Annotated in this window: 60 protein-coding genes (2 of these 60 only partly in view); 36 read left to right on the top strand and 24 right to left on the bottom strand. The window is 69.1% G+C overall.

All coding sequences use genetic code 11. The features are described from left to right. The 9 genes from QM619_RS15255 to QM619_RS15215 form a co-directional block, all read left to right on the top strand. Positions 1–91, top strand: partial view of an RrF2 family transcriptional regulator gene (locus tag QM619_RS15255; protein ID WP_415110561.1) — the final stretch only. The gene continues 371 nt to the left of window position 1, outside the view; the window shows 91 of its 462 coding nt (coding positions 372–462); its start codon lies beyond the left edge, outside the window; it ends in the stop codon at positions 89–91. Between the two features lie 209 nt (positions 92–300). Further along, on the top strand, positions 301–1,659 hold the full coding sequence (locus QM619_RS15250; protein ID WP_415110558.1) for a dicarboxylate/amino acid:cation symporter: 1,359 nt from the start codon (positions 301–303) through the stop codon (positions 1,657–1,659). Between the two features lie 229 nt (positions 1,660–1,888). Beyond that, positions 1,889–3,346, top strand: coding sequence for a 30S ribosomal protein S1 (rpsA, locus tag QM619_RS15245; RefSeq protein ID WP_415110556.1), 1,458 nt, complete (start codon positions 1,889–1,891; stop codon positions 3,344–3,346). Between the two features lie 112 nt (positions 3,347–3,458). Next, positions 3,459–4,118 carry a dephospho-CoA kinase gene (gene coaE / locus QM619_RS15240; protein ID WP_415110553.1) on the top strand — a complete coding sequence of 220 codons (660 nt, stop codon included), beginning with the start codon at positions 3,459–3,461 and terminating at the stop codon, positions 4,116–4,118. Next, positions 4,115–4,825: a hypothetical protein gene (locus QM619_RS15235; protein WP_415110550.1), complete on the top strand. Its 711-nt coding sequence runs from the start codon at positions 4,115–4,117 to the stop codon at positions 4,823–4,825. Before coaE ends, QM619_RS15235 begins: the two co-directional genes overlap by 4 nt. Positions 4,826–4,869: 44 nt before the next feature. Further along, complete coding sequence (gene uvrB, locus QM619_RS15230) at positions 4,870–6,948, top strand: excinuclease ABC subunit UvrB (protein ID WP_415110547.1); 2,079 nt, start codon at positions 4,870–4,872, stop codon at positions 6,946–6,948. Positions 6,949–7,117: 169 nt separating this feature from the next. Continuing rightward, positions 7,118–8,095 carry a TerC family protein gene (locus QM619_RS15225; protein WP_415110544.1) on the top strand — a complete coding sequence of 326 codons (978 nt, stop codon included), beginning with the start codon at positions 7,118–7,120 and terminating at the stop codon, positions 8,093–8,095. Positions 8,096–8,166: 71 nt separating this feature from the next. Beyond that, the gene (locus QM619_RS15220) at positions 8,167–8,505 is read left to right on the top strand and encodes a PadR family transcriptional regulator (protein ID WP_415110541.1); all 339 of its coding nucleotides are present in this window, start codon (positions 8,167–8,169) and stop codon (positions 8,503–8,505) included. Then, a complete protein-coding gene (locus tag QM619_RS15215; protein WP_415110538.1) occupies positions 8,502–9,458 on the top strand; it encodes an HAAS signaling domain-containing protein in 957 nt (318 codons plus the stop codon). Before QM619_RS15220 ends, QM619_RS15215 begins: the two co-directional genes overlap by 4 nt. 23 nt (positions 9,459–9,481) lie before the next feature. Here QM619_RS15215 and QM619_RS15210 read toward each other — a convergent pair whose 3' ends face one another. Both QM619_RS15210 and QM619_RS15205 read right to left on the bottom strand, forming a co-directional pair. Next, entirely contained in the window at positions 9,482–10,105 is a 624-nt protein-coding gene (locus QM619_RS15210) for an MBL fold metallo-hydrolase (RefSeq protein ID WP_415110535.1), read from the bottom strand. Beyond that, a complete protein-coding gene (locus tag QM619_RS15205) occupies positions 10,102–10,815 on the bottom strand; it encodes a maleylpyruvate isomerase family mycothiol-dependent enzyme (protein WP_415110532.1) in 714 nt (237 codons plus the stop codon). Before QM619_RS15205 ends, QM619_RS15210 begins: the two co-directional genes overlap by 4 nt. A gap of 75 nt (positions 10,816–10,890) precedes the next feature. On the opposite strand from QM619_RS15205, the gene uvrA reads away from it, so the two are divergent. From uvrA to QM619_RS15190, 3 genes are all read left to right on the top strand, one after another. Continuing rightward, entirely contained in the window at positions 10,891–13,824 is a 2,934-nt protein-coding gene (gene uvrA, locus QM619_RS15200; protein WP_415110529.1) for an excinuclease ABC subunit UvrA, read from the top strand. Between the two features lie 211 nt (positions 13,825–14,035). Beyond that, entirely contained in the window at positions 14,036–14,410 is a 375-nt protein-coding gene (locus QM619_RS15195; protein ID WP_415110526.1) for an ArsR/SmtB family transcription factor, read from the top strand. After that, complete coding sequence (locus QM619_RS15190; RefSeq protein ID WP_415110523.1) at positions 14,410–15,063, top strand: SRPBCC family protein; 654 nt, start codon at positions 14,410–14,412, stop codon at positions 15,061–15,063. Before QM619_RS15195 ends, QM619_RS15190 begins: the two co-directional genes overlap by 1 nt. A gap of 15 nt (positions 15,064–15,078) precedes the next feature. Here the strand turns inward: QM619_RS15190 and QM619_RS15185 are convergent, their stop codons facing one another. Next, complete coding sequence (locus tag QM619_RS15185; protein WP_415110520.1) at positions 15,079–15,519, bottom strand: type II toxin-antitoxin system VapC family toxin; 441 nt, start codon at positions 15,517–15,519, stop codon at positions 15,079–15,081. Continuing rightward, positions 15,516–15,737, bottom strand: a complete 222-nt coding sequence (locus QM619_RS15180; RefSeq protein WP_415110517.1) for a FitA-like ribbon-helix-helix domain-containing protein — start codon at positions 15,735–15,737, stop codon at positions 15,516–15,518. The genes QM619_RS15185 and QM619_RS15180 overlap by 4 nt, the downstream gene beginning before the upstream one ends. A gap of 102 nt (positions 15,738–15,839) precedes the next feature. Here QM619_RS15180 and uvrC point away from each other — a divergent pair, with 102 nt between their 5' ends. From uvrC to QM619_RS15135, 9 genes are all read left to right on the top strand, one after another. Further along, entirely contained in the window at positions 15,840–17,816 is a 1,977-nt protein-coding gene (gene uvrC / locus QM619_RS15175) for an excinuclease ABC subunit UvrC (protein WP_415110515.1), read from the top strand. 9 nt (positions 17,817–17,825) lie between these two features. Next, the gene (gene rapZ, locus QM619_RS15170) at positions 17,826–18,695 is read left to right on the top strand and encodes an RNase adapter RapZ (RefSeq protein ID WP_415110512.1); all 870 of its coding nucleotides are present in this window, start codon (positions 17,826–17,828) and stop codon (positions 18,693–18,695) included. Next, positions 18,692–19,639, top strand: coding sequence for a gluconeogenesis factor YvcK family protein (locus QM619_RS15165; protein ID WP_415110509.1), 948 nt, complete (start codon positions 18,692–18,694; stop codon positions 19,637–19,639). Before rapZ ends, QM619_RS15165 begins: the two co-directional genes overlap by 4 nt. 31 nt (positions 19,640–19,670) lie before the next feature. After that, a complete protein-coding gene (gene whiA, locus QM619_RS15160) occupies positions 19,671–20,657 on the top strand; it encodes a DNA-binding protein WhiA (protein WP_415110506.1) in 987 nt (328 codons plus the stop codon). Positions 20,658–20,842: 185 nt separating this feature from the next. Further along, on the top strand, positions 20,843–21,847 hold the full coding sequence (gap, locus tag QM619_RS15155) for a type I glyceraldehyde-3-phosphate dehydrogenase (RefSeq protein ID WP_415110503.1): 1,005 nt from the start codon (positions 20,843–20,845) through the stop codon (positions 21,845–21,847). 44 nt (positions 21,848–21,891) lie between these two features. Then, positions 21,892–23,103, top strand: a complete 1,212-nt coding sequence (locus QM619_RS15150) for a phosphoglycerate kinase (RefSeq protein WP_415110500.1) — start codon at positions 21,892–21,894, stop codon at positions 23,101–23,103. Position 23,104: 1 nt separating this feature from the next. Beyond that, positions 23,105–23,887: a triose-phosphate isomerase gene (tpiA, locus tag QM619_RS15145; RefSeq protein ID WP_415110497.1), complete on the top strand. Its 783-nt coding sequence runs from the start codon at positions 23,105–23,107 to the stop codon at positions 23,885–23,887. Between the two features lie 68 nt (positions 23,888–23,955). Continuing rightward, positions 23,956–24,219, top strand: coding sequence for a preprotein translocase subunit SecG (gene secG / locus QM619_RS15140; protein WP_415110494.1), 264 nt, complete (start codon positions 23,956–23,958; stop codon positions 24,217–24,219). A 44-nt stretch (positions 24,220–24,263) separates the two neighbouring features. Beyond that, entirely contained in the window at positions 24,264–24,620 is a 357-nt protein-coding gene (locus tag QM619_RS15135) for an RNA polymerase-binding protein RbpA (protein WP_415110491.1), read from the top strand. Between the two features lie 225 nt (positions 24,621–24,845). Here QM619_RS15135 and pgl read toward each other — a convergent pair whose 3' ends face one another. The 4 genes from pgl to tal all read right to left on the bottom strand — a co-directional run bounded on the left by pgl (position 24,846) and on the right by tal (position 29,172). Next, positions 24,846–25,580: a 6-phosphogluconolactonase gene (gene pgl, locus QM619_RS15130; RefSeq protein ID WP_415110488.1), complete on the bottom strand. Its 735-nt coding sequence runs from the start codon at positions 25,578–25,580 to the stop codon at positions 24,846–24,848. After that, entirely contained in the window at positions 25,577–26,509 is a 933-nt protein-coding gene (locus QM619_RS15125) for a glucose-6-phosphate dehydrogenase assembly protein OpcA (RefSeq protein WP_415110485.1), read from the bottom strand. Before QM619_RS15125 ends, pgl begins: the two co-directional genes overlap by 4 nt. Before the next feature lie 13 nt (positions 26,510–26,522). Then, positions 26,523–28,001 carry a glucose-6-phosphate dehydrogenase gene (gene zwf, locus QM619_RS15120; protein ID WP_415110827.1) on the bottom strand — a complete coding sequence of 493 codons (1,479 nt, stop codon included), beginning with the start codon at positions 27,999–28,001 and terminating at the stop codon, positions 26,523–26,525. 82 nt (positions 28,002–28,083) lie between these two features. Continuing rightward, positions 28,084–29,172 carry a transaldolase gene (tal, locus tag QM619_RS15115; RefSeq protein WP_415110824.1) on the bottom strand — a complete coding sequence of 363 codons (1,089 nt, stop codon included), beginning with the start codon at positions 29,170–29,172 and terminating at the stop codon, positions 28,084–28,086. Positions 29,173–29,306: 134 nt separating this feature from the next. Here tal and QM619_RS15110 point away from each other — a divergent pair, with 134 nt between their 5' ends. Then, positions 29,307–30,221 carry a heme o synthase gene (locus QM619_RS15110; RefSeq protein WP_415110483.1) on the top strand — a complete coding sequence of 305 codons (915 nt, stop codon included), beginning with the start codon at positions 29,307–29,309 and terminating at the stop codon, positions 30,219–30,221. On the opposite strand, the gene QM619_RS15105 is transcribed toward QM619_RS15110, so the two are convergent. Genes QM619_RS15105 through QM619_RS15085 form a run of 5 tightly spaced genes read right to left on the bottom strand, consistent with a single transcriptional unit; the run spans position 30,170 to position 34,227 of the window. Beyond that, the gene (locus QM619_RS15105) at positions 30,170–31,081 is read right to left on the bottom strand and encodes a COX15/CtaA family protein (protein WP_415110480.1); all 912 of its coding nucleotides are present in this window, start codon (positions 31,079–31,081) and stop codon (positions 30,170–30,172) included. The genes QM619_RS15110 and QM619_RS15105 overlap by 52 nt on opposite strands. Continuing rightward, entirely contained in the window at positions 31,069–31,764 is a 696-nt protein-coding gene (locus tag QM619_RS15100; protein WP_415110477.1) for an ABC transporter permease, read from the bottom strand. Before QM619_RS15100 ends, QM619_RS15105 begins: the two co-directional genes overlap by 13 nt. Beyond that, on the bottom strand, positions 31,761–32,459 hold the full coding sequence (locus QM619_RS15095) for an ABC transporter ATP-binding protein (protein WP_415110821.1): 699 nt from the start codon (positions 32,457–32,459) through the stop codon (positions 31,761–31,763). The genes QM619_RS15100 and QM619_RS15095 overlap by 4 nt, the downstream gene beginning before the upstream one ends. Positions 32,460–32,518: 59 nt before the next feature. Further along, positions 32,519–33,136: a response regulator transcription factor gene (locus tag QM619_RS15090; protein WP_415110474.1), complete on the bottom strand. Its 618-nt coding sequence runs from the start codon at positions 33,134–33,136 to the stop codon at positions 32,519–32,521. Next, a complete protein-coding gene (locus QM619_RS15085; RefSeq protein ID WP_415110471.1) occupies positions 33,133–34,227 on the bottom strand; it encodes a sensor histidine kinase in 1,095 nt (364 codons plus the stop codon). The genes QM619_RS15090 and QM619_RS15085 overlap by 4 nt, the downstream gene beginning before the upstream one ends. Before the next feature lie 751 nt (positions 34,228–34,978). Between QM619_RS15085 and QM619_RS15080 the strand changes: the two genes are divergently transcribed. From QM619_RS15080 to QM619_RS15030, 11 genes are all read left to right on the top strand, one after another. Continuing rightward, positions 34,979–35,686: a helix-turn-helix transcriptional regulator gene (locus tag QM619_RS15080; protein WP_415110468.1), complete on the top strand. Its 708-nt coding sequence runs from the start codon at positions 34,979–34,981 to the stop codon at positions 35,684–35,686. Next, entirely contained in the window at positions 35,683–37,125 is a 1,443-nt protein-coding gene (gene sufB / locus QM619_RS15075; RefSeq protein WP_415110465.1) for a Fe-S cluster assembly protein SufB, read from the top strand. The genes QM619_RS15080 and sufB overlap by 4 nt, the downstream gene beginning before the upstream one ends. Beyond that, positions 37,125–38,273 carry a Fe-S cluster assembly protein SufD gene (gene sufD, locus QM619_RS15070; RefSeq protein ID WP_415110462.1) on the top strand — a complete coding sequence of 383 codons (1,149 nt, stop codon included), beginning with the start codon at positions 37,125–37,127 and terminating at the stop codon, positions 38,271–38,273. The genes sufB and sufD overlap by 1 nt, the downstream gene beginning before the upstream one ends. Beyond that, complete coding sequence (locus QM619_RS15065; RefSeq protein ID WP_415110460.1) at positions 38,270–38,602, top strand: non-heme iron oxygenase ferredoxin subunit; 333 nt, start codon at positions 38,270–38,272, stop codon at positions 38,600–38,602. Before sufD ends, QM619_RS15065 begins: the two co-directional genes overlap by 4 nt. 6 nt (positions 38,603–38,608) lie before the next feature. Then, entirely contained in the window at positions 38,609–39,376 is a 768-nt protein-coding gene (gene sufC, locus QM619_RS15060; protein WP_415110457.1) for a Fe-S cluster assembly ATPase SufC, read from the top strand. A 32-nt stretch (positions 39,377–39,408) separates the two neighbouring features. Next, positions 39,409–40,668, top strand: a complete 1,260-nt coding sequence (locus tag QM619_RS15055; RefSeq protein ID WP_415110455.1) for an aminotransferase class V-fold PLP-dependent enzyme — start codon at positions 39,409–39,411, stop codon at positions 40,666–40,668. Further along, the gene (gene sufU / locus QM619_RS15050; protein ID WP_415110452.1) at positions 40,665–41,117 is read left to right on the top strand and encodes a Fe-S cluster assembly sulfur transfer protein SufU; all 453 of its coding nucleotides are present in this window, start codon (positions 40,665–40,667) and stop codon (positions 41,115–41,117) included. The genes QM619_RS15055 and sufU overlap by 4 nt, the downstream gene beginning before the upstream one ends. Beyond that, positions 41,114–41,491 (top strand): metal-sulfur cluster assembly factor, encoded by a 378-nt coding sequence (locus QM619_RS15045; protein WP_415110449.1) that lies wholly within the window; start codon positions 41,114–41,116, stop codon positions 41,489–41,491. The genes sufU and QM619_RS15045 overlap by 4 nt, the downstream gene beginning before the upstream one ends. Before the next feature lie 99 nt (positions 41,492–41,590). Next, positions 41,591–41,947: an SPFH domain-containing protein gene (locus QM619_RS15040; protein ID WP_415110446.1), complete on the top strand. Its 357-nt coding sequence runs from the start codon at positions 41,591–41,593 to the stop codon at positions 41,945–41,947. A 160-nt stretch (positions 41,948–42,107) separates the two neighbouring features. Further along, complete coding sequence (locus QM619_RS15035) at positions 42,108–42,350, top strand: hypothetical protein (RefSeq protein WP_415110443.1); 243 nt, start codon at positions 42,108–42,110, stop codon at positions 42,348–42,350. A 75-nt stretch (positions 42,351–42,425) separates the two neighbouring features. Further along, positions 42,426–42,905 carry a MarR family winged helix-turn-helix transcriptional regulator gene (locus tag QM619_RS15030; RefSeq protein WP_415110440.1) on the top strand — a complete coding sequence of 160 codons (480 nt, stop codon included), beginning with the start codon at positions 42,426–42,428 and terminating at the stop codon, positions 42,903–42,905. A gap of 236 nt (positions 42,906–43,141) precedes the next feature. Here QM619_RS15030 and QM619_RS15025 read toward each other — a convergent pair whose 3' ends face one another. From QM619_RS15025 to QM619_RS15015, 3 genes are read right to left on the bottom strand one after another with little or no spacing between them, the layout of a single operon-like run. Beyond that, a complete protein-coding gene (locus tag QM619_RS15025; protein ID WP_415110437.1) occupies positions 43,142–43,996 on the bottom strand; it encodes an ABC transporter ATP-binding protein in 855 nt (284 codons plus the stop codon). Continuing rightward, a complete protein-coding gene (locus tag QM619_RS15020; protein WP_415110434.1) occupies positions 43,989–45,083 on the bottom strand; it encodes a FecCD family ABC transporter permease in 1,095 nt (364 codons plus the stop codon). Before QM619_RS15020 ends, QM619_RS15025 begins: the two co-directional genes overlap by 8 nt. After that, positions 45,080–46,105 carry a FecCD family ABC transporter permease gene (locus tag QM619_RS15015; protein WP_415110431.1) on the bottom strand — a complete coding sequence of 342 codons (1,026 nt, stop codon included), beginning with the start codon at positions 46,103–46,105 and terminating at the stop codon, positions 45,080–45,082. The genes QM619_RS15020 and QM619_RS15015 overlap by 4 nt, the downstream gene beginning before the upstream one ends. Before the next feature lie 56 nt (positions 46,106–46,161). Here QM619_RS15015 and QM619_RS15010 point away from each other — a divergent pair, with 56 nt between their 5' ends. Both QM619_RS15010 and QM619_RS15005 read left to right on the top strand, forming a co-directional pair. Then, entirely contained in the window at positions 46,162–47,145 is a 984-nt protein-coding gene (locus tag QM619_RS15010; RefSeq protein ID WP_415110428.1) for an ABC transporter substrate-binding protein, read from the top strand. Between the two features lie 136 nt (positions 47,146–47,281). Further along, positions 47,282–48,883, top strand: coding sequence for an ABC-F family ATP-binding cassette domain-containing protein (locus tag QM619_RS15005; RefSeq protein ID WP_415110425.1), 1,602 nt, complete (start codon positions 47,282–47,284; stop codon positions 48,881–48,883). 79 nt (positions 48,884–48,962) lie between these two features. Here the strand turns inward: QM619_RS15005 and QM619_RS15000 are convergent, their stop codons facing one another. The 7 genes from QM619_RS15000 to QM619_RS14970 form a co-directional block, all read right to left on the bottom strand. Beyond that, positions 48,963–50,165 (bottom strand): M20 metallopeptidase family protein, encoded by a 1,203-nt coding sequence (locus QM619_RS15000; protein WP_415110422.1) that lies wholly within the window; start codon positions 50,163–50,165, stop codon positions 48,963–48,965. A gap of 11 nt (positions 50,166–50,176) precedes the next feature. Further along, positions 50,177–51,007, bottom strand: a complete 831-nt coding sequence (locus QM619_RS14995; RefSeq protein WP_415110419.1) for a putative RNA methyltransferase — start codon at positions 51,005–51,007, stop codon at positions 50,177–50,179. Further along, positions 51,004–51,762: an SDR family oxidoreductase gene (locus tag QM619_RS14990; protein WP_415110416.1), complete on the bottom strand. Its 759-nt coding sequence runs from the start codon at positions 51,760–51,762 to the stop codon at positions 51,004–51,006. Before QM619_RS14990 ends, QM619_RS14995 begins: the two co-directional genes overlap by 4 nt. 50 nt (positions 51,763–51,812) lie before the next feature. Next, positions 51,813–53,003 carry a Fic family protein gene (locus tag QM619_RS14985; RefSeq protein ID WP_415110413.1) on the bottom strand — a complete coding sequence of 397 codons (1,191 nt, stop codon included), beginning with the start codon at positions 53,001–53,003 and terminating at the stop codon, positions 51,813–51,815. A gap of 78 nt (positions 53,004–53,081) precedes the next feature. Beyond that, entirely contained in the window at positions 53,082–53,855 is a 774-nt protein-coding gene (locus QM619_RS14980; RefSeq protein ID WP_415110410.1) for an SURF1 family protein, read from the bottom strand. Between the two features lies 1 nt (position 53,856). Beyond that, positions 53,857–54,183, bottom strand: a complete 327-nt coding sequence (locus tag QM619_RS14975; RefSeq protein WP_415110407.1) for a DUF3099 domain-containing protein — start codon at positions 54,181–54,183, stop codon at positions 53,857–53,859. Between the two features lie 62 nt (positions 54,184–54,245). Then, positions 54,246–54,983, bottom strand: a complete 738-nt coding sequence (locus QM619_RS14970) for a GntR family transcriptional regulator (protein WP_415110404.1) — start codon at positions 54,981–54,983, stop codon at positions 54,246–54,248. Between the two features lie 80 nt (positions 54,984–55,063). On the opposite strand from QM619_RS14970, the gene QM619_RS14965 reads away from it, so the two are divergent. Further along, on the top strand, positions 55,064–55,624 hold the full coding sequence (locus QM619_RS14965; protein WP_415110401.1) for a class II fructose-bisphosphate aldolase: 561 nt from the start codon (positions 55,064–55,066) through the stop codon (positions 55,622–55,624). On the opposite strand, the gene QM619_RS14960 is transcribed toward QM619_RS14965, so the two are convergent. Beyond that, positions 55,621–56,112, bottom strand: the 3' portion of a protein-coding gene (locus QM619_RS14960; protein WP_415110398.1) for a deoxyribose-phosphate aldolase. The gene runs 87 nt beyond the window's last position; the window shows 492 of its 579 coding nt (coding positions 88–579); its start codon lies beyond the right edge, outside the window — the gene reads right to left on this strand; it ends in the stop codon at positions 55,621–55,623. The two genes, QM619_RS14965 and QM619_RS14960, sit on opposite strands and share 4 nt — an antisense overlap.

Here is a 56,112-nt window from a genome sequence, read left to right as displayed (position 1 = left end):
CGACACCTCGCTGGAACAGCTGCGGACCGGCCAATTGCCCGATCACGTCCGCCAGTTGGCCGCCGAGCCGGACGCCTGGGCCAGCCGATGACGATGAGAAATTCCCCGACTGATCGGGAATAACCCCTGGCGACGGCTGGTTGTCGCCCAACGAACGGAAGGTGTCCGCATGCCGCTGTTGTGGAGTTGCCGGGTGGTCGACCACCGGCTGAACGCCAGCTGCCTGTGTTGATGCGCGGTTGAGCGGACTTCTCGCGCGCCCCTTCTCCCATCCCACACATTCGAAAGGCCCTATTCACCATGTCCTCTTCCGCAACGGCGGACGCTCCGGCGCGCCGTCGATTCCCCTTCTGGGCCCAGGTTCTGGTCGGCCTCGCCGCCGGTGTCCTGCTGGGTTTCGTCGCCCGCACCTTCACCCTCGGCTGGCTCACCGAGACCATGGCCACCGTCGGGACGATCTTCGTCCAGCTGCTCCGGGTGCTGGTCGTGCCCCTGGTGCTGACCGCGCTGATCGTCTCCATCACCCAGCTCCGCAAGGTCACCAACGCGGCCCGGCTGGCCGTCCAGACGTTGCTCTGGTTTGCGATCACCGCCGCCGTCTCGGTGGTCATCGGCATCGCCATCGGCCTGCTCACCAACCCCGGCGCCAGCGCGTCGATCGGCACCGACGGCGCCAAGGCGGTGGCCACCCAGGGCAGCTGGCTCGACTTCCTGAAGTCGCTGGTCCCCGGCAACATCCTCGGCCTCGAGGTGAGCAGCAAGGCCACCGAGACCGCCGGCGGCATCGCGGTGACCAGTTCGCTGTCCTTCAACGTGCTGCAGCTGGTGGTGATCGGCATCGCGCTCGGTGCCGCCGCGCTGGCCGCCGGCGCCCAGGCCGCTCCTTTCATCAGCTTCACCGAGAGCGTGCTCGAGGTCTCCCAGAAGCTGGTCTGGTGGGTGATCAAGCTGGCCCCGATCGGCTCCGCGGCGCTGATCGGCAAGGCCGTCGCCAGCTACGGCTGGGATCTGCTCGCCCCGCTCGGCGTGTTCGCCGTCGACGTCTACCTCGGCTGCGCGCTGGTGCTGTTCGGTCTCTACCCGCTGCTGCTGAAGCTGAACGGGCTGAGCGTCCGCCGGTTCTTCGCCGGCGCCTGGGAGGCGATCGTCTTCGCCTTCGTCTCGCGCTCCTCGATCGGCACCCTGCCGCTCACCCAGAGCGCCGCGATCGACAAGCTCGGGGTGCCGCGCGAGTACGCGTCCTTCGCCGTCCCGCTGGGCGCCACCACCAAGATGGACGGTTGCGCCGCCATCTACCCGGCGCTGGCCGCGATCACCGTGGCCCAGCTGTTCGGTATCCAGCTGAACCTCACCCACTACCTGCTGATCGCCTTCGTGGCCGTGGTCGGTTCTGCCGCCACCGCCGGGCTGACCGGTGCCGTGGTGATGCTCACGCTGACCCTGTCGACGCTCGGCCTGCCCCTGGAGGGCGTCGGCCTGCTGCTGGCCATCGACCCGATCCTCGACATGGCCCGGACGGCCACCAACGTCGCTGGTCAGGCGCTGGTTCCGATGATCGTCGCCAAGCGCAACGGCCTCCTCGACGAGGACGTCTACAACGGCAACAGCAGCGTCGCGGACAGCGAGGGCCGGCGCGAGCTGACCGGTGCCTCGGCCTGATCGCCGGACGAAGCAGATCTCAGGTCGCGGACGGCGGCCGGCCACCGCCGTCCGCGACCGGACCCGCGGTCACAGGGCGATTTCCTCGTGACTTTTGACCGTGCGCCCACGCTCTCGATAGGCTGGTGGATCGGCGTGGGCTTGTCCGTCTCCAGACCGAGCGAGGTGGGCGCACGAGGGTCGCGCCAACACCACAAACCCATACATCCAGTTATCGGAGCCCTACTACATGACCTCCTCTCCCGAGGCAGCCCAGATCGCCATCGACGACCTGGGTTCCCCCGAAGCCTTCCTGGCTGCGGTGGACGCAACCATCAAATACTTCAATGACGGCGATATCGTCACCGGAACCGTCGTCAAGGTCGATCGGGATGAGGTCCTGCTCGACATCGGTTACAAGACCGAAGGCGTGATCCCCTCCAAGGAACTCTCCATCAAGCACGACGTCGACCCCTTCGAGGTCGTCGCCGTCGGCGATGAGATCGAGGCCCTGGTCCAGCAGAAAGAGGACAAGGAGGGTCGGCTGATCCTGTCCAAGAAGCGGGCTCAGTACGAGCGCGCCTGGGGCACGATCGAGAAGGTCAAGGAGTCCGACGGCGTCGTCACCGGCAAGGTGATCGAGGTGGTCAAGGGCGGCCTGATCATCGACATCGGTCTACGCGGCTTCCTGCCCGCGTCGCTGGTCGAGATGCGCCGGGTGCGCGACCTGCAGCCGTATGTCGGAATGGAGCTCGAGGCCAAGATCATCGAGCTGGACAAGAACCGCAACAACGTGGTGCTGTCCCGCCGCGCCTGGCTGGAGCAGACCCAGTCCGAGGTGCGCCACACCTTCCTCAACCAGCTTGCCAAGGGCCAGATCCGCAAGGGCGTCGTCTCGAGCATCGTCAACTTCGGTGCCTTCGTCGACCTGGGCGGCGTGGACGGCTTGGTGCACGTCTCCGAGCTGTCCTGGAAGCACATCGACCATCCCTCCGAGGTGGTTGCCGTCGGTGACGAGGTCACCGTCGAGGTGCTGGACGTCGACATGGACCGCGAGCGCGTCTCGTTGTCGCTGAAAGCGACCCAGGAAGATCCGTGGCAGACCTTCGCCCGTACCCACCAGATTGGCCAGATCGTGCCCGGCAAGGTCACCAAGCTGGTGCCGTTCGGTGCGTTCGTCCGGGTCGAAGAGGGCATCGAGGGCCTGGTGCACGTCTCCGAGCTCGCCGAGCGTCACGTGGAGATCCCCGAGCAGGTCGTCTCCGTCAACGACGAGGTCATGGTCAAGATCATCGACATCGACCTGGAGCGTCGCCGGATCTCGCTCTCGCTCAAGCAGGCCAACGAGGGTGTCGACATGCATGCCGACGACTTCGACCCGGCGCTGTACGGCATGAGCGCGTCCTACGACGAGCAGGGCAACTACATCTACCCCGAGGGCTTCGATCCGGAGACCCAGGAGTGGAAGCCCGGCTACGAAGAGCAGCAGGCGGCGTGGGAGCGGCAGTACGCCGAGGCCCAGGCTCGCTGGGAGGCGCACAAGCAGCAGGTCAAGGACGCGGAGGCCGCTGTGGTCGAGGCCGCCGTGGCCGAGGTCAGCACCGCCGCCTACTCCGCCGGTGGCGCGGCCGCCACGCAGTCCGAGGGCTCGCTGGCGTCCGACGAGGCGCTGCAGGCCCTGCGCGATCGGCTCACCGGCAACCGCTGAGTCTCGCCGAGACCGTCCGACCGGCCCGGTTCCCTTCCTGGGAGGCGGGCCGGCTCGGCGTCCGGGGCCCACGACGGACGCCGCGCGCCGCGTCAGCTGGCATGCTGGCCGGGTGACCGACCCGACCGGCGACCGTCCCGATGTGCTGCTCGTCGGGCTGACCGGCGGGATCGCGTCCGGGAAATCGGCGGTCGCCGACGCTCTGGCCGAACGCGGCGCGGTGGTGATCGACGCCGATCTGCTGGCCCGTGAGGTGGTGGAGCCCGGCACGTCCGGCCTGGCGGCCGTCGTCCGCCGGTTCGGTGCGGGCATCCTCGCCGCGGACGGCGGACTGGACCGGGCCGCGCTCGGCGCCCTTGTCTTCGCCGATCCGGACGCTCGTCGCGACCTGGAAGCCATCGTGCATCCGGCGGTGCGGGCCAGGGCCGCCGCGCTCACCGCGGCGGCGCCGTCCGGCTCGATCGTCGTGCAGGTGATCCCGTTGCTGGTGGAAACCGGTCAGCAGGCGTCATTCGACGTGGTCGTCGTGGTTGACATCGACCCCGGTACGCAGATCGAACGGCTGATGGCCCGCAACGGGCTCTCCCGCGAACAGGCGCTGGCGCGGATTAGTGCTCAGGCCGACCGGGAACGGCGGCTGGCGGCCGCCGACGAGGTGATCGACAACAACGGAAGCCGGGCCGAACTCCTCGCTGCGGCGGACGCGTTGTGGCGACGACTGAGCGTCGTCTCGCCCCGCCGGAGCCCGACGCATGGCACGCTGGGCCCGTGAGCACGCCGCCGACCTACGAGAACTACCCGCCGCCGACGTCGAGCACCGGGCAGAGTTTCGACGTCGACGACCGGCCGGCGCGCACCGCGCTGCCCGCCGTTCCTCCGCCGCTCCCGCCCGCTCCGGGGCCGAGCCGGCGCGGCCTGCTGCGGCTGTTCGGTGGAGGAGTCGCCGCGGTGGCGGCGCTCGCCATCATCTCCAGCAATCAGGGTCCGTCGACGGTCGGAGAGCCAGGTACGTGGCCGAGCGAGGTGGCGACCTCGGACGACAAGGACTATCAGGACAACGAGGAAGAACTGGGCAACTACACGGTGACCTGGCCGGACGGCTGGACGGTGGACGACCGCACCGACGTCCAGCTGGCGCTGGTCCGGGGCGAGGCCACGGTCATCTTCCGCGCCTACGAAACGGACGACGAGACGGCTGAGGAAGAGGCGAAACGCCTGCTCGCCAGCCACACCGCCGGTCTCGGCAAGCGGCAGAACGGACGGACCACGATCGGCTCGGGGTCGGTGGACACCGCCAGCACCCGGCTTTCCGGCGTCCGTGGCGACAAGGTCCGGATCGATGCCACGGTGCACGTCGCGATCGACATCGGCGGCGACGCGCTGGCGGTGATCGCGCTGCTGCCCTCGGACATCTCCGCGGGACGGGCCAAGCAGGTCAGCACGATGCGCACCGATTTCCTGGAGCAGGTCACCGGCTGACGTCCGGTCCGAAACTGTCAGACCGGACGCCTACGCTGAGGGTCATGCGTCCGACAACCGATCTGCAGCGCCGGGTGGCCCCGTTCAAGGTCCAGGCCGACTTCGTCCCCGCCGGTGACCAGCCGGCCGCGATCGACGAACTGGAACGCCGGATCACCGCCGGCGAGAGCGACGTGGTGGTGCTGGGCGCCACCGGCACCGGCAAGACGGCTACGGTGGCCTGGTTGGCCGAACGGCTGCAGCGCCCGATGCTGGTGATGCAGCCCAACAAGACCCTGGCGGCCCAGTTCGCCAACGAGCTGCGCACCTTCTTCCCCGACAACGCGGTGGAGTATTTCGTCTCGTACTATGACTACTACCAACCCGAGGCGTACGTTCCGCAGACCGACACCTACATCGAGAAGGACTCCTCGCTCAACGAGGAGGTCGAGCGGCTGCGGCACTCGGCGACCAGTTCGCTGTTGACTCGGCGCGACGTGATCGTGGTGGCGACGGTGTCGGCGATCTACGGCCTGGGCACACCGCAGGAGTACGTCGATCGGATGGTCCGGCTGCGGGTCGGCGAAGAGCACGATCGTGACACGCTGCTGCGGGCGCTGGTCGACATCCAGTACGCCCGCAACGATCTGGCCGGCACTCGCGGCACCTTCCGGGTTCGCGGCGACACCGTCGAGATCTTCCCGATGTACGAGGAGAACGCTGTTCGGGTCGAGTTCTTCGGCGACGAGATCGAAGCCCTGTCGACGCTGCACCCGCTCACCGGCACGGTGATCTCGGTCGACACCGAGGTGGCGGTGTTCCCGGCGTCCCACTACGTCGCCGGCCCCGAGCGGATGGAGCGGGCGATCGCCGGCATCGAGTCCGAGCTCGAGGTCCGGCTGGCCGAACTCGAGGGGGAACACAAGCTGCTCGAGGCGCAACGGCTGCGGATGCGCACCGGCTACGACATCGAGATGATGCGCCAGATCGGCACCTGCTCGGGCATCGAGAACTACTCCCGGCACATCGACGGCCGCGCCCAGGGCAGTGCGCCGAACTGTCTGATCGACTACTTCCCGGCCGACTTCGTGCTGGTGATCGACGAGTCGCACGTCAGTGTGCCGCAGATCGGCGGTATGTACGAGGGGGACGCCTCGCGCAAGCGCACCCTGGTCGAGCACGGCTTCCGGCTGCCCAGCGCACTCGACAACCGTCCGCTCACCTTCGAGGAGTTCAGCGACCGGATCGGCCAGACCGTCTACCTGTCCGCCACGCCGGGGCCCTACGAGATGGCCCGCTCCGGCCCCCCGGTCGAACTGCTGATCCGGCCCACTGGCCTGGTCGACCCCGAGGTGATCCTGAAGCCGACAAAGGGCCAGATCGACGACTTGATCGGCGAGATCCGGCTGCGCGCCGAACGCAACGAGCGCGTGCTGGTGACCACGCTGACCAAGAAGATGTCCGAAGACCTCACCGACTACCTGATGGAGAACGGCATCCGGACCCGATACCTGCACTCCGAGGTCGACACCCTGAAGCGAATCGAGCTGTTGCGCGAACTGCGGCTCGGCGAGTACGACGTGCTGGTCGGCATCAACCTGCTGCGCGAGGGCCTCGACCTGCCCGAGGTCAGCCTGGTCGCCATTCTGGACGCCGACAAAGAGGGCTTCCTGCGCTCCGAGCGGTCGCTGATCCAGACCATCGGCCGCGCTGCCCGCAACGTCAACGGTCAGGTGCACATGTACGCCGACTCGATCACGGCGTCGATGGCCGCGGCGATCGACGAGACCAACCGCCGGCGGGCTAAGCAGGTCGCCTACAACCTGGTCAACGGCATCGACCCGCAGCCGCTGCGCAAGAAGATCGCCGACATCACCGACATGCTGGCTCGCGAGGACGCCGACACCGCCGGCCTGATGTCCCGGGCCGGCGGACGCCGGGTCTCCCCGGTGCCGCTCGGCAGTCATCAGCCGCGCAATACCGACGGCATGCCGGCCAGCGAACTGGCCAGCCTGGTCCAGGAGCTCACCGAACAGATGCACGGCGCGGCCGCCGAGCTGCAGTTCGAGCTGGCGGCGCGGCTGCGCGACGAGATCGCCGACCTGAAGAAGATGATCCGGCAAACCCTGGCGGCCACAAAGTAGCGCCGGGCGTGGTTTGGCGAGGACTGCCGCCGGATGGGAGAATAGTCGGCGGAGGGGAGTACTCCCTAGCGAGGATGTCGTCATCACGGACCGGGCCGCCCGTCCCGGCACCTCGGCTGGCAACAGTGGCAGGAGACCTCCGAGCGATCGAGCCCGAGGAGCCCCTCCCTTGCATGTCTCATCTGCCGCCTGGCTGATCACGCTCGCGGTGACCATCGCGGTGCTGGCCTTCGACCTGTTCATCATCGGCCGCCGCCCACACGAGCCGTCGATGCGCGAATGCTCGATCGCGATCAGCGTCTATGTGGCGCTCGCGGTCGCCTTCGGGTTCGGGGTGTGGGCCGTCTCCGGTCCCCGCTACGCCGGCGAGTTCTTCGCCGGGTGGCTCACCGAGTACAGCCTGAGCATCGACAACCTGTTCATCTTCGTCATCATCATGAGCAACCTGCGGGTGCCGCGGAAGTACCAGCAGTACGCGCTCATGTTCGGCATCGTCCTGGCCCTGCTGTTCCGGGCGATCTTCATCGCGCTGGGTGCGGCGGCGATCGAACGGTTCTCGTGGGTCTTCTTCCTGTTCGGCGCGTTCCTGATCTGGACGGCCTGGAAGCTCTTCATGGAGTACCTGAACCCCGCGCACGACGACGAGAAGACCGACAACCTCGCGATGCGCTGGGTGAAGCGGACCTTTCCGTCCACCGAGGAATACCACGGCACTCGCTTGACGCTGGTCGAGCAGGGCAAGCGCCTGATCACCCCGATGTTCTTCGTAATCGTCGCCCTGGGCAGCACCGACCTGCTCTTCGCGCTCGACTCGATCCCGGCCATCTACGGCCTCACCCAGGAACCCTTCCTGGTCCTCACCGCCAACGTGTTCGCCCTGATGGGCCTGCGCCAGCTGTACTTCCTGATCGGTGGGCTGCTGCAGCGGCTGGTCTACCTGTCGGTCGGGTTGTCGTTCATCCTGGCGTTCATCGGCGTCAAGCTGGTGCTGCATGCCCTGCACGAGTACCACTTGGACGAGGCCTGGGGGTTCAGCGTCGACATTCCGATCTGGCTGTCGCTGACGGTGATCATCGCCACCCTGGTGGTGACCACGGTGGCCAGCCTGATCAAGTCCCGCCGCGAGGACGCCAAGTACCGCCAGTAGCGCCGACGACCCCGACACTTGCGTAGCAAGTCTTGTTGCGCAAGTCTTGCTACGCAAGGTAACGTCCTCTCGTGGACGGCACCGGCGAACGGATCGCGACCAACCTCCGCAAGGGCGTGTTGGAGTTCTGCGTGCTGTCGCTGCTGTCGCGTCGCGACATGTACGGGCTGGAGTTGGCGAACGCCCTGATCGAACGCCGGCTGACCGCGAGCGAGGGCAGCCTCTACCCGCTGCTGGCGCGGATGCGGGCGTCCGGCACGGTGGAGAACCGATGGGAGGCGCCGCCGGGCGCGCGGGCTCGCCGCTACTACGCGATCACGGAGATCGGCCGGGCCCAGCTCGCCGCCTTCGCCGGAGTCTGGCGGGAGACCGCCACCCAGGTCGACGCACTACTGGAGGGCGAGCGATGAACAAGACCGAACACGAACTGATCGCGCGGTACCTGCTGGAACTGGAGCGCAGGCTGGCGCCGCTGCCGGCCGACCAGCGCGCGGCGATCTGCGACGACGTCCGGGCCCACCTCGAAGACGCGGCCGAGGCCGGGCGTCCGATCGCCGAGGTGATCGCGGCCTTGGGCCCGGCCCATGTGGTGGCCGCGGAGTACCTCCGCGAGTTCGGCATCGCCGCCGACGAGCTGCCCGGACGGCGGACGCAGACCCGGTTGCTGCTCGCGGCGGCGGTGGTCGGCGCCGTCACCGCGGTGTTCACTGCCTTCCTGTTCCCGGTGTTCGCCTCCCGGACCACGGTCACCGGTGAGGACGGATCGGTTGTCGAGACGGCGGACGAGGCGCTGACCGTGGCGCAGTTCGCCGGGCCCGTGGCAGCGCTGCTGTTGCTGATCCCGGCGTCGGTCGCCGCCGCGCCCTTGCTGGTCTCGCGGCGTCACCGCGACCGGGTGGGGCTGGTCGCGGCGGCGTCCGTCACCCTGTTCGCGCTGGTCAGCGGCGCCACGGTCGGGTTCTTCTTCGTGCCGCTGGTGCTGGTGCAGTGGGCGGCGGTGCTGGTCCCGCGAGCGCTCTCCCGCGGGTTCGACCTGCGTTCGCGACCGCTGTGGCGGGTGGTTCTGGCCGTCGTCCTGGCGCTGCCGGGCGTGTTGCTGACCGCCGGCATGCTGAGCGGTGCCGTCGCTGCCGACTGGGGCGGTGCCGGGCTGGGCGCGGTCGTCCTGGCGGTCGCCGGCTTGGTCGCCGCCGGTCTCCGGCCGGCCTTCATCGTGGTGGCCGTGCTGGGTGCGCTCGGCATGATCGGAACCGTCGTCGACCCGGGCCTGCTGCTCGCGGCGACCTGGCTGCTCGGCGGGTTGTGGCTGGTCCTGGGGTTGACGGGCGCCGCACTGACCGGCGGCTCGCGCACCGGCGCCTGACAGGACAGCGTCCGGCGAGAGATCTACCAGCGGCGGACGCGCCACTCCTCCAGGTGCGGACGTTCGGTGCCCAGTGTGGTATCCGCGCCGTGTCCGGGGTGGACGACGGTGGCGTCGTCGAAGCGGTCGAACAGCTTGGTCGTCACATCGTGCAGCAGGCTGTCGAAGTCGGCGCCGCCGGTGGTCTTGCCGACTCCGCCGGGGAACAGGCTGTCCCCGGTGAACAGCCGATCCGGGCCGTCCGACGGCGTGTGCGCCAGCGCGATGGAGCCGGGGGTGTGCCCGACCAGCCCGATCACCTCGAGCTGCGCGTCGCCGATCGCGAGTGTGTCGCCGTCCCAGACCGAGCGGCAGGTCACCCGCGTGGCTGCGGCGATCGCGGCGGCGTCCGGGGTTCCGGCGTAGGCGGGCGCTCCGGTCGCGGCCACCACCGCGGCCAGGGCCTGGATGTGGTCGCGATGCCGGTGGGTGGTCACCACGCCGGTCAGGTGCAATCCGTCCAGCAGCGTCAGCAGCACCCGCGGCTCGGCGGCAGCGTCGATCAGCAGGGCGTCCGAACCGTCGGTCAGCAGATAGGCGTTGTTGTCCATCGGGCCGACGGAGGTCGTGATCAGCCGCAGCCCGTTCCCGATCGCCAGGGACGTCATGCGCGCAGGGCCGGCATCAGGTCGTCCGCCCCTTCGAGCTCGTCGTCGGCTACCCGGCCGATCAGCCAGGCCCACAGGGCGGCGTCGCTGCCGGTCACCGTGCGCGGCTCGCCGTCGGGGCCGAGGTCGGCGGTCAGCCCCGAGGTGCTCTCCAGCCGCAAAGCGGGCAGGTCGGCGTCGTCGGCGTGGCGGAAGGACGCCCACTGCAGCAGCCAGCGGGCGGAGACCGAGTCGAGGCGTCCCACCTCGAAACCGCAGTCCAGGTCGAGATGGTGCGCCACGATCTCGGCCAGGCGCGCCATCGGCACCTGGGCCAGAGTCAGCTGGCGGCCGAGCAGCTCGACCGGAGCAGACCAGTCCTCGACGGCGTCCATGGCTCGCTCCAGCCGGCCCGCCGAGGTGTCGAGACAGATCTGCAATTCCAGGCCGGTCATGCTGGAGCCGCGTTCGATGCCCTCGGCGCGCGCCTCTTCGTCTGGGTACAGCGCGGCAGTGCGCCCGGCGATCGCCTCGTCGATCAACTCGGCGAGGGCGTCCGCGTTGGCCGAGAGATGGGTCGCCACATTGGCGCGCGACCAGCCCGGCAGCCGGCTGGGCCGGTTCCAGTCGTCGTCGGAGATGCCGATGGTGTCACCCAGCAGCCGCTGAGTCGCCTCGTGAATGCGCTTGCGCAACGTCTCCAGCGGGGCTGTGAACGTCTGCTCGGTCATGGGGCCACCCTACGGGGTTGGGGTCGGGCGGTGTGCGGGGATCGTCCGCGAGAAGTGTCAGTGGCGGCGTCTAGCATGATCGCCGTGAATGAACGGTTGATCGTCCGAGGTGCCCGCGAGCACAATCTGCGGAACGTGAGCCTCGACCTGCCGCGGGACGCGATGATCGTCTTCACCGGGCTGTCCGGCTCGGGCAAATCGTCGTTGGCCTTCGACACCATCTTCGCCGAGGGGCAGCGCCGCTACGTCGAATCGCTGTCCGCCTACGCCCGCCAGTTCCTGGGCCAGATGGACAAGCCCGACGTCGACTTCATCGAGGGCCTGTCGCCGGCTGTGTCCATCGACCAGAAGTCGACGAGCCGCAACCCGCGCTCCACGGTGGGCACCATCACCGAGATCTACGACTATCTGCGGCTGCTGTATGCCCGCGCCGGACGTCCGCACTGCCCGGTCTGCGGCGAGCCGATCGCCCGGCAGAGCCCGCAGCAGATCGTCGACCGACTGCTGGCGTTGGCCGAGGGCACCCGGTTCCAGGTGCTCGCCCCCGTCGTCCGGGGCCGCAAGGGCGAATACCAGGATCTGTTCCGGCAGCTGGCCACGCAGGGGCTGAGCCGGGTCCGGGTCGACGGCGAGATCCATCAGCTGACCGAGCCGCCCACCCTCGACAAGCAGAAGAAACACAACATCGAGGTGGTCGTCGACCGGCTGGCGGTCAAGGCGTCCGCCAAGCAGCGGCTGACCGATTCGGTGGAGACCGCGCTCGGACTGGCTGCCGGCGTGGTGGCGATCGACTTCGTCGACCGTCCCGCCGACGCCCCCGACCGGGAGCGCCGGTATTCCGAGAAGCTGGCCTGCCCCAACGAGCACGACATCGCCATCGAAGAGCTCGAACCACGACAGTTCTCGTTCAACGGCCCGTGGGGCGCCTGCCCGGCCTGCTCCGGCCTGGGCACCACCAGCGAGGTGGACGTCGAGCTGATCGTCCCCGACACCAGTAAGAGCCTGGCCGAGGGTGCCATCTCGTGCTGGACGTCGGTGTACGTCGCCGGCTACTTCCAGACCCTGTTCAAGGCCCTCGCCGAGACCTACAAATTCTCCCTCGACGCGCCCTGGAACCATCTGCCCGAGCGGGTTCGCACGCTGATGCTGCAGGGCGTGCCGGGCACCATCCAGGTGCACACCCGGTCCCGGCACGGCCGCGAGCATTCCTTCCGGGCCAAATTCGAGGGCGCCGTGCCGTACATCAAGCGGCGGTTCAACGAGGCCGAGTCCGAGAACTCCCGCGAGCGTTTCGCCGGCTACATGCGCGAGGTGCCCTGCCCGACCTGCAAGGGCGCGCGGCTGAAGCCGTCGTCGCTGGCGGTCACCGTCAGCGGACGCAGCATCGCCGAGGTGTCGTCGATGTCGATCGACGAGGTGGCCGGCTTCATGCGCTCCCTGGAGCTCACCGAGCGCGAGGCGCAGATCGCAGAGCGGGTGGTCAAAGAGATCAACGAGCGGCTCCGGTTCCTGCTGGACGTCGGCCTCGACTACCTGACCCTGGCCCGGTCTGCGGGCTCGCTTTCTGGTGGCGAGGCGCAACGCATCCGGCTGGCCACCCAGATCGGCTCGGGCCTGGTCGGGGTGCTGTACGTGCTCGACGAGCCGTCGATCGGCCTGCACCAGCGCGACAACCGGCGGCTGATCGACACCTTGGTGCGGCTGCGCGACCTTGGCAACACGCTGATCGTGGTCGAGCACGACGAAGACACCATCCGAACCGCCGACTGGGCGGTCGACATCGGGCCGGGCGCGGGGGAGCACGGCGGGCACGTGGTGGTCTCCGGACCGGTGAGCGAACTGCTGACCAGCCCCGACTCGCTGACCGGCGCCTATCTCTCCGGGCGCCGCAGCATCCCGATGCCGAGCAGCCGCCGTCCGCGCACCGGGCGGGCGATCACCGTCCACGGTGCGCGTGAGAACAACCTGCGCGGGGTCACGGTGGAGTTCCCGCTCGGCCAGTTCATCGCCGTCACCGGCGTCTCGGGGTCCGGCAAGTCATCCCTGGTGAACGGCATCCTGTACCGGGCGCTGGCCAAGCATCTCTACAGCGCCCGCACCGTGCCGGGCCGGCATCGGTCGATCACCGGCATCGACAACATCGACAAGGCGATCCACGTCGACCAGTCGCCGATCGGCCGGACGCCGCGGTCCAACCCGGCCACCTACACCGGGGTGTTCGACAACATCCGCAAGCTGTTCGCCGAGACGCCCGAGGCGAAGGTGCGCGGCTACCAGCCCGGTCGGTTCTCGTTCAACGTGAAAGGCGGACGCTGTGAGAACTGTTCCGGCGACGGCACGATCAAGATCGAGATGAACTTTCTGCCCGACGTCTACGTGCCCTGCGAGGTGTGTCATGGCGCCCGGTACAACCGGGAGACCCTCGAGGTGCACTACAAGGGCAAGACCATCGCCGAGGTGCTCGACATGCCGATCGAGGAGGCGGTGGAGTTCTTCGCCGCCATCCCTGCGATCGCTCGGCACCTGCGGACGCTGGTCGACGTCGGCCTGGGCTACGTCCGGCTCGGACAGCCGGCGACCACGCTGTCGGGAGGCGAGGCGCAGCGGGTGAAGCTGGCCAGCGAACTGCAGAAGCGGTCCACCGGCCGCACCGTGTACGTGCTGGACGAGCCGACCACCGGTCTGCACTTCGATGACATCCGCAAGCTGCTCGGCGTGCTGGGCCGGCTGGTCGATGCCGGCAACACGGTGGTGGTGATCGAACACAACCTCGACGTGATCAAGACCGCCGACTGGGTGATCGACATGGGCCCCGATGGCGGTTTGCGCGGCGGCTCGGTGATCGCCGAGGGCACCCCCGAGCAGATCGCGGCCACGCCCGAGTCGCACACCGGTGAGTTCCTCCGCGAGGTGCTGAAGGGGCACCAGGTGCAGGTGGCCGAGCTTCCGGAACCACTGGTGGAGGTGTCCGCGCCCGCCCCGACCCGGCGCCGCCGCAAGGCGAGCTGATCGGCACCGGAGCCAGTCCCCTGTGGGGGCCGTTCTGTACGCGGTTTCGTCATCTCGTGCTTGCCACGGGATCTCCGGTGCCGCGTTCGTACGGTGCGTGGAGATCCCGGCAGCCGGGATGACGGGGTGGGGCGGGGGCGGGCCGGGACGGGTTGGTTGAGTGTGAGATTAAGGCTTGACTTATATAAGTTTCAACGCAAATATGGTTGTCATGCACGCGCTCGACATACTCGGGGACCCGGTCCGACGCCGGGTCGTCGAGCTGTTGTCGGCGGGCGAGGCGTCCGCGGGCGAGATCGGGCGGATCGTGCAGAGCGAATTCGGCATCTCCCAGCCGGCCGTGTCGCAGCACCTGCGGGTGCTGCGAGACTCGGGTTTCGCCCGAGTGCGCCCGCAGGGCACCCGCCGGCTCTACGCGCTCGAACCGGATCGGCTCGCCGAGGCGGACGCCTGGCTGGCCGCCTTCCGGCGGTTCTGGGAACCACCGCTGGCGGCGCTCGGCACCGAACTGGCGCGCGGACGCCGGGAGCGCCGGCTGGCCGCGGAACGTGCCGACCACGAAGTCACGACAACCGAGGAGCATTGATGGACATCGAAGGCCAGGTCGACGCTGTCGACCGTGCGGTGAACAGCACCGAGAGCAACGGAACGCAGCTGCGGGTGCAGACCCTCGCGCAGAGCTACCCGGCGCCGCTCGCCGACGTCTGGGACGCCGTCACCACGGCCGACCGGATCGCCCGCTGGTTCCTGCCGGTCGAGGGCGATCTGGTGCTGGGCGGTCGCTATCAGTTGCAGGGCAACGCCGGCGGCACGGTACTGGAGTGCGAGCCGCCGGCCGAGACGTCCGCCCGGTTCAGGGTGACCTGGGAGTTCGGCGGCGGCATCACCTGGCTGACCGTCCGGCTGCATGCCCTGGATGCCGGCTCGACCCGGCTGGAACTGGAGCACGCGGCGCCCGCCGATGCCGTCCCCGAGGAACTCTGGAACCAGTTCGGCCCCGGCGCCACCGGCCTGGGCTGGGACGCCGCCCTGCTCGGCCTCAGTCTGCACCTGACCGCGCCCGAGCAGATTCCGGAGGATCCGATGGCCTGGCAACTCAGCCCCGAGGGACGGCGGTTCAACCGGCTGGCCGCCGACGGCTGGGCCGAGGCCCATGCCGCTGACGGCACCGATCCCGAGGTCGCCCGGGCCGCGGCCGACGCCGTCTACGCGATGTACGTCGGCGAAGCTTCCATGTGAGCCGGCCGGTGGGCTCTATCGGTGAGCGGGCTCGTCGGCCGCGGGTGCGAACGGGTTGATCGCCGGGACGCCGGTGCGAGCCACGTCCAGAACATTGCGAGTGACCAGTACCAGGTCGTGTTCCAGCGCGGTGGCCGCCAGCAGTCCGTCGATCGCTGGGGCCGGGTCGGGCGTGGTGACTCGCGCCCAACGTTCCGCGATCGCGACAGTCACCGGGAGGATGCGGTCGTCGTAGTCGTCGATGAGGGAGTCGAGCCATTCGGCCAGGCGGGAGGCCGCGACTTCGTCGCGGCGGAGAATGAGTTCGACACCGCGCCGCAGTTCGCCCACCACGAGGACGGACAGCCAGAACTCGGCCGTCCGGTGGTCGGCGAACCAGCGCGATACGTTGCGGTCGGCGCGCTCCCGCTTGCGCAGCTCGGACACGACATTGGTGTCGAGCAGGAATCCCGTCACCAGGACAACTCTCGCTGGGCGTCCCGAACCGGCTCGAAATCGGCGTCCTCGCCGACGGCGGGGAACTCCTGCAGCCGGTCGAGCAGGCTGCCGGGTCGCAGCGCGGCCCGCAGTATCTGCCGGTGTTCTTCCTCGGCGGATCGCCCGTGGTCGGCCGCGCGCCGCTTCAGGCGGCCGACCAGGTCGTCGTCGAGATTGCGCACGATCAACTGCGCCATGTTCCACCTCCAACGTCCGGCGACCGGGATCGATCGCTATCAATGCTAGCGCTCACGGTTTGCCGTTCAAGACTGTCGGTGGCGCCACCTATGCTGGCCGCCATGGCTGATCCGGAGTCTTACCGTCCGGCGACCGGCACCATTCCCACGCAGCCGGGCGTCTACCGGTTCAGCGACGCCGCGGGCCGGGTGATCTACGTCGGCAAGGCGGTCAACCTGCGGCAGCGGCTGACCTCGTACTTCGCCGATCCGGCGCTGCTGCACTTCCGCACCCGCACCATGGTCCGCACCGCGGCGAACGTGGAGTGGACGGTGGTCCGCAACGAGCTCGAGGCGCTGCAGCTGGAGTACACCTGGATCAAACAGCACGACCCGCGGTTCAACGTGAAGTACCGCGACGACAAGTCGTATCCGTGGATGGCGGTGACCTGGTCGGAGGAGTTCCCGCGGGTCTTCGTCGGTCGCGGCCAGAAGCGCAAGGGCACCCGCTACTTCGGCCCCTACGCGCACGCCTGGGCGATCCGCGAGACCCTCGACCCGCTGCTGCGGGCGTTCCCGATGCGGTCCTGCACCAACGGTGTCTTCCGCTCGGCCGCGGCGTCCGGGCGGCCCTGCCTGCTCGGCTACATCGGCAAATGCGCCGCCCCGTGCGTCGGCCGGATCGGCCAGGACCAGCATCGCGCGCTCGCTCAGGACGTCTGCGACTTCCTCGCCGGGCGCACCAACGCGCTGCTGAAGCGGCTGGAACGGCAGATGCAGGAGGCGTCCGACAATCTCGAGTTCGAGAAGGCGGCGGTGCTGCGCGACCAGCTGCATGCGTTGCGCCAGGCCACCGACTCCAACGCGATCGTGCTCGGCGACGGCACGGACGCCGACGTGATCGCCCTCGCCCAGGATCCGCTGGAGGTCGCCGTCCAGATCTTCCACGTCCGCGACGGACGCATCCGCGGGCAGCGCGCCTGGGTGGCCGACCGCACCGACGACACCGAGACCGCCGGGCTGATCGAGACCTTCCTGCTGCAGCTCTATGCCGATGTCGACGGCACCGAGGTGCCGCCGGAGATCCTGGTGCCCGAGGTGCCGTCCACCGCGGGCCTGATCGCCGAGTTGCTGACCGAATCACGGGGCTCGCGGGTGATCATCCGCACCCCGCGGCGCGGCGACAAGAAGACCCTGATGGAGACGGTGGCCCGCAATGCCGCCGAGGCACTGGCGCTGCACAAGACCCGCCGGGCCAGCGACCTGTCCACCCGCAACCAGGCCCTGGAAGAGATCCAGCAGGCGCTCGCCCTGCCCACTGTCCCGTTGCGGATCGAGTGTTACGACGTCTCGCATCTGCAGGGCACCGAGATCGTGGCGTCCATGGTGGTCTTCGAGGACGGCCTGGCCCGCAAGAGCGACTACCGCCGGTTCGTGATCCGCGGCATCGACGGCTCCAACGACGTGGCGGCGATCCACGAGGTGATCACCCGGCGGTTCCGCCGCTACCTCGACGAACAGCAGGCCCCCGCCGACGACGGCCCGCTGCTGGTCGATCCGACCACCGGGGCGGCCCGCAAATTCGCCTACGCCCCCGGACTGGTGGTGGTCGACGGCGGTGCCCCGCAGGTGGCGGCCGCCGAGCGGGCGCTCGGCGAGCTGGGCATCGCCGACGTCGCGGTGATCGGGCTGGCCAAGCGGCTCGAAGAGGTGTGGCTGCCGGGGGAGGAGTTCCCGCTCATCCTGCCGCGCACCAGCGAGGGTCTCTATCTGTTGCAGCGGGTCCGTGACGAGGCCCACCGGTTCGCCATCGCCCATCACCGCGGACGCCGCAGCGCCTCCATGGTGGAGTCGGTGCTGGACGGCGTCCCCGGCCTGGGCGAGGTGCGGCGCAAGACCCTGTTGCGGCACTTCGGCTCGCTGAAGAAGCTGCGCGCGGCCGCACCCGAGGAACTCGCCCAGGTGCCCGGCATCGGCCCCACCATCGCCGCGGCCATCGTCGAGGCGCTCGCCGGACCGGCTCCCGAGGCGATCAACCTCACCACCGGCGAGGTTCTGGACGGCCCACCCGCCACCGCGCCGTCGGCGGATCGGGGATAATCTCCCACCATGAGCACACCCACCTCCGCGCTCCGGTTCGTGATCGTGACCGGCATGTCCGGCGCCGGTCGTCGGACGGCGTGCCACACCCTGGAGGATCTGGGCTGGTACGTGGTCGACAATCTGCCGCCGCAGCTGTTGCCCGGCCTGGTGCAGATCGCCAAGGAACGCGACTTCAGCAAGGTCGCGGTCGGTCTCGACGTCCGCACCCGGTCGGCTTTCCAGCAGATCCCGGCCACCTTCGATGCGCTGGGCCGAGCCGGGGTGGTGCCGCAGATCCTCTTCCTGGACGCCGACGACCACGCCATCGTCCGGCGTCAGGAATCGGTGCGCCGTCCACTGCCGCTGCAGGGCGAGGGCGGCCTGTTGGACGGCGCCACCAAGGAACGGCGAATGCTGGCCACCCTGCGGGCCTCGGCCGACGTGGTGATCGACACCTCCGACCTCAACGTCCACCAGCTCTCCGACCGGGTGGCGCATGCGCTCGACTCCGACGAAGACGTCGACATCCTGTTCACCGTGATGTCGTTCGGGTTCAAGAACGGCATCCCGATCGACGCCGACATGGTCTTCGACGTGCGCTTCCTGCCCAACCCGCACTGGGTGCCCGACCTGCGTCCGCAGACCGGGCTCTCGCAGGCGGTGTCCAGTTATGTGCTGGGCCAGGACGGCGCCGCCGACTTCCTCGACCACGTCACCGACCTGCTCGTCCTGATCAAGTCCGGCTACCTGCGCGAGGGCAAGCGGCTGGCGACGGTCGCTGTCGGCTGCACCGGCGGCAAGCACCGCAGCACCGCGATGGCGGTGGCGTTGGCCGGCCGGCTGCGCGACCGCGGCGTGGTCAGCCAGGTCTTCCACCGAGATCTGGGCAAGGAATGAGGCGGCGGCACGCCCCGTCGGTGGTGGCGTTCGGCGGGGGACACGGTCTGTACGCCGCGCTTAGCGCGCTACGGCGGGTGACCCCGAACCTCACCGCGGTGGTTACCGTCGCCGACGACGGCGGCTCATCGGGCCGGCTGCGGGCCGAGTTCGATATCCTTCCGCCGGGCGATCTGCGGATGGCGCTGGCCGCGCTGTGCGCCGACGACGAACTCGGCCGCACCTGGGCCGACGTGCTGCAGTCCCGCTTCGGCGGGGACGGGCCGCTGGCTGGGCATGCCATCGGCAACCTGTTGATCGCCGGGCTGTGGCAACGCCTGGAAGACCCGGTCGCCGGCCTCGACATGGTGGGCGCCTTGCTGCGCACGCAGGGCCGAGTGCTGCCGATGGCTGCCGTCCCGCTGACCATCGAGGCCGACGTCGTGGGTGCCGACCCGGCCCAACCGGACGAGTTGTCGGTGCTGCAGGGCCAGGCCACGGTGGCGAAGACCGGGGGCAACGTGCGAACCGTCCGACTATTGCCGTCCGACCCGCCGGCGCGGCCGGAGTCGGTGGCCAGCGTCCTGGACGCCGACCACGTGATACTCGGGCCGGGATCGTGGTTCACCTCGGTGATCCCGCACCTGCTGGTGCCCGAGCTGGCCGAGGCGATCATCGCCACCCGTGCCCAACGGATCCTGACCATGAACCTGGTCCCGGCCGACGAGACTGCCGGCTTCCCGGCGTCGCGGCATCTGGAGGTGCTGGCCGATCACTGCCCGCGGCTGCGGCTCGACGTGGTGGTCGTCGATCCCACCTTCGCCGCGGCCGATCCGCCGTTGGAGAAGTTCACCCGGTCGCTGGGTGCCCGCCTGGTGGTGGAGAATATCCGGATGCGCGACGGCAGCCCCCGCCATGATCCCCACCGGCTGGCGGCCGTCTACGCCGGACTCATGCAGTACTGACCCGACCCGCACGCAGTTTAAGGACGAAACCATGGCGATGACGCAGCAGGTCAAGGCCGAACTGGCGACCGTGCCGGTGACGAAGCCCGCCTGCCGGCGAGCCGAGGTGGCCGCTACGCTGCGTTTCGCGGGAGGGCTGCACCTGGCCGGGGGGCGCATCGTGGTCGAGGCGGAACTCGACACCGGCGCCGCCGCGCGCCGGCTGCGCACCGCGATCGCTGACCTGTTCGGGTTCGCCTCCGAGTTCGTCGTGGTCACCTCGTCGGGGCTGCGCCGTGGCACCCGCTACATCGTCCGGCTGATCCGTGACGGTGAGTCGCTGGCCCGCCAGACCGGGCTGATCGACAACCGCGGACGCCCCGTCCGTGGCCTGCCGACCGCGATCGTCAGTGGCGGTCTGGACGTCTCGGCCGCCGGTTGGCGCGGCGCCTTCCTGGCCCACGGCTCACTGACCGAACCGGGCCGTTCGATGGCGATGGAGATCACCTGTCCTGGTTCCGAAGCCGCCTTGGCACTGGTCGGCGCCGCCCGCCGGCTCGGCATCGTGGCGAAGGCCCGCGAGGTACGCGGGGTCGACCGGGTGGTGATCCGCGACGGCGACGCCATCGCCGCCATGCTCACCCGGCTGGGGGCGCACCAGTCCCTGCTGGCCTGGGAGGAGCGGCGGATCCGCCGCGAGGTGCGCGCTTCGGCGAACCGGCTGGCCAATTTCGACGACGCCAACCTGCGCCGCTCGGCCCGCGCCGCGGTCGCCGCCGGCGCACGGGTGGAGCGCGCCCTGGAGATTCTCGGCGACGAGATCCCCGAGCACCTGAAGGTCGCCGGCCTGCTGCGGCTGGAGAACAAGCATGCCTCGCTGGAAGAGCTCGGCCAGCTGCATCAACCCCCGCTCACCAAGGACGCCGTCGCCGGCCGGATCCGCCGGCTGCTGGCCACCGCCGACAAGCGGGCCGCCGAGCTGGGCATCCCCGGAACCGAGGCGAACCTGTCCCGCGAGATGCTCGATGACGGCGACTGACCGGTCGCGACGAGCGGCGGTCTACAGCCCCAAGGTACCCCCGGAACCGGTGTGCCTAACCTCCGGTACGGGGGTTTGTGAATTTTAGGTCTACCCATGCGGACCTTTTTCTATAGAGTGTTGGACGTCCACCCTTGCTTGTGCGTCGAGCGCGGGCAAATCTCTCAACGAAGGGGAACCATCACATGACGGTGAAGGTTGGTATCAACGGTTTCGGTCGCATCGGTCGGAACTACTTCCGCGCGCTGACGGCGTCCGGAGCCGACATCGAGGTCGTCGGCGTCAACGACCTGACCGACAACAAGACGCTGGCCCATCTGCTCAAGTACGACTCGATCCTGGGCCGCTTCCCCGGCGAGATCAGCTACGACGACGAGTCGATCACGGTCAACGGGCACAAGATCCTGGCGTACGCCGAGCGCGACCCGAAGAACCTGCCCTGGGGCGAGATCGGTGCAGACATCGTGATCGAGTCGACCGGCTTCTTCACCGACGCCGCCAAGGCGAAGGCCCACGTCGAGGCCGGCGCCAAGAAGGTCATCATCTCCGCCCCGGCCAAGAACGAGGACATCACCGTCGTCGTCGGCGTCAACGAGGGCGACTACAACCCCGAGACCGACACGGTGATCTCCAACGCGTCCTGCACCACCAACTGCCTGGCCCCGATGGCCAAGGTGCTCAACGACACCGTCGGCATCGTCCGTGGCCTGATGACCACCGTGCATGCATACACCGCCGACCAGAACCTGCAGGACGGCCCGCACGGCGACCTGCGTCGTTCCCGCAACGCCGCCCTGAACATCGTCCCGACCAAGACCGGTGCCGCCGCCGCTGTTGCCCTGGTGCTGCCGGAGCTCAAGGGCAAATTCGACGGCTACGCGCTGCGCGTCCCGACCCCGACCGGTTCGGCCACCGACCTGACCTTCCAGGCCGGCAAGGAGACCTCCGTCGAGGAGATCAACGCCGCGATCAAGGCTGCCGCCGAGGGCCCGCTGAAGGGCATCCTGGCCTACACCGAGGATCCGATCGTGTCCAAGGACATCGAGACCGATCCGCACTCCTGCATCTTCGACGCCGGTCTGACCAAGGTGATCGGCGACCAGGTGAAGGTCGTCGGCTGGTACGACAACGAGTGGGGCTACTCCAACCGCCTTGTCGACCTGACCGTCCTGGTCGGCTCGAAGCTCTGATCTCGGTAACACCACCCGATAGTTCGACACAGGAGAGGCCGAAGGTGAAGTCAGTACAGGATCTTGGTGATCTGAAGGGCAAGCGGGTACTCATCCGCTGCGATTTCAACGTCCCGCTCGACGGCGAGACGATCACCGACGACGGAAGGATCCGGGCGGCGCTGCCGACCCTGACCCAACTGAAGGACGCCGGCGCGAAGGTCATCGTGCTGGCTCACCTCGGCCGACCCAAGGGCGCCCCCGAGCCGAAGTACTCGGTGGCCCCGGCGGCGAAGCGGCTTGGCGAGCTGATCGGAGCCGAGGTCAAACTCGCCTCCGACACCGCCGGGCTGGGCGCCGAAGCGACTGTCGCCGGCCTTGCCGACGGCGAGATCGCGCTGCTGGAGAACGTCCGGTTCGAGCCGGGCGAGACCTCCAAGGTGGACACCGAACGCGAAGCGCTGGCGCAGAAGTGGGCCGCGCTGGCCGACGTCTTCGTCTCCGACGGCTTCGGCGTGGTGCACCGCAAGCAGGCCAGCGTCTACGACGTGGCGAAGCTGCTGCCGCATGCCGCCGGCACCCTGGTGAAGAAAGAGGTCGACGTCTTCTCCAAGGTGCTCTCCGACCCCGACCGGCCGTTCGTGGTCGTCCTGGGCGGGGCGAAGGTGGCTGACAAGCTGGCGGTCATCGAGAACCTGCTGAAGCTCGCCGACACCCTGGTGGTCGGCGGTGGCATGGCCTACACCTTCCTGGCCGCCAAGGGCTACCAGGTGGGTTCGTCGCTGCTCGACGAGGCCAGCATCGAGACTTGCCAGGGCTACCTGGCGACGGCCGAGGCGCAGGGCAAGCAGATCCTGCTTCCGGTCGACGTCCGGATCGCCGACGGTGCCGACTTTGCCGCGCGGACCGTCAACGGTCCGGTCGAGGTGGTCGCCGCCGACGCGATCCCCGCCGGCAAGATGGGCCTCGACATCGGCCCCGAATCCGAGAAGCTGTTCGCCGACGCGATCAAGTCGGCCAAGACGGTGGTCTGGAACGGCCCGATGGGCGTGTTCGAGATCTCCGAACTCGCCAAGGGCACCGCAGCGGTCGCCCAGGCACTCACCGAGGTCGACGGCCTGAGCGTCGTCGGCGGCGGTGACTCCGCGGCCGCGGTACGTGAACTCGGCCACGACGACAGTGCCTTCGGGCACATCTCCACGGGCGGCGGAGCCTCGCTGGAGTATCTGGAAGGCAAAGAACTGCCGGGCATCGCGGTGCTCGAGGAAGGCAACTGACATGGCGCGCACGCCCATCATGGCCGGCAACTGGAAGATGAACCTCGACCACGTCGAGGCCACCGGCTTGGTCCAGAAACTCGCTTGGACGCTGGACGACCTGAAGTACGACGCGAGCAAGTCGGAGGCGGCGGTGATCGTGCCGTTCACCGACCTGCGCACCGTGCAAACGCTGATCGAAGGCGACAAGCTGCCGCTGAAGTTCGGCGCCCAGGACGTCTCGGTGCACGCCTCCGGCGCCTACACCGGTGAGATCTCGGCCGCCATGCTGGCCAAGCTCAACTGCGCCTATGTGGTGATCGGTCACTCCGAGCGCCGCGACTACCACGGCGAGACTGACGAGTTGATCAACGAGAAGACGAAGGTCGTGCAGGCCGCCGGGATGACCCCGATCGTCTGCGTCGGCGAGAAGCTCGATGTCCGCAAGGCGGGCAACCAGGTGCCGTTCGTGCTGGCCCAGGTCGACAAGTGCCTGGCCGGGCTGAGCGCCGATCAGGTCGGCTCCCTGGTGATCGCCTACGAGCCGGTCTGGGCGATCGGCACCGGCGAGGTGGCCACCCCTGAAGACGCCCAGGAGGTCTGCGGCGCGATCCGCGTCCGGGTGGCCGAGTTGGTCGGTCAAGAGGCGGCGGACGCCGTCCGCATCCAGTACGGAGGCTCGGTGAAGTCCAGCAACACCGTCGACATCATGGCGCAGCCGGACGTGGACGGCGCGCTGGTCGGCGGTGCCAGCCTGGACGCCGGTGAGTTCGCCAAGATCGTCACCTTCTACCGGCACGCCTGATCGCCGTCCGGCTCCGGCCGGAACGGTGGAGTGGGTAGGTTAGGATTCACCCTGTGATTGTTGTGCCCATGTTGACGTGGCCGATTCTGACCCTGTCGATCGTGCTGATCCTGACCAGTGTGGTGCTCGCCCTTTTCGTGCTGCTGCACAAGGGGCGTGGCGGTGGCATGTCGGATCTGTTCGGCGGTGGCATGTCTACCTCGATGGGTGGGTCGTCGGCGGCGGAGCGCACGCTCGACCGGTTGACCGTGATCATCGGTTTGGTCTGGCTTGCCACCATCTTCGGGTTGCTGGTGCTCTACCGGTTCTTCCCCGAATACGGCACGCTCTGACATTCCCCCTGCCCAGCGTTGGGCGATCAGACAAGGAGAAACACGTGGTTGGTGGTAGCGCGATCCGGGGTAGCCGGGTTGGTGCCGGGCCGATGGGAGAGGCCGAGCGCGGCGATTCCGCGCCTCGGCTGTATGTCTCGTACTTCTGCTCGAACCGGCATGAGACCCGTCCCGCCTTCGCCGCCGACGCGGTGGTCCCCGAGACCTGGGACTGCCCGCGGTGCGGGCTGCCGGCGAATCTCGATTCGGAGAACCCACCGCCCCCGCCGAAGATCCAGCCCTACAAGACACATCTCGCCTACGTGAAGGAGCGCCGTAGCGATGCCGAGGCGGCCGCCATCCTGAGCGAGGCGCTGGAGGGCCTGCGGGCCCGTCGCGCCGCCGGCGAGGTCATCTACTGACCCGTACCAGCGAGGTTTGAACCGAAAAGGAACCGTCCCCGAACTTTCGGGGACGGTTCTTTCGCGTGCGATTTTCGACGATGCGGGGACGGTTCTTCGGCGTGCGAATTACGAATGCCGAAGAACCGTCCCCGGAGGTGCGAATTTCGAACGTAGGAGAACCGTCCCCGGACGTGCGACGACGGCGGGTGGTCGGGCTCGGCGAGAACTGCGCCGGCCGCGTGCCTACAGGGAGCAGCGGAACCAGGGGAGCGCGGCGGCGGCGTCCCGGTCGATGAACCACAGAGTGTCGTCGGCGCCCCGGACGACGCCTGCCGGGATCTCCGGGGAACCGTCCAGCGCTTCGGTGGCGACGTCGGCCTTGTCGGGCCCGCTGAGCAGGAACCAGACCTCGCGTGAGCGGCACAGCGTGGGCACGGTGAGCGAGATCCGGTCGTCGGAGCCCTTGGGCGATTCGGTGAGCCCTATCACGGTCTGGGTGGTCTGCGGGTCGAACGACGGATGTCCGGGGAAGAGGCTCGCCACATGGCCCTCGGGGCCGATGCTCAGCAGGCAGACGTCGAAGACCACATCGCCGAGTTCCTTGGCGTAGGTCGCGGCCGCGGCATCGGCGTCCGCCACCCCGTCGGCGGCCGGCATCGGGTGGGTGCGGGCCGGATCCAGCGCGAACTGGCCGGCCAGCATCGCCAGCGCGACGCCGGCATGCCGGGCCGGGTCGTCGGTCGAGGTGAACCGTTCGTCGGTCCACCACAGCTCCAGCCGGCCCGGGTCGATGCCAGAACCCTCGACCCGGCGTCCGAAGCCCTCGTAGATCCGCTGCGCGATCCGGCCACCGGTCAGGCAGATGTGGACGACCCGCTCGGGATCGGCCTGGACGGCGACGATCCGTGAAACCAGGAGGGTCGCCGCCTGCTCGGCCAGGTCTTCGGCTCCGGAGAACCGCAGGACCTGATCGTTCACGTCTGTGTCGCCTTCTCGGCGTCACGCCGCTCGCAGCGATCGACCAGCACCCCCATCGCCGAGGCGAAGATGTCGTCCACGTCCAGCCGGCGCAACTCCTCGGTGATCAGCGCATTCAGTTCGCGGCGGCGCAGCGCGACCTGTCGGCGGGGCAGGCCGGGGGCCGAGAAGGTGGCCATCCGGCCGTCCTCCCGTGCGATCACGATGTCGCCCTTGGTGGTGCCCAGGGTGACGTTGGTGACCCCGATGCCCTTGGTGCCTTCGCGGCGATCGACCCGTACCTTCAGCCGGTCCTCTAGCCACGCCGAGAGCAGCATGCTGGCCGCGTTGTTGGGGGCCGCCTCCACCGATACCGAGGTGATCTTCGCCGGGTACGAGTCGAGTGCGGACGCCAGCAGCGCCCGCCACGGCGTCAGCCGGGTCCAGGTCAGGTCGGTGTCGCCGGGGGAGTAGTTGCGGGCCCGGCGCTCGATCGCGGCCAGCGGATGGGACGACCCCATCGCGTCGGTGATTCGCCGGCTGGCCAGCCGGCCGAGGGGGTCCTCGCCGGGCTTGTCGGGCGCGCTGCCCGGCCACCAGGCAACCACCGGCGAGTCGGGCAGCAGCAGGGCCAGCACCACGGAGGCGCGGTGTTCGGTCAGCTCGCCGTGGAAGCGCAGCGAGATGATCTCGCCGGGGACCTCCTCGCCCAGCCGGATCTCGGCGTCCACGTGGTCGCCGTCGGCCTCGCCGTTGCTGACCAGGATGATCCGGGACGGATGCTCGCGGCCGGCGTCCTCGCAGGCTTCCAGGGCACGGTCGTAGTACTTTCCCTCGGCGATCACGATCATGGTGAAGACCATGGACGAGGCGACGCCGATGCTGTGTCGGGCCTTCACCAAGGCCATGTGGATGCCGGTGGCGGTGGTGTCCGGAACGTTGATGATCATGAGAGCTCTTCTCCTAGGGTCGGCGCCAGACGAAGCCGTCGCGGGCGAGCATGGCCTTGCCGCACGGCGGACCCCAGGAGCCGGACGGGTAGCCCTCGGGTTGGGTGTTCTGCTCGGCCCAGAAGTCCAGGATCGGGTCGAGGATCTTCCAGGACAGCTCGACCTCCTCGTGCTGCGGGAACAGCGGCGGGTCGCCGAGCAGGACGTCCAGGATCAGCCGTTCGTACGCCTCGGGGCTGGATTCGGCGAACGAGGTGCCGTAGGCGAAGTCCATGGTGACGTCGCGGATCTCCATCAGGGTGGCTGGCACCTTGGCGCCGAACCGCAGGGTGATGCCCTCGTCGGGCTGGATTCGCATCACCAGGGCGTTGCTGCCCAGCGCCTCGGTGTCGGTCTGGCTGAACGGCAGGTGTGGTGCCGGACGCAGGTTGAGCGCGATCTCGGTGACCCTGCGCGGCATCCGTTTCGCCGAGCGCAGATAGAACGGGACGCCGGCCCAGCGCCGGTTGTCGATGTCGACCCGGATCGCCGCGTAGGTCTCGGTCTGCGAGGCTGGGTCGATGCCCTCCTCCTCCAGATAGCCGAGCACCTTCCGGCCGCCGGCCCAGCCGCCCAGGTACTGCCCGCGAGCGGTGTGCGCGGCGATGTCACGGGGGGCACGGGCCGCCGCCAGCACCTTGCGCTTCTCGGCCCGCAGCTGATCGGCGTCGAACGACGTGGGCTCTTCCATCGCCGTCAGCGCCAATAGCTGCAGCAGGTGGTTCTGGATCACGTCGCGGGCCGCGCCGACACCGTCGTAGTAGCCGGCCCGGCCGCCGATGCCGATGTCCTCGGCCATGGTGATCTGCACATGGTCGATGTAGTTGCGGTTCCAGATCGGCTCGAACAGCTGGTTGGCGAAGCGCAGCGCCAGCATGTTCTGCACGGTCTCCTTGCCCAGATAGTGGTCGATCCGGAACACCGACTGGGAATGGAACACCGACGACACCCGGCGCTCCAGCTCGATGGCGCTGGCCAGGTCGTGACCGAATGGCTTCTCGATCACCACCCGGCTCCAGGCGTCCTTGGTGTCGCGCTTGGCCAGGCCGTGCTTGGACAGCATCGAGACCACCTGGTCGAACGCCTTGGGCGGGATCGACAGGTAGAAGGCGTGATTGCCGCCGGTGCCCTGGCTTTCGTCAAGCTCCTTCAGGGTCTCCTTCAGCAGCAGGAACGACTCGTCGCTGTCGAAGGTGCCCGAGACGAACCGGATGCCCTCCAGCAGCTGCTTCCAGACCTCTTCGCGGAACGGCGTCCGGGCCCGCTCCTTGACCGAGTCGTGGACGATCTTGGCGAAGTCCTCGCCGTCCCAGTCGCGCCGGGCGAAGCCGATCAGCCCGAAGCCGGGCGGCAGCAGACCCCGGTTCGCCAGGTCGTAGACCGCCGGCATCAGTTTCTTGCGGGCCAGGTCGCCGGTCACCCCGAACAGCACCAGGGCGCAGGGCCCGGCGATCCGGGGCAGCCGGCGATCCTGCGGATCGCGGAGGGGATTGGCGGACGTGTTGGGTTCGGTCACCGGGCCATCGTGGCGCGGATCACTTGACGGAGGCAATTGCCTTCTCGACCGATGCGACAAGCTCGTGCCAGGAAACGATGAACTTCTCCACGCCTTCGTCCTCCAACACCTGGTAAACGTCGTCGAGATCGACCCCGGCGGCGACCACTTCGTCGAGCACCGCCCGGCCGGCGGCAGCCTGCCCGACGATCGACGGACCGATCTCGCCGTGGTCGCCGAAGGCGTCCATGGTCTTCTCCGGCATGGTGTTGACCACACCGTCGGCGACCAGATTGGTCACGTACAGGGTGTCCGGCAGGTTCGGGTCCTTGGTGCCGGTGGACGCCCACAACGGACGCTGCACGTTGGCGCCCTTGGCCCGCAATGCGGCGAACCGGTCGGAGCCGAACACCTCCTCGAACGCGCCGTAGGCCACTAGGGCGTTGGCGATCGCCGTCTTCGACTGGAGATCGGTCCGGCCGGCGGCAGCCAGCCGCTTGTCGACCTCGGTGTCCACCCGTGACACGAAGAACGACGCCACCGAATGGATCGTGGACAGGTCGCGGCCCGCGGCGTCCGCCTCTTCCAGACCGGACAGGTAGGCCTCCATCACTTCGCGGTAGCGGTCCTCGGAGAAGATCAGCGTCACGTTCACCGAGATCCCGGCCGCGATGGACGCCTGAATCGCCGGCAGGCCCGGCTTGGTGGCCGGGATCTTGATCAGCACGTTCTCCCGGCCGACCAGGCCATGCAACTCGGCCGCCTGTGCGATGGTGCCGTCGGTGTCGTTGGCCAGCGTCGGCGCGACCTCGATCGACACCCGGCCGTCGTACCCCTTCGACGCCGCGTACACGTCGGCGAACAGCTCGCAGGCATTCCGGACGTCGGTCGAGCACAGCTGCTTGATCGCCGTGTCGACATCGACATCGCCCAGCGAGCGCAACTGGTCGGCGTAGTCGGCGCCATTGGTCAACGCGGCGGCGAAGATCGTCGGGTTCGTGGTCACACCGCTGACCGAATCCTCGGCGATCTTCTCGGCCAGATTCCCGCTGGTCAGCCGGGCCCGCGAGAGGTCGTCGAGCCAGATGCTCACCCCCGCGTCCGCCAAAGCCTTCAGACGATCATTCATCACCATCAACTCCTGTTCGTAACGGCTGGCCCGGATCGGGCGTCGGTCCATGGGCACTCTAGTGGCGGCCGTGTTCCTGTACGGCCGGGAAGGGCTAGACTGCTCGCGATCCGAGCGAGGAGGAGACGACGGGGATGCACTCATCGGCGCCGGCGGTGAACGCTGCGGCCTCGGGCTCCCTGCGGGCCTATGTCGCACTGGCCAAGCCACGGATCATCGAGCTACTGCTGGTCACCACCGTACCCGCGATGTTCCTGGCCGCCGGTGGCGTGCCGGAATGGCAGAAGGTGATCTGGACGCTGGTCGGCGGCACGCTGGCCGCCGGCTCGGCGAACGTCTTCAACTCGGTGCTGGACGCCGATATCGACTCCGAGATGCGCCGCACCCGGCGTCGTCCGATGGCGCAGCACAGCGTGCCGCCGGCCCGGGCCTACACCTTCGGCGCGGTGCTCGGCGTGCTGGCCGCGGTCACCCTCGGCTTCGGCGCCAACTGGCTGTCGGCGTCCCTGGCCATGACGGCGAACGCCTACTACGTCTTCGTCTACACGATGGGCCTGAAGCGGCGCACCTCGCAGAACATCGTCTGGGGCGGCATCGCCGGCTGCTTCCCGCCGTTGATCGGCTGGACGGCGGTCACCGGCAGCATTGACTGGCCGCCTCTGGTGCTGTTCGCGATCGTCTTCTTCTGGACGCCGCCGCACACCTGGGCGCTGGCCTTCCGCTACCAGGAGGACTACCGGCAGGCCCATGTGCCGATGCTGCCGGTGGTGATGGCGCCGCCGGCGGTGGCCTGGCGGATCCTGGTCTACACGGTGATCACGGTCGCGGTCAGCCTGGTGCTGTGGCCCGTCGCGCACACCGGCTGGCTCTACCCGGCGGTGGCGATCGTCTGCGGCGTGGCGATGATCGTCGAGTCGATTCAGCTACTGGTGCGGGCGCGGGCCGGGATGACCGAGGCGGCGTTGAAGCCGATGCGGCTGTTCCACCTGTCGAACTCCTACCTGGCGGTGGTCTTCCTGGCCGCCGCGGTCGATCCGTTGATCTTCTGACCCCGGTCGGCGGGTGCCGCCGAGCGCCACAGGTGGCTGATCGCGACCGTGTACAGCGTGGTGCCGACCATGTGCGCGAACACCACGCCCATCGGCAGATGATTGAAGTACTGGGTGTAGCCGATCACCGCCTGCAGCACGGCACAGCCGATCACCAGGAACGCGGCCCGCTGAATCCGCCGGACGCCGCGGGCGGCGTAGGCCAGCCACACCGTGACGGCCAGGGTGATCCACATGGTGACGGAATGGACCCTGGCGACCTCGCTGAGACCGAAGCCGTTGCGCTGCGCGGCTCCGTCGCCCGAGTGCGGCCCGGCGCCGGTGACCACGGTGCCGAGATACATCATCAGCAGCGACAGCCAGAAGACCGTCTGGGTGCCCAGGTAGAGCAGGCGTGGCGCCGGCACCGGACGCACCGCGAAGGCGTCGTGCACGAGGGTGACGCAGGCCACGATCAGGCCGACCGACAGCACCATGTGCAGACCGACCACCCACGGGTTCAGCTGGGTGAGCACGGTCAGCCCGCCGATCACCCCCTGGAAGCCGATGCCCAGCCCGATCACGATGGACAGCACCCGGATGCGCCGGCCGCGGACGGTGCGGAACACCGTGATCGCGGTGCCGAGCGCGATGGCGATCAGCACGAAGGTCAGCGTCCGGTTGCCGAACTCGATGAAGGCGTGCCATTCCGCCTCGCCCTGCGGAACGTAGGATTCGGCGTCGCACTGCGGCCAGGTCGGGCAGCCCAGCCCCGACTTGGTCAACCGGACCAGCGCCCCCGTCCAGACGATCACCATGTTGGCGATCAGGTTCGCCACCGCCCACCGCCGCAGGCTTCGCGGGCCGCTCAGGATGTCCATCGGAACGCCTTTCGTGCGATCTGGGTCAGGACGGCCGCCCATGCGGCTAGGACCAGCAACGCGAGCGGGGCGAAGGCCCCTTCGGCCGCCGCCCGCAGCGCCGCGCCGAGCGCCGCCGTGGGCAGCCAGGGCGGCTGGTCGGCGATCAGGCCGCCCACCGCCAGCCCGGCGAGGTAGATCAGGTTGGCCAGCGCGAGCGTCACCTCGGCCTTCAGGGTGCCGGCCAGCAGCAGCCCCAGGCCCGCGAAGGCGGCGATGGCCAAGACGGTGGCGATCAGCGCGCCGAACGAGCCCGCCGCCGTCCAGACCGGACGCCACCCGCAGGCCAGCCCCACCGGCACCAGCAGCACCGCCTGGATCGCCACCAGGGCTGTCGCGGCCAGCGCTTTGCCGGCGATCAGGTCGGCACGGGTGAGCGGCGTGGCCACCAGGCGTTCCAGGACGCCGTAGCGACGCTCGAAGCCGGTGGCCACGGCGACGGCCGTGAACGCCGTCGACCAGGTCGCCACAGCGATCACCGAGGCCGGGAAGGTCGCCAGGTCAAGACCGAAGCCGGTACCCCAGGCCATCCCGCCGATCAGCAGCCCGAGCGGGATCGCGAAGGCCAGCAGCAGCTGTTCGCCGTTGCGCAGCAGCATTCGCAGCTCCATCGCCGCATGCCGCAGCACCCGCGACGGGTTCATCGGGTTCCTCCGGTATTGCGCAGGAAGACATCCTCCAGGGACGCCTCGGCGGTCAGCTCGGCGACGGTCCCGGAGACGGTGACCCGTCCGGCGTCCATGATCCAGACCCGGTCGGCGAGTCGGGCCGCCTCGTCCATGTCGTGGGTGGTGAGCAGCACCGAGACGCCCCGCTGGCGGAGCCCGGCGATGACGTCCCAGGTGCGTCGCCGGGCATGCGGGTCCATTCCGGCGGTCGGCTCGTCCAGCAGCACCAGCTCGGGGCGTCCGATCAGCGCGCCGGCCAGGTTGACGGCCTGCTGCTCGCCGCCGGACAGCCGCCGGTAGGGCCGGTTCAGCAGCGGCGCTAGGGCCAGCGATGCGACCAGTTCGGCCACCGGGACCGGGTCGGGGTAGAGGCCGGCCAGGTAGCGCAGCAGCTCGCCGGGCCGGACCGCCGACCAGGCGCCGACCGATTGCGGCATCAGGCCGAGCCGTTCGTTGGCTCCGCCGGGCGACCCGCCCAACACCCGGACGTGGCCGGTGTCCGGGTGCAGCAGGCCGGTGACGCAGCGCAGGGCCGTGGTCTTGCCGGCCCCGTTGGGGCCGAGCAGCGCGGTCAGCTCGCCGGTGGCGGCCGTCCAGGACAGCCCGTCCAGCACCCGGCGTCCGCCGAGGTTGACGATGACCCCGTCCAGCTCCAGCGCGTACGAGGGGATCACCGGCTCAGCATATGACGGCTCAGAAGTCGTCGGCGGTGGACGCCCTGTCCGGACGATCAGAGCAGGCCGAGTTCGACGGCCCGGACGGCCAGCGTGACCCGGTTCGTGGCACCCAGCTTGGCCATCAGCGCGGTGACGTGGTACTTGACCGTGGAGGGGGAGAGGTACACCTCGCTGGCGATCTGCTCGGTGGTGCGGCCTTGCCGGATCAGTGACAGGATCTGCCGCTCGGTGGGGCTGAGTAGTTCGGCGAGGGCGACGCGGTTGCGCCGTTCGACCATCGCGGTCCCGGCACCGCCGAGGACCGCCAGCCCGTGCCGGGCGGATTGGACGGCGTGGGCGATCGCCTCGGGGGCGAGGTCCTTGGGCAGGAATCCGAGTGCCCCGGCCTGCAGCATCGCGGACGCCGCCTGCGGGTCGGTCAGCGAGGTGAGCGCGAGCACCTGGGTCTCCGGGGACGTGGCGCGCAGCAGCCGGGTGGTCTCGGGGCCGTCCGGGTCGGGCATCACCACGTCGACCAGTGCGACGTGCGGACGGTCGACGGGCAGGGCCGCGACGGCGTCCGTTCCCGACTGATAGGTGCCGCGGACGACGAGATCGGGCCGCGCGCCGAGTTCGCTGGCCAGCGTCGTCCGGACGAACAAATCGTCATCGACGATGATCACACGGGTCATGGCCGGCCCGCGATCGGGACCGTGGCGCGCGTGATCCAGTGGGTGCCCTCCTGGCGGGCCTCCAGCTGTCCGCCGACCAGCGCCAGCCGTTCGGCGGCGCCCAGCAGGCCGAGCGGACGGGTCGAACTCGACCGGCTGCCGGTCTCGTCGACCTCGTTGATCAGGGCCAGGTCGGCGGCGGCGTCGTCGATGCTCACCACGAGTGTGCAGGGCCGTCCGGCGGCGCCATGTCGTTCCACGTTGGCGGCGGCCTCCTTCACGATCTCGGCCAGCACGCTGCCGGCCTGCGCGGGCACATCGTCGAGGCTGCCCTCGATCGAGGTGGTCACCTGGAATCCACGCACCCTCAACTGTTCCATGCTGTCGCGTACCGCGACGGCAAATGAGCCTTCCGAGTTCAATGTCGTCCCGGAATCGGAGTCGCGGAGCGCCCCGAGCACCCAGCGGAGCTGTCCGGCGGCCTTGCCGACCTCGTCGGCGATCGCTCCCAGCTGGGTGGCGTCCTGCTCGGCCGCGGCACGGTGGGCGTGCCGGGCGGCGCGGACCAGGCTGCGTGCGACGGTGTCGTGCAGGTCGCGGGCCAGCCCGAGGCGCTGCTGGGCGAGTGCGGCGATGCGGGTCTGCTCCTCGGCCCGTTGGAACGCGGCGATCGCACCGCCCAGCAGCCACACCAGGGCGAACAGCATGGCCCAGACCAGGGCGCTGATCAGGCCGGTCAGGTCGTCGGGGTAGCCGATCAGCTGCCGGACGGTGAGGATCGACAGATAGCAGGCGGTGAGCCACATCCGCTGGCGCGGCTGGTTGCGGATGCCGGCGCCGAGCACCGGGATCAGCGCCGCGTACTCGCCGGTCTCGGCCCACGGCTCGGGCGCGGTCAGATAGATCAGTAGTACGACGCCCAGCGCGGTGCCGGCCAGCCGGGGCCAGCGGACGGTCAGGGCGGCGGCCGTGCAGGCGGCGAGGTCGACGGCCACCCCGACCGGCTCGCCGAAGTTCAGCCCGACCAGCACGCTGAGCAGGGCGACGAACCCGGTCAGCACGAGATCGAGTGCGCCACCGACGAGCAGTCGCTGAATTCCGGTGAAGCGCATGGCGATATCCAACCCCTTCGCGCCGCCGTTGTCGGCAGGCTACTGCCGATCTGGACAGTCTTTGCAACTTAGTGACTGTACGAAAGTCCGAATTCGCGTCGATCCGATGCGACGATCAGACGGTCTGACGCGCGAGGTGGTGTGTCCAGCGAATCGTTTTGAGAGCGTCAGGCCCATGCTAAAGCCTCAACGACGTGTCGGCGGCGTCGCTCGCGTGCTTGTCCCACACGTGGTCGCCGTGCTGACGGCGACGTCGGTGGTGGTGGGGGTGACCCCCAGCCCGCCGGGAACCATGGGTTGGTGCGATCTGTTCCCCCTCTGGCCGGGCTGCCGTAGGTAGCCCGGCCTGGCGCAGACAGGCAGGGTTGCGGCGGCACCGCCGACGGACGTCCGGCATCGGGAGGGATGACGCTCGGAGTCGCGGTCTCGGGGGGCGCCATCGCAACCCTGTCGGCCTGCTGGGCTGTCCAGCTACGCAACAGGCAAGGAGCAACCCTCGGCGGCGTTGTATCTGCGCATCCTGGAGGCCGGCCGTCCGGGCGGCCCACGGGACGACGGGGGCCGGGGCCTCGACGGGCTCGACCAGCGGCGGCGGGCCTCGACCGGCGACGAGGGGGTTTCACAAGATCGGCCTGTGGTGAGTAGATTGCCGTATCAGCCTGCGGGACGCCGAACCCCGCCTGACGCCGGGCCGACAGTTAGGCCATCCTAAGAAGTTTGACCCCAGCGCGGATTCGACAAGAATGATCTTGTGAAAAAGGAAGCGGTCAACAAATCCGGCGTTTCGCCGGTGGCCGAGTCCGACGCGTCCACCCGGGCTCGCGTCGCCCGGTCCATCCTGCAGCACGGCCCGTCCACGGCGTCCGAACTGGCCCAACGGCTGCATCTCACCCCCGCAGCCGTCCGGCGGCACCTGTCGGTGCTGATCGGCGTCGGCCACCTGAGTTCGCGCCAGCAGCGGGTCTACGGGGCCCGCGGCCGGGGCCGTCCGGCCATGGTGTTCGAACTCACCGACGCGGGGCGCGCGGAGTTCCCGCATGCCTATGACACGCTGGCCATCGACGCACTCGGCTTCGTCCGCAACGCCCTCGGCCCGGACGGCATCCAGCGGTTCGCCGAGGAATTCGTCGCCGGCATCGAGACCAGATTCAACGAGCTCCGCGGGGAATACGACAACCCCGCGGACGCGTTGGTCAAGGCGTTGAACGACGCCGGCTACGTGGCTTCGGCTCATCCCGTCGCCACCGGCAAACAGCTGTGTCAGCATCACTGCCCGGTCGCCCTGGTGGCGGCCGAGTTCCCCGAGTTGTGCGAGGCCGAGACCCGTGTCTTCGCCCAGCTCCTGGATAGCCACGTCCAACGGCTGGCCACCATCGCCCACGGCGACGGGGTGTGCACCACCCACGTCCCGCGGCCGGTGAAGCCGTCCGACCATCCGAATAGAAAGGCCGCCTCATGACGACCACTGCACCGCAGGCCCCCGGCCTGGGGGCAACCCAGGAAGAGCACCTGCAGGCGCTCGGCAACTACCAGTGGGGCTGGCACGACTCCGACGTCGCCGGCGCTGGCGCGCAGCGCGGTCTGAACGAGTCCGTCGTGCGCAACATCTCCGCTTTGAAGAACGAGCCCGAGTGGATGCTGAACACCCGGCTGCGCGGGCTGAAGCTGTTCGACCGCAAGCCGATGCCCACCTGGGGTGCCGATCTGAGCGAGATCGACTTCGACAACATCAAGTACTTCGTCCGCTCGACCGAGAAGCAGGCCCAGACCTGGGACGACCTGCCGGCCGACATCAAGGACACCTACGACCGGCTCGGCATTCCCGAGGCTGAGAAGGCCCGGCTGGTGGCCGGCGTCGCCGCCCAGTACGAGTCCGAGGTGGTCTACCACAAGATCAACGAAGAGCTGGAGCGCCAGGGCGTCATCTTCCTCGACACCGACACCGGCCTGAAGGAATACCCGGAGCTCTTCCAGGAGTACTTCGCCACGGTCATTCCGGTGGGCGACAACAAATTCGCCTCGCTGAACACCGCGGTGTGGTCGGGCGGCTCGTTCGTCTACGTGCCGAAGGGCGTCCACGTCACCATTCCCCTGCAGGCCTACTTCCGGATCAACACCGAGAACATGGGCCAGTTCGAGCGCACGCTGATCATCGCCGACGAGGGCTCGTACGTGCATTACGTCGAGGGCTGCACCGCGCCGATCTACTCTTCTGACTCGCTGCATTCGGCGGTGGTCGAGATCATCGTGAAGAAGAACGCCCGGGTGCGCTACACGACCATTCAGAACTGGTCGAACAACGTGTACAACCTGGTCACCAAGCGCGCCACCTGCGAAGAGGGCGCGACCATGGAGTGGATCGACGGCAACATCGGCTCCAAGGTCACCATGAAGTACCCGGCCGTCTACCTGATGGGCGAGCACTCCCGCGGCGAGACCCTGTCCATCGCCTTCGCCGGCGAGGGCCAGCACCAGGACGCCGGCTCGAAGATGGTGCACTGCGCCCCGCACACCTCGTCGTCGATCATCTCCAAGTCGGTGGCCCGCGGCGGCGGACGCTCGTCCTACCGCGGCCTGCTGCAGGTGCAGGAGGGCGCGCACCATTCGGCGTCCTCGGTGAAGTGCGACGCGCTGCTGGTCGACACCATCAGCCGCTCCGACACCTACCCCTACGTCGACGTCCGCGAGGACGACGTGTCGCTGGCCCATGAGGCCACCGTGTCCAAGGTGAGCGACGACCAGCTGTTCTACCTGATGCAGCGCGGGATGGGCGAGGACGAGGCGATGGCGATGATCGTCCGTGGCTTCGTCGAGCCGATCGCCCGCGAGCTGCCGATGGAATACGCGCTGGAACTGAACCGCCTGATCGAACTGCAGATGGAAGGAGCCGTCGGCTGATGGCCGCACCCGTGATGGAGGCCGTGGAGGCTCTGGAATCGCACCTCCACCCGACCCCGTCGTTCGCGATCGACGATCACCCCTACCCGAAGGGCCAGGAGGAGATCTGGCGGTTCACCCCGCTGCGCCGGATCGGCTCGCTGCTGACCGACGCGCCCAGCGACGCCCACCTGCAATGGGACGAGTCCCTGCCGGAGGGTGCCAACAGTCACACGGTGAGCACCGAACAGGCCCGCGCCCTGGTCGCCGAGGCCCCGATCGACCGGGTCTCGGTGCTGGCCGCCGCCCGCTCCGGCGGCGCACGGGTGGTCGAGATCGCCCCCGGCGCCGAACTCACCGAACCGGTCAGCATCACCCTGACCGGCACCGGGCAGCACGTCTGGGGCCACGTCGTGTTCAAGGTGGGCGCCCACGCCACGGGCACCATCCTGCTGCGCCATGAGGGCTCCGCCAGCTACGCGACCAAGGTGGACGTCCTGGTCGGCGACGGCGCGAAGGTGAACTTCGTGTCCATCCAGGACTGGGCCGACGACGCCGTGCACGGCGGTCACCACAGCGTCTTGGTCGGCCGGGACGCCGAGGTGCGCACCGTGACCGTCAGCCTGGGCGGCAAGGTCGTCCGGCTCGCCGAGACCGCGCGGTTCGCCGGCCCCGGCGGTTCGCTGGAGCAGTTCGGGCTGTACTTCGTGGACGCCGGGCAGCACATCGAGCACCGGCTGTTCGTCGACCACAACGCCCCGCACACCCACTCCAACGTCGACTACCGCGGCGCGCTGCAGGGTGAGGGCGCCCGCTCGGTCTGGATCGGCGACGTGCTGATCCGCAAGGTGGCCGAGGGCATCTCCACCTACGAGTCGAACAAGAACCTGGTGCTCACCGACGGCTGCCGTGCCGACTCGGTGCCGAACCTGGAGATCGAGACCGGCGAGATCGAGGGTGCCGGGCACTCCTCGACCACCGGACGCTTCGACGACGAGCAGCTGTTCTACCTGCGCTCGCGCGGCATTTCCGAGTCCGACGCCCGTCGGCTGGTGGTGCGCGGCTTCTTCGCCGACATCGTCCGCCGGATCGGCGTCCCCGAGGTCGAAGAGCACATGATGGCGGCCGTCGAGCGCGAGCTCTCGGTCACCATGGGAGCCTACGAATGACCTTCCGGCATGCCGCCACCATCGACGAGATCCCTGTCGGTTCCGCCATCGCGGTCGACCTCGGCGGCGACGCCGAGGTGGCCGTGGTGAACACCGACGAGGGCGTCTTCGCGATCCAGGACGTCTGCAGTCATGCCGAGGTCCCGCTCAGCGACGGCGACGTCGACGGCTGCACCCTGGAGTGCTACCTGCACGGCTCCCGCTTCGACCTGCGCACCGGCGTCCCGCTGGAACTGCCGGCCACCGAACCCGTGCCCGTCTACCCCGTGCGGCTGGACGGCACCGACATCTACGTCGACATCGACAACCCGATCAATCAGGAGAACTGAACCCGAATGTCCACACTGTCCATCACCGATCTGCGCGTCGACGTCCAGACCGAATCCGGCCCGAAGGAGATCCTCAAGGGGGTCAACCTCACCGTCAGCTCGGGCGAGGTGCACGCCATCATGGGCCCCAACGGCTCCGGCAAGTCGACCCTGGCCTACGCCATCGCGGGTCACCCGAAGTACACCATCACCGGCGGCTCGGTGAAGCTCGACGATGTCGAGCTGACCACGCTGACCGTCGACGAGCGGGCCCGCGCCGGCCTGTTCCTGGCCATGCAGTACCCGATCGAGGTGCCCGGCGTCTCGGTGGCGAACTTCCTGCGCACCGCCAAGACCGCCCTGGACGGCGAGGCGCCCAAGGTGCGCACCTGGGTCAAGGACGTCAACGCCGCGCTCGACCGGCTCGGCCTCGACCAGACCTTCTCGGCCCGCTCGCTCAACGAGGGGTTCTCCGGTGGCGAGAAGAAGCGCAACGAGATCGTCCAGCTGGAGTTGCTCAACCCCGGCTTCGCGATCCTCGACGAGACCGACTCCGGCCTCGACATCGACGCGCTGCGGATCGTCTCCGAGGGAGTCAACCGGTACCACGCCCAAGGCGATCGCGGCGTCCTGCTGATCACCCACTACACGCGGATCCTGAACTACATCAAGCCCGACTTCGTGCACGTCTTCGTGGACGGCCGGATCGCCGAGGAGGGCGGCCCCGAGCTGGCCGACAACCTCGAGGTCGAGGGCTACGAGCGGTTCGTCAAGGCCGCGGCCGCCGCCAACTGAGGGTAGGCTCCGCGCCGACGACAGGAGAAGTCGTGAGCTACGACGTCGAACTGATTCGCGGAGACTTCCCCATCCTGGACCGTCGGGTGGGGGAGTATCCGCTGGCCTACCTCGATTCGGCCAACACCTCGCAGAAGCCGCAGGTGGTGATCGACGCGATGGTCGACCACTACGAGCGGCACAACGCGAACGTGGCACGGGCCATGCACGTGCTGGGCGCCGAGGCGTCCGCGGCCTACGAAGGCGGACGCGAGAAGGTCGCCGCGTTCATCGGTGCGGCCCGCGCCGACGAGGTGGTGTTCACCAAGAACGCCTCCGAGGCACTCAACCTGGCCGCCCACTCACTGGGCGCTGGATTGAAGCCGGGCGACGAGGTGGTCATCTCGGTGATGGAGCACCACTCCAACATCGTGCCCTGGCAGCTCCTCTGCGCCCGCACCGGGGCCACTCTGCGCTGGTTCGACATCACCGACGACGGACGGCTCGACCTGGCCAAAGCGTCCGCCGAGAACCTGATCAACGGCAACACCAAGATCGTGTCGCTGGCCTGGGCCTCGAATGTGCTGGGCACGATCAACCCGATCAGCCAGATCGCCGCGCAGGCGCACGCCGTCGGTGCGGTGATGGTGGTGGACGGCTCGCAGGCCGTGCCGCAGCTCACCACGTCGGTGGTCGACCTGGGCGCCGACCTGGTCGCCTTCACCGGACACAAGATGGTCGGTCCGACCGGCATCGGCGCGCTCTGGGGACGCTACGACCTGCTCGCCGAACTGCCGCCGTTCCTCGGTGGCGGCGAGATGATCGAGATCGTCAGGATGTCGGGTTCGACGTTCGCCCCGCCGCCGTACCGGTTCGAGGCCGGCACCCCGCCGATTGCCGAAGCGGTCGGGCTGGGCGCGGCCGCCGAATACCTGCACGAGTTGGGCATGGCGGACGTCGCCGCCCACGAGAGGGCGATCACCGGCTACGCGCTGGATGCCCTGGCCCAGATCGAGGGCGTGCGCATTCTGGGCACCACCGCGGTCGGTCCTGAAGGCCGCGGCGGGGCGGTCTCGTTCACCTTGGCGACCCGCGACGGCCTGGATGTCCATCCGCACGACGTGATGACCTTCCTCGACTCCCGCGGCGTCGCCGTCCGGGGTGGCCATCACTGTGCGCGTCCGCTGCACGAACGGCTGGGCATCACGGCCTCCACGCGGGCGTCGTTCTACCTGTACACCCTGGAACGCGAGATCGATCAGCTGGTCGACGCGCTGGTGTATACCAGAGACTTCTTCGGGAGGGCGGCGTGAGCGTCGAGGCGATGTATCAGGAGATCATCCTGGACCACTACCGCGCCAAGCATCACAGCGGGCTGCGCGACCCGTACGGGGCCCAGGTGACCCACGTCAACCCGACCTGCGGCGACGAGGTGATGCTGCGGGTGGCGCTGGACGGCGAGCGGATCGCCGACGTCTCCTACGAGGCGGTCGGCTGCTCGATCTCGCAGGCGTCCACCTCGGTGATGTCCGATCTGGTGATCGGCAAGACCGTGCCCGAGGCGCTCGCCCTGCACGAGGAGTTCACCGAGATGATGCACAGTCGGGGCGAGATCGAACCCGACGAGGACCGCCTGGAGGACGCGATCGCGTTCATCGGGGTGGCCAAATTCCCGGCCCGGGTGAAATGTGCCCTGCTCGGCTGGTCGGCGTTCAAGGACGCCGCCGCCCAGGCACTGGCGACAACGAAGGAGTCATCATGAGCGAGCTGCGGCCGTCCGATCTGGTGGACGACACCTTTCCCGACAGCACCGCGCCCCCGTCGGCCCGGCCGACGCTGGAGGATCTGACCGAGGCGATGCGCGACGTCGTCGACCCCGAACTGATGGTGAACGTCGTCGACCTGGGGCTGGTCTACGGCATCCACCTCGACGACGACAACAACTGCACCATCGACATGACTCTCACCTCGCCCACCTGCCCGCTCACTGACCGGCTCGAGTTCGACACCGAGATGGCGCTGGACGGCCTGGTCAACTCGGTCGAGATCAACTGGGTGTGGCTGCCGCCGTGGACCCTGGACAACATCACCGAAGAGGGACGCGACCAGCTGCGGGCGATCGGCTACAACGTCTGAGCTCGTCGTTGGTCCAGCTCCGTCGTTGGTTGAGGGGTCGAACCCCCGTCCGGGCCGGCGGTATCAAGACTGGTCGTTGTCGACACCCGCGAGCCACGGGTGGTGCAGCTCTTCGGACGCTACAGAGGGAACCCTGCGCAAAGAAGGTCCGCAGATCACCCTTCCGCTGGTCACCCGCGCAAGGTGTCGGTGAAGGTGCGCAACTTGGAGACCAACGAGCTCGAGGTCAACGACGCCGACGGCAACCCGGTGAACATCGCCGCGATCATCGTCTGGCAGGTGGCCGACACGGCCAAGGCGGTCTTCGCGGAGGTGGCGACACGGATCCCGATCGCCGGCCTCGAGGTCGTCGAGGCCCGGATCTCCAGCCTCGCCTACGCCCCGAGCCCGCGCGATGTTGCGGTGGCAGCAGGCGGCGGTCTCGGCCCGCGAGCAGGTCGTCGAGGGGTGCGGTGAGCATGGTGCAGGGTGCGTTGCGGCAGCTGGAGATGCAGGACGTGGTGGTGCTCGACGAGGAAGCGCAAGGCGGCCATGGTCTCCAACCTGCTGGTGGTGCTCTGCGGTTCCACCTCGGCGACACCCGTGGTGAACACCGGAACGCTGTACAGCTGAGGCGATGTCCGAGCAGATCGACGACACCGCGTCGGCGGCCAGCCGCAGACGGACCGAGCGAAAGCCCGTCCTGCTGCGGCTGGACCCGGCTGTCCACGAGGCGCTCGCCCGGTGGGCTGCCGACGATCTCCGCTCGCTGAACGCCCATATCGAGATGCTGCTGCGGGCTTCCCTGAAGCGGGCCGGACGCTCGCCGCGGGACGCCGGACCGTTGCCTCGCCGCGGGCGTCCGGTCAAGGAGAGATGATCAGGGCACCGCGACCGGCCCGGCCGCCGGAATGGCACTGGGGAATGCGGGGCCCAGTGGCCTACGATCACGGCTGTGGATGAGGTGCGCTGGCTGAGCCAGGACGAGCTTGCCCTGTGGCAGCACTTCATCCTGGCCCAACAGGATCTGGACCGGGTGATTTCGGCCGATCTGGCGGGCAGCGGGCTGTCCCACGCCGACTACGCGGTGCTGGTGGGCCTGAGCGAAGGCAGTAGCGACGGTGTCCGGGTGGGCCGGCTGCGAGAGTGGATCGGCTGGGGGAGCAGCCGGCTGGCCCACCAATTGCGCCGGATGGAGAGTCGCGGCCTGGTGACCCGGAGCCGTGCCGCCGACGATGGCCGGGGCACCGTGGTCTCGATCACCGCCGAGGGCCTGGCCCGCATCCGCGCAGCCGCGCCAGGTCACGTGCGCACCGTTCGTGCGAACTTCCTCGACCTGATGACCGAGGACGAGCGTGCGGTGCTGGGGGCCGTCTTCGAACGGGTCACCCGGACCATCAATCCCGACCGTCCGCCGCTGTCCGGATTGTCCTGACCGGGCACCTAGGTCACCACGCTGCCGGGCGGACCGGAGAGGGCGGCTCCGCAAGATCCCTGCACTCGATGAGCCCACCAACCACCTGGATGGCAACTGGGCCGAGCTCGACCAGCACGCGATGGACTTGAAGCGCCACCTGCTGCAGCGCGAGACCGACGAGAAGTCGCAAGCGGGAACGGGCCAACGCCGAGCGCCGACCCTGAGCCGAGTGTTCCAGCGAGTCGCGGGCGCGATCAGTCCTGACCGCCCGCCGCTGGTCGCGCCGATCTGAGCGCTGGAGCTGTCGGCGTCCGGGCCGGTACCACCGTGGGCAGTCCGTCCACCGGATCGGGGAAGACGTGCGCGGCCAGGCCGAAGACGTCGGCCAGCAATCGGTCGTCGAGCACCTCGGACGGGCTGCCCTGGGTGACGATTCGGCCCTGCTTCATCACCACCAGCCGGTCGCTGTAGCGAGCCGCCAGCCCCAGGTCGTGCAGCACCAACAGCACCGTCTTGCCCTCCAAGGCGGCCAATCGGTGCACCAGTTCGAGCACCTCGACGGCGTGCGCCAGGTCGAGGTGCGTGGTGGGCTCGTCGAGCAGAATGACAGGCGTCTGCTGCGCCAGCACCATCGCCAGCCAGGCCCGCTGTCGTTGCCCGCCGGAGAGCTCCTCCAGCGGCCGGTCGGCCAGGCCGGTGAGTTGAGTGAGCCGCAGCGCGCCGTCGACGATCTGTTCGTCGTCGGTCGACCACTGCCGGTACCAGGGCTGGTGCGGTTGCCGGCCGCGGGCGGCCAGATCGGCCACCGTCAGCACCTCGGGCGCCAGCGGGGACTGCGGCAGCACCGCGATCCGGCGCGCCACGTCCCGCGTCGACAGGGTGCGAATCGGACGCCCGTCGACCAGCACGTCGCCCGCGGTGGGTCGCAGCAGCCTGCCCATGGTGCGGACCATCGTGGATTTGCCGCACCCGTTCGGGCCGATCACGCTGGTCACGCCGTGCGGGACGACCCCCAGGTCGATGCCGTGCAGGACGGTGCGCTCGCCGTAGCCGGCCCGAACGCCGCGCAATGCCAGCGGGGACGGTTCCGGTTGGGGGTGCTCAGACACTCGATCTCCTCAGCCTGCCGGCCATGAACCATAGCAGTGCCGGGGCGCCGACGATGGTGGTGACGATGCCGACCGGCAGCGAGACCGGAAGCCGCTCGGCCACCAGGTCTGAGCCGAGCAGCAACACCGCGCCGACCAGGCCGGCTGCCAGCGGCGGCGGCCCTGCCGTGCCGAACAGCCGCAGCGCGGCCTGGGGGGCGACGAAAGCGACGAACCCGATCGGGCCGGCCGTCGCGGTCGCGGCAGACACGATCAACACCGCGATGACCAGGGCGGACGTCTCGACGGCGGCCGTCCGGGTGCCCAGGGCGGTGGCGACATCGCGACCCAACCGCAGCGTCCCCAGCATGGGCGCCAGCACCACGCAGGCGAGGGAGGCGACGACGAGCAGCGGGCCCAGCACGAGCAGATCGGACGCTTCGGAGCCCTCGAGCGAACCGATCAGCCAGCGGGTGGCGATGGACGCTTCTTCGATCGAGGCGCGGGTCAGCATCCAGGAGGTGGCGGCGATCAGCAGCGCGTTGAAGCCGAGGCCGACCAGGATCGGCCGGTAGCCGTCGAAGCCGCCGCGCCAGGCGGTGGTCAGGATCACGGCGGTGGCAAGCAGTCCGCCGACGATGCTGGCCGGGCCGAGCAGGGCGCGGGCGTCGATGCCGAAGGCGGATTGGGCCCAGGCGGCGTTGGTGAGCAGCAGCACCGCCGCCGCCCCCGCGCCGGCGGTGACACCGAGAATGTCGGGGGTGGCGATCGGGTTGCGGGTGATCGTCTGGGTCAGTGCTCCCGCGCAGCCCAGCGCGAAGCCGACCAGGGCGCCGAGCAGCATCCGGACCAGCCGGTGATCGATCACCACCAGGTTCTCGATCCGGGTGCCCTGGCCGCGCAGAGCGGCCAGCACCCGCTCCAGCGGCAGGTCGAGGGCGCCGGTCGTCAATGCCACGACGGTCAGCGCCGTCAGCACCAGCAGGCAGCCGAGCAGGGCCACGATGCCGCGCCGGCGCACCAGCAGGCCGATGCCTCCGATGGTGATGCCGTGACGCCGGGGTGCGGTCGGCGGTGTCCCGGTGCGGGCGGGCAGGGTCGTGATCACAGCGCCACCAACCGTCGACGCCTGGTGATGGCTACCAGCACGGGGCCACCGAGCAGAGCCATCACCACCCCCACTTGCAGTTCTCCGGGCGGCGCCATCACCCGCCCCAGGGTGTCGGCGAACAGCAGCAGCGCGCCGCCGGCGAGCGCTGCCTGCGGGATCAGCCAGCGGTAGTCGTGCCCGCTGAACAGCCTCGCCAGATGTGGTGCGACGAGACCGACGAAGGCGATCGGCCCGCACAGCGCGGTGGCCGCGCCGGCCAGCAGGGTGATGGCTACGATGCCGGTGACACGGGCGGCGGCCACGCGGGTGCCCAGCGCCCGGGCGGTGTCCTCACCCAGCGACAGTGAGTTCACCGCGAACGCGTTCGCCAGGGCGAGCACCAGGCCCGCCGCCACCAGCACCAGCAGCAGCCAGAGCAGCTGGACGTCACGGTTCTGCAGCGAGCCGACCTGCCAGAACCGCAGCGTGTCCAGGGTCTGCTTGTCGAGCAGCACCAGGGCCGAGGTGAGAGACCCGAGAAGCTGGCTGACCGTCGTGCCGATCACGGCGAGCATCACCAGTGCCGCGCCGCGCAACTGGCCCAGGCCGGACAGGAAGATCAGCGTGGTCGCAATCGCCGCGCCGAGCAGCGCCGCCACCGGGAGCGCCAGCGGTGCGTTCACCCCGAACAGGTACACCAGCAGCGCCACACCCAGCGCCGCGCCGGCGTTGACGCCGAACAGGCCGGGTTCAGCGAGCGGGTTGCGGGTGTGGCCCTGCATCAGGGCGCCGGCCGCACCCAGTGCCACGCCGGCCGCCAAGCCGATCATGGTGCGCGGCAGCCGCTGGCTGGCGATCACCAGGGCATCCGCCGAATCGGTCCGACCCAGAAGCCCGGCCAGGATCTCGGAGAGTGAGACAGCGCGGGCTCCCACCAGCAGGCTCGCGGCGAAAGCCGCAGTGACAAGCGAAAACAGTACCAAGGTGACAGCCAGCATGCGGTACGTCCGACCCCTCGGACGCCGGTGGTGGGCTGCCATGCTATTTAGGCTAGCCTCGCCTTATCTAAATGTGTAATCACGAAAGGGACCCATCGATGCTCACCCGAGCCCTGCGCTGGACGGTCGCCGCCGTCGCGGCGTTCGCCATGGCCGCCTGCGGCAGCAACACCGCCGCGAGCCCGTCCGCCACCGACCTGAGTACTGCCGCCGCAGCCACTCGGACGGTGACATCCACGTTCACCGGCAAGCAGGTGGAGATTCCGACGAACCCGCAGCGGGTGCTGGCCCTGTGGCGGGTCGGCAGCGAGCTCGCCGACCTCGGCGTCGTCCCGGTGGCCGCTCTCGAGGGTGAACTTCTGGAGAGCGAGCTGGGCGCCGACGTATACGCGAAAGTGAAGGACGTGCCCACGGTCGGAACCTACGAGGGCGTGGACATCCAGAAGGTGATCGCGGCCAAGCCCGACCTGATCATCGGGATGGACAACAGCGGCCTGAAGATCGACTATGACGAACTGTCCGAGGTGGCCCCGACGGTCATCCTGAAGATCGCCGAGCCCACCGACGTGTGGGACAACTACCCGACTGTGGCCGACCTGGTCGCCAAGTCCACCGACTTCGAGACCCGCAATGCGGCGATCGACAAGCAGTTGGCCGAGGTGAAGACCAAGCACGGCGACGTCCTCGGCAAGCTGCAGGTGACTGCGTTCAGCGGCTCGGAGGACGGTCTGTGGGTCAATACCTCCAAGTCGCTCACCTACCGCCGATTGAATGCGGCCGGTTTCGGTTACAACCCCACCTACACCGACAACCCGCAGCGCTTCGTCACCGCACTGGCGCTGGAGAACCTGCCCGACCTCGGCAAGCAGGACGCGCTGCTCTATGAAACGGCCTTCACCGGCACGGTGCCCGACGTCACCCAGACGGTGCTCGACGCGGCGTCCTTCAAGGCGCTGCAGGCCACCAAGGCGGGCCTCGCCCTGCCGATCGGCTCCGGCACCGTCTACACCCTCGCGGCGGCCCAGAAGCAGGCCGACGACATCAAGGCGGCAGCCGAAAAGATCGTCGCGGCCAAGGGCTGATCCGGGCGCCGGCCGGCACCCGAACAGACGCCGCCCGCGGTGCAGGAGTGCTGCATCGCGGGCGGCGTCTCGGCTGTCGTTCGGCTCTCAACGACCGGTCCGGAACCCCTGCCTCCGGACGGTAGAGTGGCCGCTCGTGCTGGTCGCGAGAGAAGTCGAAGTCCGGGCGGGTGCCAGGCTGTTGCTGTCGCCGGCGTCGTTCCAGGTCTCGCCCGGCGACAAGGTGGGGCTGGTCGGACGCAACGGCGCCGGCAAGACCACGCTGACCAAGATCCTGGCCGGAGAGGCGCTGCCGGCAGCCGGGCAGATCACCCGCTCCGGGCAGATCGGCTACCTGCCGCAGGATCCGCGCACCGGTGACCTGGACACCCTGGCCAAGGACCGCATCCTGTCCGCCCGCGGCCTGGACTCGATCCTGAACCGTCTCACCCGGTACTCGGTGGAGATGGCGACCGAGGCCGGCGACGCCCAGGACGCCGCGATGCGCTCCTACTCCCGGGCCGAGGCCGAGTTGGCGGCGGCCGGCGGGTACGCCGCGGATTCGGAGGCGGCCCGGATCGCCGCCAACCTGGGCCTGCCCGACCGGGTGCTGGGCCAGCCGCTGCGGACGTTGTCGGGTGGCCAGCGGCGCCGGGTGGAACTGGCCCGGATCCTGTTCTCCGGTGCCGACAACCTGCTGCTCGACGAGCCCACCAACCACCTGGACGCCGACTCGATCGTCTGGCTGCGGGACTTCCTCAAGGCCTACCCCGGCGGCGTGATCCTGATCTCGCACGATGTCGGGCTGCTGGAGGCGATCGTCACCAAGGTGTTCCACCTGGACGCCAACCGAGCCGAGCTCGACCAGTACGCGATGGACTGGAAGCGCTACCTGCTGCAACGCGAGACCGACGAGAAGCGCCGCAAGCGGGAACGGGCGAACGCCGAGCGCAAGGCGGAGCAACTGCTGGCCCAGGCCGACAAGATGCGGGCCAAGGCGACCAAGGCGGTGGCGGCGCAGAACATGGCCAGGCGGGCGCAGAAGCTGCTGGCATCCGTCGAGGGCGAGCGGGCGTCCGACCGGGTGGCGAAGATCCGGTTCCCTACCCCGGCGCCGTGCGGCAAGGTGCCGTTGCGCGGTGCGGATTTGTCCAAGTCGTACGGGTCGCTGGAGGTGTTCACCGATGTCAGTCTGGCTATCGACAAGGGTTCTCGGGTGGTGATCTTGGGCCTGAACGGTGCTGGCAAGACCACCCTGCTGCGGATTCTGGCTGGGCTGGAGGCGTCCGATACCGGGGAGGTGCGGCCGGGGCATGGGTTGCGGCTGGGCTACTACGCGCAGGAGCACGAGACCCTGGACGTATCCCGCAGCGTGCTGGAGAACATGATGACCGCGGCGCCGGACGACATGACGCCGACCGATGCCCGTAAGATCCTGGGCTCGTTCCTGTTCACCGGCGACGACGTGGACAAGCCGGCCCGGGTGCTGTCGGGTGGTGAGAAGACCCGGCTGGCGCTGGCCATGCTGGTGGTCTCGGCAGCCAACGTGCTGCTGCTGGACGAGCCGACCAACAACCTCGATCCGGCGTCCCGGGCCGAGGTGCTGGCCGCGATCCACTCGTTCGCCGGCGCGATCGTCCTGGTCACCCACGACGAGGGTGCGGTGGAGGCCCTAGAACCCGACCGGGTGGTGCTGCTGCCCGACGGCGACGAAGACCTCTGGAATCCCGAGTACGCCGACCTGATCTCGCTGGCGTAGTGGGTGTACGCGGGTACTGGGCACAGGCGGGTGTTTCGCCGCCCTCTCGATCGTCCGCGACTGGACCGGTGGATCGGGCTCAGAGTGTGCCGGCCAGATGGGCGCCGGCGAGATAGCCGGCGGCCAGTGCCACGGCGACGGTCCGGATGGTGTCCTCGCCGGGCAGGTAGCGGGCGTGATGCAGCCCGATATCGTGCCGGGTGCCGGCCTCCTCGCCGGTGCCGACGAACATCATCACGATCGGCACGTGCTGGCCGAAATGACTGAAGTCGTCGGCACCCAAGGACCGGAACGGCTGGTCGGCGACGGGGAGCCCGGCGGCCTGCAGCAGCGGATCGAGGCCGACCACCAGGTCGTGGTCGTTGGCCAGCACCGGGTCGCCGCGCAGCAGGGTGACCTCGGCGGTCGCGCCGCGCGCCGCGGCGGTGTGCTCGGCGAACCGGCGGATCTCGGCGTGCAGCAGCCGGCGGTCCGATTCGTGCATGGTGCGGATGATGCCCTGCAGCTTCGCCGAGTCCGGAATGATGTTGTGGGTCGCGCCGGCCTCGATCCGGCCGATGCTGATCAGCGCCTCGTGGGTCGGGTCGATCAGGCGTCCGACCAGTTCGTAGAGGCCGGATGCGAGGCTGGCCAGGATCGGTACCGGGTCGATCGTGACGTGCGGGTAGGCGCCGTGCCCGCCGTGCCCGCGGATCACGATGTCGAAGGCGTCCGCGGCCGCGTTGACGCCGCCGATACCGGTGCTGACCAGCCCGGACGGCACCCGCGGCTGGACGTGGGCGCCGATCACCGAGCGGACGTCCTGGGCCTGCAGCAAGCCACTGCTGAGCACGTCCGGGGCGCCGGAGGGATTGCACTCCTCGCGGGGCTGGTAGATGCCGACCAGGCCGGCCGGCAGGTTCATCCCCTCGGCGGTCCGCAGCACCGCCCAGACCGCCGCCATGTGGACGTCGTGTCCGCAGGCGTGCATCGCGCCACCGGTGGACGCCCAGCCGACCCCGGTGTCCTCGACGATCGGCAGGGCGTCCAATTCGGCGCGCAGCGCGACGGAGGGGCCGTCCGGACCGACCCGGGTCCAGAAGCCGGTACTGGCCACCGGCGTCGTCGGACGCTCCAGCGCGGCCTGCAGCAGGTCGGCGGTGGGTTGCTCGAAGCCGCCGATGTAGGGGTCTGCGTGGATGGCCCGGCGCAGCGCCTGCGCCTCCAGCAGGAGCCCGTCGATTCCGCCGATGAACTCGTTGAGCAGGGTCGATGTACGGGAATTGGGCCAGGCGGACGTCACGGACGGGCAGTCTACGGCTTCGCCGCGCGACTTCCGGGAGGCGCCCGGAACACGGTGAGGTCGATGGCCAGCCGGACCTCTTCCGGCGCGGTCGGACGGGGCGGGTCGTGATGGGCGTTCGGGCCCATCCGGATCAGGTCGTCCAGCACCTCGGCGCTCAGCGTGCCGGTCTGCTTCAGGGTGGTGGTGTGCTCGTGGACGAGGTGGGGTGCCATCCGCTCCAACAGGCGTTCCCGCTTGTCGTCTTCGATGCCGAGGAGCCCGTAGCGCTGCCGCAGCTCGGCCAGGTGGGCGGCTGCCGGGGTGACCACGATCGCCCGGCCGCCGGGACGCAGCACGCGGGCGAACTCGACCGGGTTGCGTGGCGCGAAGATGCACAGCAGCACGTCGATGGACGCCTCCCGCACCGGTAGGCCGCGCCAGACGTCCGCGACCACGGACGCGACCCGGTGATACGCCTTGGCCGCGCGCCGGGCGGCCGCGCGGGACACGTCGAGGGCCAACCCGCGGGCCGGTGGGCGGGCCTCGATGAGCTGCGCCAGGTAGTGCCCGGTGCCGGCCCCGACCTCCAGAACGGTCTGGACGCCGGTGTACGGCACCGCTCCGTCCAGCCCGCGGCTGAGGAAGTCGAACAATCCCGCCGCCTGGACGCGGGCGCGGGCGTCCAGCATGGCCGTGGTGTCGGCGTTGGCAGGTTCGGGACCGTTCGCCAGGTTCAGGTAGCCCTGTCTGGCGACATCGAACGAGTGCCCGGCGTCGCAGGCCCAGCGCTGCTCCAGCGGCACCAGCTCCCGGCCGCAGTGCGGGCAGGCCAACAGGTGGTGCGCGACGTGCAGGCTCACAGTGCGCGCAGCGCGCCGCCGTCGACGGCGATCACCGATCCGGTCAGATAGGACGCGGCCGGCGACAGCAGGAAGGCGGCCACGCGTCCGAACTCGGCCGGATCGCCCAGCCGGCGCAGGGGAATCCGGGATTCGGCGTCGGCGCGGGCGGCGGCCGGGTCGGCGCTCTGCCCGTGCAGGAACCGGATCCGTTCGGTCAGGACCGTGCCCGGCATCAGGCCGAACACCCGGTTGCCGTCCGGGCCGATCTCGTCGGCGAGCTGCTTGATCAACATCGCCAGCCCCGGACGCAGCCCGTTCGAGATGGCCAGGGAGGGAATCGGCACCTTCACCGAGGTGGACAGCACCAGGCCGATCGCCGCCGGCCCGGTGGCGGTGGCGAGCACTGCCCGGACGGTCCGCAAAGCGGCCAGAAACACCGAGTCGAAGGCCGCGAGCCATTGCTCGTCCGAGTTGGCCAGCACGGTTCCGGGCGGCGGCCCACCCACGCTGATCAGGGCACCGTCGAGTCGTCCGAAGGTGCGCAGCGCCACGTCGGCGGCCGCTTGGGCGGTGCCCGGCTCGGCCAGATCGGCCGCCAACGCGACGGCATTCGCACTGCCCAGGTCGGCGACCGCGTCGTCCAGGACGTCGGCGCGCCTGGCCACCAGCACCACGCGGGCGCCCTCGGCCACCAGCTGATCGGCGGTTGCCCGGCCCAAACCGGCGCTTCCCGCGGTGACCAGGTACACCCGGTCGCTCAGTCCCAGATCCATGCCTGCACCCTAAGCCCTCTCTCTAAGCCTCTCGTGCGGTCCGAGCCGACTCAGTAGATCGTGCGTCGGCCGATGAGCACCGCGATCCGGTCGTAGCAGGAAGTGATCTCTTCGGCGACCCACACCTGGTTGCGGCGTCCGGTGGAGGCTCGCTTCAGCACACCGACGTCGACGAGGTGACCGATGGCGGTGCGCGCTGCCTGGGGCGAGACCCCATGCTGTTGGGCGGCGATGTCTGCCGCGACAGCAGGGTGGCCGACCAGGTTGTCGGCGATCTTCCATGCCACTGAGTCGGAGCGTGCGGTGATTCTGGTATTCCACGAGTCCCGCACGGCGCGAAGTCCGGCGAGCATCTCGCGACCGATGGCCGCGGCGTCGCGGGAGGCTCGGGCGAACTCGATGACGATAGGCAGGGGATTGCCTTTGCGATATTCCGTCAGAGCCGCCACGTAGCTGCCCGTGGCAGCCAACAGGCCCGCCGAGATGGGGACGGTGACGTGTGTGGTGAGCCCCACGTGTCGCAGATAGCGATGCACCAGCGCCCGTCCGACGCGCCCATTGCCGTCGACGAAGGGATGGATCGTCTCGAATTGGGCATGCCCGACGGCGATCTGAGCCAGTGGCAGTCGTGCTGGCTCGGCCAGGAACCGCCACAGGTCGTCGAGGTTCTCCTCGACGTGGCTGTGGTGCGGTGCGACGAACTCTGCGCCCAGCGGGCTGGATCCCGAGGTGCCGATCCACACCTGTTCGTGCCGGAGCCCGATGTGCAGTCCGGTGTCGCCAAGCAATTGCTGGTGCATCTGAGTGGCGACGGAGGTGTCGAGGCCGCCTTCGACCGCGGTGGCGTCCGTCATGGCGGTGACGTTGGCTTGAACGATTCCGGCATTCACGCTGCGTGCCGCGCCTACTTCGGCCAGGGCCAGCTGTTTCGCCGACACCGTGAGGTGCTCGATCTGGGATGAGGAGGCTGCTTCCGAGCGGAGCAGCACGGTGTTGGTGGTGCCCGACTCGCGGGCGCCGAACTCCTCGGTCAACTCCCTGTCGAAGTCGACGATGGCCTGTTGAGCGGCACCCACTCGTGCCGCCGTGGCCGCGTCCAGCACCTCGCAGACGTCGAGCGTCGCGATAGGCGGAACCACCGCGGCCTCGTAGTCGCGCCACGAATCGTGCCAGGGGTGTGTCTCCCACGTCGGGGCGGGCCAGGACGAGCCGCGTGCATCGGCATGTCGAGGTGCTCCCATGGACGATATCCTTTCGTAAAGGAATCCATACGCAAGGATATGTCATTATCCTTGCGTATGGGTTGCCTTACGTAAGCGTCAGTTGGCTGGGGCCTGCTTCGCCTTGCGGCGATCCCGCAGGTCGGAGCGGATCAGCACCACCAGGCCGACGCCGGCGATGATCGCGAACGCGAACCACTGCAGGGCGTAGGAGAAATGGTTGCCCTCGGTCAGGTCCGGCGGGCTCACCGGCACCAGTCCGTCGGTGGCTGCCGGGGTCATCTCGGTCGCCCCGATATAGCCGTCGACCAGGGGATACGGCAGAGTGCCGGCGACCGCCTCGGAGTTGATCAGCCGCATCTGCCCGTCGATGGGGACGGTCGCGTTGGAGGCGCCCTGCTCGTCGCGCCGCACATAGCCGATCACGGTCACCTCGCCCGCGGGCGGCGCCGGGGCGGTGGTCGGGAAGTCCTCGCTCGCGGGACGCGCGGCGAAACCCCTGCTGACCAGCACGTTGCCGTGCGGCGTCCGCAGCGGCGTCACGATCTCCCAGCCGGTCTGCTCGCCGTTGCTGCGATAGCGGACGACGTAGGAATGCTCGGCGTCGAAGGTGCCGCGGACGCTGACCCGCTGCCATTGGTCGGCGTCGGTGATCGGATGGTTGAACACCGTCTGCCAGTCGACGACGGCGGCGTTCTCATGGGCGACGACGACCCCGTTGTTGTCGCGGCGCTGCTGCAGCCGGTCGAGCTGCCAGCGGCCCAGGTTGACGAAGGCGACCGCCAGGCAGATCACCGCGACACCCATCACCGCCCAGCGCAGCCACAGCCGACGGCCTTGGGGGGCCTCGCCCATCGTGCCCAGCTTCGGCACCTCAGTCGTCCTCCACCGATCCGGGCACCACGCCGCCCGCGGTCAGCTGTTTGCGGGTGGCTGGTTCGTCCTCGTCGGGGGCGTCCGGACCGCGGCGCAGGTCGACCGCATTGGCCAGGGCCACCGCGATCGGCGGAATCACTGCCGCGCCGATGAACAGCACCCAGTTCCACGGCGTCGGTGACATCACGCCGCCCAGGAAGCAGGCGACCCGGACGGCCATGGTCAGCAGATACCGCTTGTTGCGTGCGTCGGCGTCCAGCGATCGGGCCCGGCGCGCCTTGGTGATCAGAACCGGCCGGCCCTGCGCATGCGCACGGGTGTTCACTCGGCCACTCTAGTCCGGAAGGTGCGCCTGGCCACTGGTCGGCAGCGGGTGGACAGAGCGGTCTATGCCGGCGACGTGAGAGAGCTCGGGGCGCCGTATGCGCCCGTGTCCAGCACCCAGCGCGAGCCGACGTATGCCGATTGGGTGCTCTCCACGCGCCGGCCGGTGCTGTCGACGATCAGCCGGGACTCGACCAACAGGGCCGCGGGCGGATCGAGTTCCAGGAGGTCGGCTTCCTCATCGGTGGCCAGCCGGGCGGTGACGTGACCGGTGGCGCGGGCCGGCGTCCGGCCGAGATGAGCAAGTGCCGCGTGCAGCGACCCCTGCTCGAGGTCTTCCTCCAGAACGTCGGCGAAGTCGTTCGGAAGGCACGCGGTCTCCAGCGCGACCGGTGTGCCGTCGGCGAAGCGCAGGCGTTGAATGGTGAGCACCCACTCGGTCGCCGGGAGCCCGAGTTGCTGAGCGGCGAGTGGATTCGGGCCGAGCCCGGCATGGATCAAGCGCGATGTGGGCGTGAGGCCGCGGCGGCGCATCTCGTCGGTGAGCGGACGCAGCACCGAGTCCTGCCGATGCAGCGGCGCGGGCCGCACCCGGCTTCCGATGCGTCGATGCCTCTCGATCAGCCCCTTCTCGGCCAGGTTCTGAAACGCGCGGCGAGCCGTCATCCGGCTGGCGCCGAAGCGCTCGGCGACTGCCACCTCACTGGGCAGATTGCCTCCCGGCCCGAGGGTCTCGCACTGTTCGACCAGCCACTCCTCGATGACCTCGTACATCGGTCTGCTGGCGCTGGCGGTGGGCATGGAGACATGCTGCCACACCGCAAATTTGTATAGCTCAGGGACGCCTGTCCACATCCTTGTCGGTAGCTAGACGGCATGATATGTATATACGAAGTTGCCGGACGGTCCGCAACGCTCGCGGGTCGGCGTCCGGCACCGGCAGGCGAGCCAACGGGTACGGTCACGGCGTTGAGGCCGAACTGCGCGTCATGCCGGGTCGCGAGGACGGCGTGGACAGCTCCGAGGGCGTGGGTGCCACCTCGCTGTACACCGACCCCGACCAGGCCGCCGAGTTCGTGGCCGCCACCGGCGTGACGGCGCTGACCTGTTCATTCGGCACCGTGCATGGGTTGTCCAAGGCTGAGCCGAAGCTCAACTACGAGCTGATCTCGACCCTTCGCGGACGTGCCGGCGTCCCGATCGTGATGCACGGTGGCTTGGGATTGAGCTCGGCCGAATACCGCGAGTGCATCAACCGCGGCGTCCGGAAGATCAACTACTACACCTACGCCGACAAGGCCGCGCTCGAAGCGGTCAAGCAGGTCCTCGCCGACCAGCCCGACACCTACGTGTTCGCTCCGGTGACCGTCGAGATCCGACGCGCCGTGGAGAACAACATCGACGAGCTGGCTCGCTGCCTCTACGCAACAGAATCGGCCTAATAGCCAGTGGTGGCGACCGTCGCCGGGCCTTCGCCGAGGCCGAGGACGACCGGTGTCGCGCGGTAGCCGATGCCCACCCGGTCGATGCCGGCGTCGATCAATCGCAGGAAGTGCGCCCGGTCGCGAATGCCTCCGGAGCCCTTGACCTGGCATCGGCCGGCGGCGGCGTCCATCATCACCCGGACGATCCCATCAGATGCCCCGGTCTGCTCGTGCTGGGTCGTGCCGGTGTAGAAGCCGGTAGACGTCTTCACGAAGTCGGCGTCCGCGGCGACCGCCGCCTCGACGCCGGCGGCGAGCACGTTCCTGGCCTGGCCGATCCGCGAAGCCGTCATCGACAGGCCGAAGGGAAAGGCGACCACCACGCAGAGTCCGGTGTCGGTTCCCTTGCACAGAGGTGCGGCGATCTCGATCGCAGCCGGGTTGACGCAGACGGTTCGGCAGCCGTACCGCACACCATTGGCAACCTCGCGGGCGATCTCCTCGGC

Source organism: Micropruina sp. (assembly GCF_047606665.1).
Classification (GTDB): Bacteria; Actinomycetota; Actinomycetes; order Propionibacteriales; family Propionibacteriaceae; genus Micropruina.
The sequence above is the reverse complement of the archived record's forward strand: the minus strand, read 5'-3'. Positions and strand labels throughout refer to the sequence as shown.

Coding starts and splice junctions, on each gene's coding strand:
- tal (WP_415110824.1), bottom strand. CDS start 29,172: ATGAATGATCGTCTGAAGGCTTTGGCGGACGCGGGGGTGAGCATCTGG.
- QM619_RS15165 (WP_415110509.1), top strand. CDS start 18,692: ATGAGGCGGCGGCACGCCCCGTCGGTGGTGGCGTTCGGCGGGGGACAC.
- QM619_RS15110 (WP_415110483.1), top strand. CDS start 29,307: ATGCACTCATCGGCGCCGGCGGTGAACGCTGCGGCCTCGGGCTCCCTG.
- QM619_RS15085 (WP_415110471.1), bottom strand. CDS start 34,227: ATGCGCTTCACCGGAATTCAGCGACTGCTCGTCGGTGGCGCACTCGAT.
- sufD (WP_415110462.1), top strand. CDS start 37,125: ATGGCCGCACCCGTGATGGAGGCCGTGGAGGCTCTGGAATCGCACCTC.
- sufC (WP_415110457.1), top strand. CDS start 38,609: ATGTCCACACTGTCCATCACCGATCTGCGCGTCGACGTCCAGACCGAA.
- QM619_RS15065 (WP_415110460.1), top strand. CDS start 38,270: ATGACCTTCCGGCATGCCGCCACCATCGACGAGATCCCTGTCGGTTCC.
- QM619_RS15035 (WP_415110443.1), top strand. CDS start 42,108: ATGTCCGAGCAGATCGACGACACCGCGTCGGCGGCCAGCCGCAGACGG.
- QM619_RS15190 (WP_415110523.1), top strand. CDS start 14,410: ATGGACATCGAAGGCCAGGTCGACGCTGTCGACCGTGCGGTGAACAGC.
- QM619_RS15195 (WP_415110526.1), top strand. CDS start 14,036: ATGCACGCGCTCGACATACTCGGGGACCCGGTCCGACGCCGGGTCGTC.
- QM619_RS15100 (WP_415110477.1), bottom strand. CDS start 31,764: ATGAACCCGTCGCGGGTGCTGCGGCATGCGGCGATGGAGCTGCGAATG.
- uvrA (WP_415110529.1), top strand. CDS start 10,891: ATGATCGCCGTGAATGAACGGTTGATCGTCCGAGGTGCCCGCGAGCAC.
- rapZ (WP_415110512.1), top strand. CDS start 17,826: ATGAGCACACCCACCTCCGCGCTCCGGTTCGTGATCGTGACCGGCATG.
- QM619_RS15210 (WP_415110535.1), bottom strand. CDS start 10,105: ATGACGTCCCTGGCGATCGGGAACGGGCTGCGGCTGATCACGACCTCC.
- gap (WP_415110503.1), top strand. CDS start 20,843: ATGACGGTGAAGGTTGGTATCAACGGTTTCGGTCGCATCGGTCGGAAC.
- QM619_RS15180 (WP_415110517.1), bottom strand. CDS start 15,737: ATGGCGCAGTTGATCGTGCGCAATCTCGACGACGACCTGGTCGGCCGC.
- QM619_RS14985 (WP_415110413.1), bottom strand. CDS start 53,003: ATGGGAGCACCTCGACATGCCGATGCACGCGGCTCGTCCTGGCCCGCC.
- QM619_RS15250 (WP_415110558.1), top strand. CDS start 301: ATGTCCTCTTCCGCAACGGCGGACGCTCCGGCGCGCCGTCGATTCCCC.
- uvrB (WP_415110547.1), top strand. CDS start 4,870: ATGCGTCCGACAACCGATCTGCAGCGCCGGGTGGCCCCGTTCAAGGTC.
- QM619_RS14965 (WP_415110401.1), top strand. CDS start 55,064: ATGTATATACGAAGTTGCCGGACGGTCCGCAACGCTCGCGGGTCGGCG.
- QM619_RS15045 (WP_415110449.1), top strand. CDS start 41,114: ATGAGCGAGCTGCGGCCGTCCGATCTGGTGGACGACACCTTTCCCGAC.
- QM619_RS15010 (WP_415110428.1), top strand. CDS start 46,162: ATGCTCACCCGAGCCCTGCGCTGGACGGTCGCCGCCGTCGCGGCGTTC.
- whiA (WP_415110506.1), top strand. CDS start 19,671: ATGGCGATGACGCAGCAGGTCAAGGCCGAACTGGCGACCGTGCCGGTG.
- QM619_RS14970 (WP_415110404.1), bottom strand. CDS start 54,983: ATGCCCACCGCCAGCGCCAGCAGACCGATGTACGAGGTCATCGAGGAG.
- sufB (WP_415110465.1), top strand. CDS start 35,683: ATGACGACCACTGCACCGCAGGCCCCCGGCCTGGGGGCAACCCAGGAA.
- QM619_RS15105 (WP_415110480.1), bottom strand. CDS start 31,081: ATGGACATCCTGAGCGGCCCGCGAAGCCTGCGGCGGTGGGCGGTGGCG.
- QM619_RS15090 (WP_415110474.1), bottom strand. CDS start 33,136: ATGACCCGTGTGATCATCGTCGATGACGATTTGTTCGTCCGGACGACG.
- QM619_RS15215 (WP_415110538.1), top strand. CDS start 8,502: ATGAACAAGACCGAACACGAACTGATCGCGCGGTACCTGCTGGAACTG.
- QM619_RS15125 (WP_415110485.1), bottom strand. CDS start 26,509: ATGATCATCAACGTTCCGGACACCACCGCCACCGGCATCCACATGGCC.
- uvrC (WP_415110515.1), top strand. CDS start 15,840: ATGGCTGATCCGGAGTCTTACCGTCCGGCGACCGGCACCATTCCCACG.
- QM619_RS15205 (WP_415110532.1), bottom strand. CDS start 10,815: ATGACCGAGCAGACGTTCACAGCCCCGCTGGAGACGTTGCGCAAGCGC.
- tpiA (WP_415110497.1), top strand. CDS start 23,105: ATGGCGCGCACGCCCATCATGGCCGGCAACTGGAAGATGAACCTCGAC.
- QM619_RS14990 (WP_415110416.1), bottom strand. CDS start 51,762: ATGGATCTGGGACTGAGCGACCGGGTGTACCTGGTCACCGCGGGAAGC.
- QM619_RS15015 (WP_415110431.1), bottom strand. CDS start 46,105: ATGGCAGCCCACCACCGGCGTCCGAGGGGTCGGACGTACCGCATGCTG.
- rpsA (WP_415110556.1), top strand. CDS start 1,889: ATGACCTCCTCTCCCGAGGCAGCCCAGATCGCCATCGACGACCTGGGT.
- secG (WP_415110494.1), top strand. CDS start 23,956: ATGTTGACGTGGCCGATTCTGACCCTGTCGATCGTGCTGATCCTGACC.